Consider the following 57,671-nt stretch of genomic DNA (forward strand, 5'->3'; position numbering starts at 1 on the left):
GATAAACATTTTACCGCGGAGCACTTTATCAATGAACGCCATTCCCTGATTATAGGCTTGAACCCCCGTCTTCACGTTCGGATCATAGTGTTGTCCTTCAAGTGAAGCGTGGCTCAAAAAGTCGATCTTGATGTATTCGAAACCAAGGTCAAGAAAACGCTTGTAGTAATACTCAATACGCTGCTTCGTACCCGGATGTGTCGGATCAAGCGCGTATCCCCCATCCACCTTGGGCAGAATCTGGCCATTGTAATCCTTCATCACAATATCGCCATACGTGTATTTACCGTTCGTACCTTCAACCACCTGATCCATATTGTCGCCCCAATAGACAAAAACCCCATCATAAATGCCGGGCTTTTGCCCGTTCTGACGAATGACATTAACCGCATCCTCCAGCTCTTGCGGCGTCAGCCAATCCCAGTAGGAATCCAGGTTAATATAAACATTTCCTTTGTTGTTAAAGAAATTGTTCTGTAAATTCTCCTTGAAGTAATTGGATACATCAATGACTTTATCATATCTCAGTTCCGGGCCATAAGCGCCCCAGCTGTTCCAACCAACCGGCACCCCTTCCGGGACATCTTTTCCAAAAGCCAGCGGCGGAGCTACATCTGCGTTCGCCTGCCCGAAGCTTTCCAGGCCGTTGCGGTAATCTTCATAATAACCGACCAAAATCTGCGACGACTTTAACGTAGCACCCGATATAGTGCCATGCGGTATCGTATCATGCGTCGTCGTCATCGAGGAAAAACCTCCGTACACCTTTAACTTATCCAATCGATCGCTGCTGCCGCTCCAGGAAATGCCCGTTTTCCAGGTATCATGCGTAATCGATCCGATAATCAGACCGTTCCTGCTGTCATTATCATAGATGGCTGTTACTTCCGAGCTGACATACCAGTCCGTGTTTAAGAACGTATTGATCGTCCGCGAATTATATCTTGAAAACATATCATTATCGTAAGGAACGATGAGTACCCGGTTGTCCGCATAGCTGCCGATGTCGATCCCGCCTTTGGCGTTCATAACGACCGGAGCTATATTGTTCGTATCAATAGGGGTCTCGCTGCTCATTTCTTCACTTGTCACGAAATACGGCAAATCCTCATAGATTTGATAAATTTGCTTCATCGTTGGAAGGCCGGCCTGTTTATTTTCAAACGTGACCTTAATCCCTTTACCATGGCTATCTTTGATCTTCTCAATACTATCCAGCGAAAAGAGATGCTTGGCGTAATCCTTGCTTGATAAAGGCCGATCCAGCTCCACCGTGCTGTAGATGCCTGTAGCAATCACCTTTCCGTTCCATTCATAGGCCGCAAGGCCGGATTCCGTATTATAGGTAACTTTGTACGTATCGGTGGAGAGCGTCACCCCTTTTTCGTGCTCCGTTACAAGGATGGACCCGAATTTCTTCGAATCGACGGTTGAACCAATATCGCCGATCTCCCCATTTCCAGGGGTTTCACCCGGATTGTCCGAGGCAGAAATCTCAATCTTATCGATATCCGGCCCCCATCCCCCGTTATCATCGAATTTGATGGTGTTGTTTCCGGCAATCAGCGATACCTTCATATTGAAGCTGCCAAGCGTGTCCCAATCTGCTGTCTTCGGCATAGAAAAAATATCCGGTTCTCCACCGTTCACAGTCACCCGGATTGGATCGGTGTTTTGGGTAATATAATCAAGTTTTAAAGAATAGATGCCGGAGGAAGGTACGTTAACGTTGTTAAATTGCACCGAAGCTCCTTTCCCAAAATCACCTATCTTTTGTCCACCGGAGCATCCGGTTTCGGGTTTGCAATCGCGAACGGCAGCAGTGCCCGTTAATGTATTATCCGGCGATTCCGCTTCATATAAATATGAATTCAACAGCTCGTCACTATTTACGGCAGTATTCGTAATTTCACTGTTTGCTGAAAGTGCGGGAAGGTTGCCAAAGCATGCCGTCAAAACAAACATTAATAAAACTAACGAACTAGCGGTTAATCGCTTCATCCTCTTCATGAATATCACCCTTTTTTAAATATTCGGTCTTAAAAAAGCGCTTACATAGTTCGGTATATTTCATGGAACTAAATTCATTTCACCTCCTTATATCCATATAAAAATGGATTTCAAAAATATAAACTAAATATTAACTTTATATCATTGCTAATATTAACAAACGAAACTATTATTTTCAAGTCATAAACTTACGAACTCAACTTTCGAAAAACGAGAATCGGTTTAAGATGCTGCAGTAAGATTTAAGACGCTGCATTTAAGACGCTGCAGTAAATGAATGTCCGCCCTGCCTAGCTATCAAGGCCCTCCTGCCGATTCTATGCTGCGAAAGTTGAGTTCGCAATCGCACGTTTATTAATCATTTTTTTACTAAAAATTTCTCGTAGAAGATAGCAAAAAACAGTCGACAGAAATATCTGCCCACTGCTTTTAACTCTTGCCTGTATTGAGCGTTTACAAGATTCTTACGACTTCGATCCGCTGCTGCTGCGAATTATAAGCTGCGCCGGAATAGTCGCTTGTACGGGAATTTCCCTGCCGTTCATACGGTCCAACAAAAGCTTTACGGCCATTCTCCCCATCATCTCCGATTGAATTCTCACCGTCGTAAGCGCGGGGTTCATATAAGCAGACATTGGAATATCATTGAAACCAACGACCGCCATCTGCTGCGGTACGCTAATTCCTCCATCCTGCAATGCTCTCAGTGCTCCAATGGCCAGATTATCATTTGCAAAAAAGAAAGCCGTTGGAAGGCTGCCCTTCTCGATAATCCGCTGCATGGAGGTATACCCTTCTGTTATTGACCATTCTCCAATATATACATGGTCCGGGTCATAGATATCGTTGTCTTTCATAATCATCTCATAATAATGATGTCGTTCATCTTTACCGTCTAATTTCCTACCGCCCATAAAGCCGATTTTTGTATGCCCCGCATTGATCAAATGATTAAGGGCAAGCCTCGTAGCCCTCTCGAAATCAATAACAATGGAATCGAATTTCTCAACATCCGGAGAGTAATCCACAAAAACGATATTTTCGACTTGATGAATAATGGGAGTTATATTGTCGAGGCTGCCACCGATCACGATGACCCCATCAACATTGTTGATCACGACATCGGGATTACCATATTGAGATAAGCGGAACAACTTGGTCGTCGTTATCCCGGCAGCTATGCACTCTTTTTCAAATCCTTCTCTAATCAAGCTAAAATAGGGATCATACTCTTCTTGTTGCTCCGTAAGGAAGATCACTACTCCAATTGTGGCTTCGCTGCCCGCAGTGCTCATATTTTTCATTTTACGCTCGCGAGGAGTTTTATAATTAAGCTCCTCCGCAATCGAAAAGATACGATTACGCGTCTCCTCGGATACGGAAAAATTCGGATCCCGATTCAATACTTTCGAAACAGTTACCGTCGATACATTAGCTTTATTAGCTATCTCCCGTATAGTAGCCAATTAAAATCCCCATTCATATAGAAAGTTAACCAGTTAATTTTTACTTATTAGCTTGATAATATCAGTGTGTTATTGGGAATGCAATAAATTATGCGGGGCATCTTATATCGACTTTCGCAGCACGAATAATTATTACTTAAGATATCTTTAACATTAATAAACTTTACTTCCATGACCGTACTGCCTCAATGGTTTGAATTCATAAATGCAGACATGGCTTTTCTCGGAACAAAATAAACCAAACTGCTAGATAATCACACAGCTTGGTTTAACTAGTAATAATCTTACAAATGACGTATACTTGATTGTTTTATCGCATTCATTTCTGGTTAAAGTTTATTTCTTCTTATAAAACTCATGATACAACTTCATAAGCGCCCTTTTTTCGATCCGCGATACGTAACTGCGGCTGATCCCAAGCTCCTTGGCGATTTCCCGCTGCGTCCGCTCTTCCCCGCCATGCTCCAAGCCAAATCGGCCTTTGATCACTTCCTGCTCCCGCTCATCCAAAATGTCGAGGTTCCGGTAAATTTTGCTCTTTTCCATTTTAAGCTGGACCCGGTCCACCACGTCATCGGCTTCCGTGCCCAGGATATCTATCAAAGTAATTTCGTTCCCCTCTTTATCCGTTCCGATCGGATCGTGCAGGGAAACGTCCTTGCGTGTTTTCTTGAGCGAACGAAGGTGCATTAGGATTTCGTTTTCAATGCAGCGCGCGGCAAAGGTGGCCAGCTTCGTGCCTTTGTTCGGACGGAAACTCTCGATCGCCTTAATCAGCCCGATGGTCCCGATTGAAATCAGATCCTCCAGGTCCTCGCCGGTGTTATCGAATTTCTTGACGATGTGAGCCACCAACCGCAAATTGTGTTCGATCAGCACATTGCGGGATACCGCGTCACCCTCGGCCATCCGCTGCAAGTGCTTCGCTTCCTCCTCCTCCGTCAGGGGTTGGGGAAACGCGTTGTTCTTTACGTAAGAGACCAGCAACGTCAGTTGTTTAATGAACAGTGCTATCGCAGAAAACAATTCCATGAGCAAAGTACCCCCAAGTCCGGGTATGCCGTTGGCAGCGCCTCCGGCACACATGAGTTTAGTTCTACACATTGTATGTGGGCGAAGACCCAGAAGTGCCTGTACGGAGGGATGGAGGTTCTTTTTTTATCCGAGGAAAAGCGGATTCTCACGGAAAGGGCTATAGTCCTTCTGTGATTGCATAAAAAATGCTTTCGTAAAACATGTCACAGAAATTTACTGGGTCGCAAGTACCCAAAAGCCATGTTTGGATTGAACAAAACTAACTTTGCGTCTATACTCTGGGTGGAAGAGATGGAAAAATTTACACATGATTTTTTATTCATGGAAAGTTGTTTTATTGCTGCTTACTTATCATTGTGCCGGACTAAATTACGGTACAACGAAGAGAGGAGAGAATTTATATTTCATGGCCTTTACGGCTGTAAGAGTACCGAAGGCATAAACGGATCAATGTCAAATTTGAATTTATCCGATCTTATTCCAGGAGGTTTTATCAAATGAAAAAAACTCGAACAAACTTGGCATGGCTTGTTGTAGTCTCCCTGCTTTTTACGCTATTTCCAATCCTGCCTGCAGCGGCCGCCAACCCAATCAAAGTCGCCGCTGTCGGAGCAAGCGATGTTTCCGGAATCGGAAACGGCAGCTTTCCCGAAACCCTTCAGACCCTGCTGGGTTCAGGGTATACTGTCCGCAACTACGGGGTTGGCAGCACAACCATGACGAAAAAAGGCTCTCCTTCCTATTGGAACACGCAGCAATTCATTGACAGCAGCAACTGGCAGCCGGATATTGTCATCATCATGCTGGGTTCCAATGATGCCAAACCTTCGAATTGGGTATATAAAAATGACTACGCCGCAGACTACAAAGCCATGATCGACCACTACAGAAATCTGCCCTCCCATCCTACGGTCTACATGAATACGCTCCTTACCTGTTACGATGAGAACCCTAATCCCGGCCCCGGTGAAATCACCGAACAAATCGTTACCGGCCAAGTCGTTCCGATCATCAAACAAGTCGCTTTTGAAAAAGGCGTTCTGTTAAATGATGTCAACAAGGCCACGAAAAATATGCCGCAAAATTTCCCCGACCTTGTGCATCCTAATCCGGCGGGTATCCAAGTGGTCGCCCAAACAACCTATAACGGCCTCATGCTTTCACCAACCAACGCCTTTTCACGGATTGAGGCGGAAAGTTCTCCCTATAAGCTGGGGATGACGGACGAAGCCACCAGTGATATCGAAGGCGGGCAAGATGTCGGCTATATCGACAATGGTGACAGTGCCGTCTATTACCGTCTTGATTTCGGAAGCGGCGCTACCGGCTTTACAGCCAGAGTCGCCAGTGCAGGCGCAGGCGGAAACATCGAGATTCACCTTGACAGTGTGGGCGGCCCTCTGATCGGCACGCTGCCTGTCGCAAACACCGGCGGTTGGCAGAATTGGGTAACGAATACCGTAAATATCACCGGTGTAAGAGATGTTCACGATGTATATCTGAAGTTTACGGGCGGCCAGGGGTCCCTGCTTAATGTGAACTGGTTCAATTTTACGGCCGGATTTGTGGAACCGCCGCCTCCAACACCGGCGCCGGTTGCTCTGGACAGAACCGGCTGGACGGCAACTGCTTCCGTGAACAGCGGAGCAGCCAGAAATGCGCTGGACGGGAATGCCGAAACACGCTGGGATACGGTGGGTTTGCAAGCCAACGGCCAATGGTACACGGTCGACATGAAGGCTAACAAGACCTTCAACTCTCTCGAACTCGATACCTCCGGAAGTCCGAATGATTACCCGCGAGGGTATCAAGTCTTCGTATCGACCGACGGCGCCAATTTTGGCAGCCCTGTTGCGACCGGAGCGGGCGGCAGTGAAGTCACCAAGATTACCTTTGACACCCAGACAGCCCGATACATTCGAATCGTGCAAACGGGGACGGCGCAGTCTAATTACTGGTCCATCCATGAACTGAATGTATATAATCCGGGGAGCGGAGATTCCGCTCCTCCCCGAGCAACGGTCGCTCTAGACAGATCCGTCTGGACGGCAACCGCATCTGTAAACAGCGCGGCTACCGGGAACGCTCTGGATGGGAATGACCAGTCGCGGTGGGATACGATCGGTTTGCAAGCCAACGGCCAATGGTACACGGTCGACATGAAGGCTAACAAGACCTTCAACTCTCTCGAACTTGATACCACCGGAAGCCCGAATGATTACCCGCGGGGGTACCAAGTCTTCGTATCGACCGACGGCATCAATTTTGGCAGTCCCATTGCTTCGGGGACCGGAAACAGCGCGGTTACTGCGATTACCTTCGGCACCCAAACGGCCCGGTACATCCGGATCGTTCAAACAGGTACGGCACAGGCCAATTATTGGTCCATCCATGAACTGAATGTATTGGGTCAGGAAGATCCAAATACGATACCGGTGAATATCAAACCAACCGACCCTAACATCTCGTATATCGGGCGATGGGACAAAAGCTCCGCCACAAATTACAAAAGCTACTGGGGCGGGGCTTACCTTAAAGTGAACTTTACGGGAACCACGGCTAGGGTGAAGCTCGCCGGCCAGGCCAAATTTTACGCTTCCATCGACGGCGGCGAGGATGTGCTGTATGACGCTTCGGGTACGGTCGACTTAACGCCGAGCCCATTGACAAACGGTACGCATACCCTGCGAATCGCCTCTTCCTCCGAGAGCCAAACCATACAATTCCAGGGTTTATTTCTTGATCCGGGGGCAGCGCCTCAGCAAGCGGCCGTTAGTCATAATTTGATCGAGTTCGTAGGAGATTCAATCACGGCCGGTTGGATGAATCCCAAAGAGGCTTTGGACGATTACGCCTGGCTGACCGGTGAACTGCTTGGTGCCGAGCATGCCCAGGTGGCTTTTTCGGGCATTTGTCTCGTAGACAATATCCAATGTTACTCGCCGAACGCGATCGGTATGAGCAATCAGTTTTTCAAACTCCAAACGGTAAATTACACGAACTCCCCTTTGTGGGATTTCAATACGTATCAAGCCCGCGCCGTAGTCGTTAACCTTGGCACGAACGATGCCGGTTTCAGCGTAACCGACGCCGTGTTTCAACAGACTTTAACGACCTTTTTGCAAAATATAAGAGCCAAATATCCGGGTGCGGACATTTTTGTGCTCAGACCGTTTAACGGCTCAAAGGGGACGCCGACTTTGACCGCTGTCAAAGCGGTAACCGACGCCGGCGACGGCAAAGTGCATTTCATCGAAACGACGGGCTGGATCGATAATGCGGCCGATACTTACGACAGCGTCCATCCCAACCCGGGTGGACACGCCAAAATCGCGGCCAAATTGGCCGCGATTCTGGAGCCTTACGTAACGCAGAGTTAGCATCGCTTTAAGCGGAATGGTCGCGGAGAAAGAATGAGCGGCAGCCATATTTATTTGCTATTTCAAACAGATAGGAAACAACGTTCTCACTGGGCTTCGAGCATCCTATCCACCACCAACTGCCGAAATTCCGGGGACAACATGGAGAAGTAGGCGGTGAAGCCCGTGACACGGACGATCAGATCGGGGTGCAGACTTGGATCATGGTGGGCCTCAAGCACCTTTTCCTTGCTGATCAGATTAATATTAAGCAGAGTCGCCCCAAGGTCAAAAATGGTGCGGATATAAGCCGCGATCTTGTCGATGTTGTCCGGATCGGCTGCCAGGTGCGGGTCCAGCTCAAGCTGCAGGGGCGCCGTATTGCCGTATCCGGGCTGGATCGCGGCGATAATATTGGACAATGCGGTCACGGCCCCGTCTTTGCGAAAACCCGGCGCAGGGTTGGCCCCATGGTTGATTGCTTCCCCGGCCCTGCGTCCATTGGGGGTAGCTCCAACCGTTTTCCCCAACCCGATCGTGTTGGCCCAAGAAAACCAACCCGGAATGAATTGGACGGGATACCGTTTCATCTGCGCTCTGACCAACTCGCTAAACATCTCGGATACCTTTATTCCCCATCGGTCCCCTGTGGAATTACCGTGGCCGTACCGTTCGCCGGCCTTCATCATGAGACGGGCGTATTCTCCTTCAGGACCGGTATAATCCGCTTTCAACCAGTCAGCTAGTTGTCCCCAGGTGAAGCGCTTTTCCTTCACGACCCGCTGCTCAATCGCCGCCAGGGAATCCGCCACGGTGGCCAAACCCGCACCGTCAATGGCCATGTTATAATACCGCGCGCCTCCCGCCGACACATCCAGTCCCTTTTCGACAGGGCCGTGAGACAGCAGATTCAGCACCAACTCCGGCTCATTCTCCGCCTGATGGGAGAGATGGAACGCGATGCCGTCCGCGGCGGTCTCCACCGCTTGCTGCAAATGCTGCCGGAAGCAGCCCAGCAGCCGTTCCATGGAAGGCTCTTCGGAAGCGGAAGCAGCCACCGTTTCCTGGAAGGATATCTCGAATACCTTGGCAACATTGACTTTTACCAGATCATTCATGGTATATTCCAACCCCGGCAGGGACATCCAGTTGCAGCCAACGGCGATCCGTTCCCTCGCCAGCTCCTGCGGATAACCGGCGCGGACGAACCCTTCCACCAATGCCCGGTCTCCGGAGTAGCGGGGCCAGCCGTTCCCGTTAGCCAGCAAGCATTCCACCGATTTGCGAAAAAAGACATCATCCAACCCGTCATGGACCCGTATCGTCAAATTGCAGGACGTATTGATCATGGCTGCCGCTTCAAGAATCACATAGGAAATGCGGCTCGTCATATCCCTCCCGTTCCGGTCCGGCCCCCCAAGCTGGTAATAATGAGTATCGTTAAGCAGAAGGCAGGCAATATAGAAGCGGGCTTCATCCTCCGTGAGGCGTCTCTCTGAAATATCCCGTTCGAAGTAAGGCCGCAAAAGTTCGTCCAGTTGGCCGCCTGCACCGTCCCGATTATACGTCCGCGAGGCCATATTGAACCAGCAGATCCATTGGCAAACCTCCCGAAGCGTCCGGGGAGGATTCACCGCGATCCATTCGTTGACCTCCCGAATCTCCTGAAGATTTCGCTTGAGCTGCGGGTGGCGTTCTAGGGCAGCCAGTTCCCCGGCCAGGGAAGACGTTCGCCGAATCCAGCCCTGGATAGCATGGACGACTTTCTGTTCCGATTCGAAAAATTCGGCTTTCGACGCATCCGTGTGGATATGCATATTTTCGTAGGCTTTCAGCTTATCCTGCAGTCCTCCCCAGCCCAGCTCCAATCCGATCCGGTAATCCGGTGCAAAATGGGCATCCATTCCAATCCCGCCGATGATATCGTACTTCTCCTGAAGTGGTTTCAGATGAGAATCGTCAAATTCCGGCTTCCAGATTGACCCCTTCATTCTCGACAGAAAAAACATCCACTTTCCCGCCATGGCATCCACAGGATCCACATATACCGGGTGATGCTCAAGCAGACTGCAAAAATTTTCCGTCCACCCTTGATATCCGTAGAAGGAACCGTCCGTATGATTGGGAATGATCATCCAATCAAATCCTTCCGGAGGCACGATTCGGCCATAATCGTCTTCGTCAAGTCCTCCTTCCCGTTCCACCTTGCACTTCGTTTGGGCCAGCTTTCGCTCCCGCAAAATCCGAATCCGCTCTGCAAAGCTTAATTCATGCTCTAAATTAAACTTGTTCAAATATTCCCGAACGAGGGTATCTTTCATAGAAAGCCCACCTCTTTTTTCGATTTCCGAACTAATCCGAAGTCCACAACGATCCCGTTCAAACTTTCCATAACGGCATCATCCGGAACCGGAGTATTTGCGAAAGCATCGCGCTTCTCCAGCGCTTGGTACTTTACACCGCCGAACGGATTGAACCGCAGCAGCTCGTAATATTCCGCTTTTCCTTCCTGAACCAGAAAGCGGCAAATGGACGAGATGCATTCCGCGGTATCGTTCACTCCGGGAATGACCGGGGTCCGCACGATATAGGGGATCCCGCTCTCGGTTAAGCGCCGAATATTGTCCAGGACCTTCTCGTTCCCTTGGTTCGTCCATTTCCGGTGTTCCTGCGTGTCCCATTGCTTAATGTCCAGCATAACCAGATCCGTATGGACAAGCGCTGCTTCCATTCGCTCCCAAGGGAAGGACAGGTTGGTTTCCACAGCCGTATGGATACCCCTCTCGCGGCAGCGAATCAGCAAATCAGCCACAAAATCGGCCTGCATAAACGCTTCGCCGCCGGACACCGTAATACCCCCGCCCGAACGGCGATAATACGCCTCATCCTGTATCACCTCTTCCAGAACTTCCTCCGCTTCCATATGCTTGCCCGACAAGACACATGCCCCGGCAAAACAAACTTCGGCACATCGTCCGCAGGCTTCGCATAAGGAACGGTCAAAGATATGCCGGCCTTCCTCCATGCAGTGCGCCTTTGTAGGACAGACAGACGCGCATTCCCCGCAATGGATGCAGTTTGAACCATAGTAGAGCAGCTCCGGACCTAACCGGATCGTTTCCGGGTTATGGCACCAGGCACAGCTCATATTGCAGCCTTTCATAAACACCGTAGTCCGTATCCCCGGTCCATCATGCAGCGAAAATCGCTGAATATCGGTAACAATCCCCTTCAATGGGAGTCACCTCCTGTAGTGTTTGAAAAATTGCGGCGTTACGGCAAATCCGCAACCTGAAAATGTACAGCAAAATTGAAACGTTCTCCCGCCTCCAGTAACCTTGCCCCCGTATCTTCGGCAGGATAAGGCAAATTGAAAGCATCCGTCACGCTGCTTGCAGGCTCGATAGAAACGGCATTCCCCCAAGGCGGAGCGAACAAAAAAGCAAAGCCAAATTCAGGCGAGAAATCGCAGGTCACCCGAATGCCGGAATGGGGGCGGTACACCGCAAACGATCTGCGGTCTTCTTCCAGCTTCACGACCCGATGATCCGACTCCTTGGGGAGAACGGATAGCAGTTCTCCTCCGTTCAGTTGCCTGCACACCTCAGTTGCGTGAAGCGAACCTGTGAAAAAGCCCTCCGAATCGATCGGATATTCGGATATGGCCGGCACCTGAATCGATACGAGATCAGCCTCTTCCGGCCGATAGGCGAAGTAAGGATGGAAGCCAAAACCGATGGGTGCCGCATCTTTCCCTTCATTAACAATGTCTCCACTCAGATAAAGTTCTCCCCGGACCAGGGTAACCGTTAACCTGAAGCGAAGGGCATGCGGGTAATAGGCGAACATGCTCTCCCAATCCGTCACGCTCAGCTCGCAGACGGCATAAGCCCCCCGCTCAGGAGCGGCTCCGGTTTCGATCAATTTCCAGGGGATTTCCCGCAACTCCCCGTGGATATGATTCCGTCCGGAATTAAGCGGAAACCGGTAGTCCCTGCCGCCGCAAGAGAATCCCCCGCCCCGAATGCGGCTTGGCGGAAACAGGACGGGAATGCCGTAAAAGCTGGATTCTTTTCGCAAAACGTTCAAATCCGGAGGGGAGAGCAAAATATCGTGCTCCTTCACGCGGTAACGGAATACATTGGCTCCGATACCCGGCACAAGCTCAACCTCGGCCCGCTCCTGCAAATCCCTCAAGCACACGGTTGGAATGCCGTTCATTGCTTGCCGCCGGGAATCATAGCGTCCCTGTTCCATTTCCCGCATCCCTCCCTTGCCGGAAGATGGGACCCGCATCATTCTCGCTTTCCAGAATCATCGCCGGCAGCAGTGTGCTGCTCCAGCCGTAGTCCCTGATGCTCTGCATACGGACTTGAAATTGGTAGGGCTTCAGACTTTTGCTTTTCCGGTTCAAATGGCTGGAAGAGACTTTATTCATGCTGTCGTAAAACTCGTAAATGGTTCCGTCATGCGAATACCAGAATGTCAAAGCGTCGATGGTTTTTTGAATGATGCTTTGCGCCAATTCATGGTAACCGTACTCTTTCAATCCGCGGGAAATCATATAATTGTAATTGATCCACACCGGGCCGCGCCACATGTCGGTTCCGAAGGTCGGATCGTCCAGCGAAATGCTGGGGATCGGAAAATCCGTCCGAAACGAGGCGGGGTCCTCCAAATGCCGCACGAGCGCTTCCGCCTGCTCCGGCTCGCATATCCCCGCAAACAACGGCAGGAAGGAGGAGACCGCCTTCACTTTTTTCCATTTCCCGTCTTGCAGCAGCCTGTCATAGTAAAACTGGTCCGGTTCATTCCACAAATAACCGTTCACGGCCGCTTTGATGTTGTCAAAATACGTCTGCCAAAATTCCGTCTCTTCATTCCGCCCCAAAACCGCGGCAATCCTGGCCATAATTCTGGACTCATTCGCCATAAAACAAGAAAAGTCGATGCAGTCCATTTCTTTCACATCGTCAAACCGCGGGGAGTTATCCATCCCGCATTCATCGCAGCGGCAGTGGACGCTGTCTTCCTCGACCTGCCATTCGAAGAGCCAATTGCCGTTGCGGTCGCGATGCCGCTTGTTCCACATCAAATATTTTTTCAGTCCCTCGTAGCACTCCTCCAGGATTCTCCCATTCCCGGAATGCAGGTATAACTCATAAAGCCCCCAAGCGATGACCGGCGGCTGAGTGACTTCGGAGCTTTCAAATGGAGAGGACATGTGCGGGATAAATCCGTCTTCATGCTGCGTATCGAAAATGGTTTTGATGCTGCCGTATGCAAGTTCATCCGAAATGAACTTATTCCCGATGGAATGGAACACCGAATCCCAGAGCCATAACCGCTTGTGGGGAAGGCGGTCGGGGGTTGTCCATTTGGTCCGAAACCGTCCTTCCGGGGTATAAACTTGCGATTTCATTGTTGAAAAGCATTTATAGTACATTCTTTCCGTGTCCTCACGGCTGGTCTTCGCTACAGGAAGCCGGGCGAAAAAATCGATTTTCTTTGCCGCCTCCCCATGTATATCCGCTTGCATCGCCTGAACGGCTTTGTCTGCCGCATCCTGTTTGCTTATACGGCTGACCGCGAAAGCAAAGGAAACGAGAGGTTCCCCGTGATTGACGGCAAAAGCGAAATATTCATCGCCGAACGCGTAAACACGGACATTTCCCGAGGTTTCAGGAACGGCATCCGCAGCCTCTTCGAAAAAAATAACCGGCAAGGCCGATTCAGTCGTTTGTCCAATGACGGTATCCTGCGCATAGAAAAGCATAGTAAACGGGTAGTTTTCTCCGTTGATCCCTGTAAAATGAGCTTGAATAATATCGGAGGCAACCACCGTGTAATCAATATCTCTAATTTGTTTCAGCGCCAACGACAGTTGGCTTTTGACTTTCGTATAAAAGATGACGCCAACCCGATCCCCGCATAATGTACCAACCAGACTATCGCTATAAGTGCATGTGCCATCCAGGCCCGAATACGCAAATAAATTGCCGGGACCCCAAATATCCGGTAATTTCATGGGTTTATCCTCCGTTATTTCCACAGTTGGATGAAAGGGCCGCAAACCCGCTAATGAGTTGCAGCCCTTCCTATGCTCCTGCCGCTATATGCTCGCTTTCCAAGTGGCGATTTCGAACGGGCTCACCCTGATCGGCCACTGCGCCTTCATCTAAAAGTGACCAGGTCGCTGACCTTCACCGGCTGGCCGGTGCGCATGGCCCGGTTCGCGGCGATGCCTGTCAGGATAGACCGCGCTCCGTCGATGTGATTCGCGGCCCGGTGAAACCGGTCATGAACCGGGGTTCCGAAAATATCGTTAAGCATGACCGTATCCCCGCCTCCGTGTCCGCCAACCCCATCGTCAACCTCAACCTTATAAGGAGCCCCGGACATGGGGAATACCGTAATTTTTTGGCCCAATAGAGCGCCTTCCTCCGCTTTTTCCCCGCCGGAGTTGACGTACGATTGTTCGACGACCTCCATCTCGATTCTCCCTTTGGTGCCGTTAAAGGCGATCCGGTATCCTTCCCAAGGCATATAGGCATTTAAGGAGTACGTTATAATCGCGTTGTTTTTGTAGCGAACGATGACCCCCATCGTATCCTCGATGCTGATACCGTCGCCGAATACGCTTTGATCGCGGCGGTAGCCGTCCTCATGCTCCGCATCCAGGTACATAGCCTTCAGGTTTTCGTTCTGATCCAAATGCAGAGCGAACGGGTCGTCTTTGGCAATCGGATTGCCCGTTGCCCGTTCATAAAACTGAGTCACGCCCCTATTCTCCGCGTTTTCCCTTCCATAGAACATCAAATCGCCAAAAGCAAACACCGTTTCCGGCTGGGAACCGATCCAGAAGTTGACGAGGTCGAAATGGTGCGTTGATTTGTGCACCAGAAGACCGCCGCTGTTCCGTTTATCGCGATGCCATCTGCGGAAATAATCCGCTCCGTGTTTGGTGTTCAGCAACCATTCGAAATGAACCGAGCATACTTTGCCGATAACTCCGTCTTCGATCAGCTCCCTCGCTTTCGTATGATGGGGGGCATACCGATAATTGAACGTCACCCGGACATTGCGGCCCGTACGTTCAACGGCATCGAGAATTTCCTGGCATTTTTTCTCATCGACGGTCATCGGTTTTTCCGTTACTACATCGCAGCCCAGCTCCATGGCGCGGATAATATAGCGGTGATGCGTGCGATCCATGCTTGTAATGATGACGGCATCCGGTTTTTCCGTCTTGATCATATGGTCGAATTCCTCGGTTTTGTAGGTGCGCACCGCCGAATAACCATATTTCTCCGTAAGCAGCTTATTGGCGTAATCCATGCGGGTTTGATTCAGATCGCAAAAGGCAACCAGTTCCGAGGTCTCTTTAAAATCCGTGGCAATCGCCGAGTAGAACAATTCGGATCTTCCGCCGGTTCCAACCTGGACAAACTTCTTTTTAAGACTCATATCTATTCACCCTTTACAAATAGTAGTTTTTGTCGGCAAACACTGCTCAAGCATCCATTCGAAAATGTCTTTCCTCCGGTACACTTCCGTCCAGCAGTCATGTCCGGCCTCGGGATACACCGTATATTGGACCGGATTGCCTAGCGCCTTTAGCGCTCTCACCATCTCTTCCGTGTAGACGATCGGAACCACGTCGTCTTTCCCGCCATGAAATGTCCATACCGGCATAGACAGCAGGCGGTCCGCCCTCCATGACATGCCTCCGCCGCATATGGGAACAATCGCCGCAAACACTTCGGGATGCTCCATGGCGATCTCCCATGTTCCGAACCCGCCCATGCTGATTCCCGTCAAATAAATCCGGCGCGGGTCTACACGGTAATCCCGGCAAATCCTGCTTATGAGCTCCATGACTCGATCCTTCTGCATGATCCAGACGGAAGGGTCCGGACATTGCGGGGCCAAAATTAGGAAAGGGAACTCCCTTCCTTCGTCCGCTTCCTTAGGAACGCCATGCATTCCCAGCAATTCCGGGTCATCGCCCCTCTCGCCCGCTCCGTGGAGGAATACGACCAAAGGCCAAGCTTTAGCTTCATCCCTCTTGTAATCCCCTGGCAAATACAAACGGTAGTTCATTGTAGAATTTCGCGAAATTTCCAGCTGCGCCTCTTGGGCAATCCTCTCCATCCCATCACCTGATTCCTTAATTCTTGCCGGCAGTTTCATTATAGCGACGGTCCGCAAATACCTTAATTAAAAAAACACTTCTATCTTTAAAATTTCTATCCATGTTTCTCTGTATCGAGGCTGCGGGAATTTATCGGATACTATTGAGCCGATTTGCCGAAAAAAAGGGCTGCTCTCTCGGCGGAACCTTGGCTATATAACACCGAAGTTCCTGTGAGGACAGCCCAATTTCTACATCCTTTCATTTGAAGTTCCCGCGAATACCCAATCGGGTAGCCGAACGCTTTAAGCGTCACTCGGAAGTAAGGAATCCGCTATATGTTATTCCCCCCATGCGAAGCCCGGGATTCATCGACGGCAGGTACGGAATTCTCAAATGTATCGCCACTTGGGTCCCGTGTTGTAACTCCGTAAGTAAACTTGACTTTGTTAATCGTGCTGGTCCAGTTGTCGCATGCCGGGTCGCCGTAAGGAAAACCAATTTTTAGATACCGGATACCGCCGGCCAAGTTGTCCGTCTTGATGCTAAGCGTATCGTAGCCGGACGCATTGCTCAGTATAACCGGAGCGGCAGGCAGTTTGGCAAAGTTTGCGCCGTCTTCGGAACCGTACACCTCGAAGCCGACTCCAGGCGGCAGTCCAACCCAGACGGTTACATTGAAGTCAAACGAATAGATGTCCGCATCCGGAGACTTGTAAACTACATATTCAGGGTCCATGATATCGTCATTGCTGTGAACGATCCGGTCATTGTCTCCGGCGTACTTATCAAGTTGCCCGCCTTGTACATTGATGATATGGCCGGATTTGTCATACAGCTTCGTCAAGTCGGCGCCATCGTCCGTGAACTCGGCTGTAACCGTATCCTCGGGAGGACCCGAGGGCTCGCCGAAATACTTAAAGGATACATCCATTAACTGCTCCATCCAGTTTGCCATTCCCGGGAACACAATCTTCACATATCGGGTGCCCGCCGGAAGGTTGCTCGCCGTGTTGCTGAACACGGAGTAGCCGTTTGCTCCGCCGATGAGCGACGATTTTGCCGTAATCCTCGTATAAGTCACGTTATCGGCAGACCCGTAGAGGGTAAATTGCGGCGTATTGGAATAGAGTCCTGTTGTAATATCAAAGGAGTAGATATCTCCGGAAGGCGATGGATAGACTACATATTCCGGATCTGCAGGGTTATCGATGTTGTGCGTTATCCGGTCCGCATCATTGTTGAAATTCTCCGGGTGCCCGGTTGCATTCACGATATGCGCCGTCTTCGCGTACAATTTGCTGAGGTCTGCCGCATTGTCCGAGAAGACCTTCAATCCTTCCGGCTCCGGTACGGTATTATCCGGTAAAGGAAGGCTTAAATTGTGCACCGGCAAATGGCCGAAATTCGAAGTATCCTGCCAATTGTTCCCGGTTCCGTTCCACATCAGCTGGCTGTCGCGGTTTCCGCCGTTATTTCCGTCATCATCGTTGATTCCGACATCAAACCCCAGCGTGATGTCCCGGGCCGGTGTGATATTCAGCGAAGCCCACGGGATAGCCATCTCCACCGTATAACCTCCGCTGATATCCTGCTGGGCATATTGGACATTGGGCAAAGTTCCGATCATGGAAATTTGACTGTCATGCCAACCGAGCGTGATTTGATGGTCGTATGCATCATACATTGCGCCCCGGTTGTTGTCGGCATCGATATAAACCTCTACCGAGTCGTCCTGATAGGATTGGTCCGAGTCATTTTTAAGTACATCGTCAAGGACTTCTATGCCCACATACAAATTCTGCGTATCGCCAAGCACCCCGAATCTCACGCTGTTATTCGGCGAACCGGTGATCGTCTTGGTCACCATGCTGCGCAAAGCCCAATAAGGTTCGTCCAGCTGCCCGTCCGTCGTTAAAGCTCCGGAAGGTTCAAGGGCGACCGTCACATTGTTCCCGTCGTTCAAATACAAGCTCCCAAAGGCGGCGGTGCTGAGCCAGTTATCCCCGTTTCCCCGCCACATCAGTTGGCTTTCGCGATTGCCTGCGTTATGTCCGTCATCATCGTTATAGGCAACGTCAAAGCCGATTACGGACCCGATATGCGGCGTTTCGATGCCGATACCGCTCCAGGGGATGGCCATTTCGACCGTAAATCCGCCGTCGATATCCTGCTGCGCGAATTGGACGCCGGTCATGGCTCCGACCATGGAAATCCGGCTGTCATGCCAACCGAGCGTAATTTGATGATCGTCCGAACCGTAAGTGGAACTCCGGCTATTGTCGCCGTCGATATAAATTTCTACCGAATCGTCCTGGTACGTTTTGTCCGGATCGGAGTCGTTTCTCAGATCGGCATCCAGCACCTTCACTCCAACATACAGATGGCTTGCATCCCACATTGTGCCAAAGCTTACATTATTGTCGGAGGCGCCGGTGATCATTTTTTCCACCCGGTTATTGATGATCCAGCCGGATTCCGACAGATTCCCGTCAATGGTAGGAGCCGCTTCCGTAAGGTTCCCAGCGGTTACGCCGGGGGTCAATGAACCGTCGTCCACCGGGTCGCTGGTTACGTTGACTATAGCCTCGGTAATATTGTGCGCCAGGTCTTCCGCTACAACGCTGATGGCATTCTCCCCTTTGACGACGGGCACGACAGCCGTAAACGAATAGTCGCTCTTCAGCGTAACCACAATTCCGTTCACCTTAACCGTTGCGGGTTCATTGACGCTTCCGTTCAGCACGTAGCTGGTTCCTGCAGTCGTCCCTGAAGAGGGCACCGTAAGAACAGGAGGGTCCGGGTCGTAAACGACATGGACAACGGAAGGCGCCGCTTGCTGATTCAGCTCATTGACTGCCGAGGCGGTGATCGTATTATCGCCGACAAGCAAATTCAACTCGGTGTTAAATTCCGTAGATTGCGGCTCCGAGGGTTCGGAAGGCAGGTTAGCGTAAACCAATTTGATGTCGTCTACATGGGGATCATAATACACGGCGGAATCATTGGAGAATCCGATCCCTTTTACTTGGTCCCAGGCGATCGGCATGGCAAGCGTTTGGTTGGTGGCCGGATCGAAATGGGCGGCTGCGTCAAAATCGGTTAAGGGGATCGTCACCTGTACCCACTTATTCCCGTAATCGGCAGCGGCGATATAGTTGGCCAGCGGAACCCGCGCTTCCACGGCCGTGCCGCCGTTATCCGATTCCAGAACGGCGGAGAAGTGATCCTGCTTGGTTTTGGGATAGGCCCAGAACTGGAGCGCTGCCGCATCCCGGACAGCCGAATAATTCTCCGTTATGCCTTGGGACGCCGTATTCACAAAGTCGAAATTAATCCGCGAAAACCCTGACGGATTGTTTAATTTCAATCTCAATGAATACGTGCCCTCTTCCGGAGGAAATGTGGTGTTGGCATCCCTGACGGCTTGCGCATTGACGGTCAGACCAGCGGGTAAAACACCGGCCTGGACATAGCTGTCGTTAAAGATCTGCCGAATCAGGTCTCCATTCTGATGAGGAGTCGGCGTGCCGACATGATAGGTGTTTTCGCTCACGGTTGCGGCGTTAAACTCATGTTTGATTGTCACCGCGGCGTTTCCGTTCGTTCGTCCCGTTACGTTATAGCTCTCTTGACGAACGTAAACTGCGCCGCTTTGGTCCAGCGACAATCCCAAATAACTCGGGTCATACCTGATATTAAGCTGAATTGGATCTCCCGCATTCCCCAGGGTGTCCGTTGCTGCGGCGGTGATGGCATTCATGCCGGGTTGCAGCGTTAGGGCCTTGCTGAAGCTGAGATTGTTGCCTACCGTCACCGGTTCTCCGTTAATCAGCAGCGTTCCCGCTTCGTCCAGATGACCGGACACCGTGAACCGGGGATCCCTTACCGCATAGGATGCATCGGGCGTCGAAGAACTGCCGGATTGGTCAAAGGCAATATGCGGCGGCGCCGTATCCGTATCGGAGGTGACTACGACAGAGACGCTTTTGGCCGGCAGTTCGATGCTTGAAGCCGTCCCGCCTTGAATGTTCCGGGAGGCTGCCGGCTTCATATCCTGGCCCGTCGCAATATCGGAGGTCGCTTGATAGACATTTGCGGTCGCTCCCGTCAAGCCCTTTATATTTACGGTTTTGGCCTGATCCGTCGGATTTACGACCAGCGCGGTCGTTTTGCTTCCGCTCACGAACGCGACTCCATCCATCCAAACCGAATCGGCCGTCGTCAGCCCGGAAGCCGGATCGGCATCGATGCGTCTCACTTTTGAGCCGACAGGCACATTGTTGAAAATTTTGCTGAGCACATAAAAAGCCTTCGATTTCGTTACGGTATAACCATCCCCGTCAAGCAAAACTTCCCCTACATCCGTCGGATGCCTGCCGTTTGCCCAACCGAGCCACCAGAACCAGTAATTGTTCCGGATGAATGCCATATCGCTCGCCAATCTCTGGGAGACGTTAATCGCCATGTCCATCTCGGAAATGCCCGAAATTAAGGCGCTGTACTCAGTCTGCCAACGGTCCTTCCCCGGAAAATGATTCAAGGCGTCCAAATAGTCCTGATAGACCCCCGTATTGTCGTAACCCTTGGAAAAATAACTGTGGGAGGTTAAGCCGCCGATGGCATTATTCAGTTCCGCATCCCGGGTCAAAGCGGAGAAATCCTGACCGAGCAAAAGCTCGTTTTCATGATAGGTGGCTCCTTCGGGTCCCAGGATTTGAACGCCATTAAAACCCGCGGCATCCAATTTGGAGCGGAGCAGCTTCGCCACCCGCTGATACTGCGCCCCGTTGTCCCCTCCCCAATAACACCATTCGCTGATGATTTGCGACAACGGTTCGTTTTGAAAGCTGAGCGCTTGGGGCACACTCGCGCCTCTGTCCGTCAACCACTGAATGGCAGCAACCAAATAAGATGTGTAGGCTTCTTCTTTGTCCGGGCGAAGCCGCACATGCTCGGTTCCAGTCCAGCCGTTGACGGTCGGGATTGTTTTCATGCCTACCGGAGGAGACCACACCGATATCATGTAATCCTGCATTCCTTTGTTCGCCGCGGCATGGACCAAATCGTAAATTTCCTGCATCTTGGCGCCGATCAGATTTCCATCGCCGTCCCCCGTGACGGCAGGGATCATGATCCGGAACATGCTGGCGCCCAGATCTTGAAACAACGCTTGCTGCGCACCGGTCTTGTCGATAAAATTGCGATTCCAGTCGGCACGGTTCCAGGACGGAAACACGCCCCATCCTTTGACCGTCTGCTGGTCGGTGCCCGAAATCGTCAGGTCATAAACTTTGCTTGCCGTCTCGGCCTTTGCGGGCCATGCAGGGTAAGCGGATAATACCATGACTGCGGTGAGCAGAATACCGCCCGCTCTGCGGAAAAGCTTCGATACTTCGGTTTTCAAGCGCTTCGCCTCCTTAGTTATTTTTCCGAGTTTTCGGAAAACAGCCGAACCCTTGAGGATGGGTGATCACGAACTCTTCAATTTCCTCCTTTCTCTCTTTCCGTTTAACCTAATTGCCGGAATATCGTCGTTAGCATTTCTTTGCTCGTAACCCCCTTCATGGTAAGCGCTTCCATCAATTTGATGAATCAAATTTTCTACAATAACCTTTCAATTTCTTTAATAAATTGAAAAATATGCCGAATCGCAAAAAAAGCGACGCATTTGAAGCCAAAGCCTCAAACGCGTCGCTCGCATCCCCATTAAACTAAACCACCTTGCAGTCCCTCGAATATCTTCTTTATCCTTTGACAGCGCCCACGGTCAGCCCTTTCACAAAATACTTTTGCAGGAAAGGATAGACGAAGATGATCGGTCCGATCCCGACAATAGCCATGGCCATTCTCACGGTTTCTGTCGGAATCTTAGCCGTCTCGCTGCCTGCAACCGAGGTATCCACCATGCCGGAATTTAAATATTGGATATTGTAACTGACCTTATACATCAGATACTGCAGACTGACCAAATTATTATTGCTGATGAAGACCGAGCTGGTAAACCAATCGTTCCAATAGACGAGAGTTTGAAACAAACCGATCGTTGCCAGGACGGGAAGGGATAACGGCAGCACAATCCGGCCGAAAATACGGAACTCTCCGGCCCCGTCAATTTTGGCCGACTCAATCAGCGAACCGGGGATTGTGCTGGCAAAAAACGTCCTCATAATAATGACATTAAAAGGCGAAACGAGGTGGACGATAATCAGAATCCAAATCGTATCCTTAAGTCCGATGGCCGAATAAGTCAGGTACCACGGAACAAGCCCGCCACTGAAAAGCATAGTTAAGAAAACGGCAAACGCAATTCCGTTTCTCAGCGGCATATCCCTGCGGGATAACGGATAGGCAAGCAAGGCGGTCAGCAGCAGGCTGGTTATCGTGCCAAGGACCGTGACCAGAATCGAAACACCGTATCCGCGAAATATTTTATCGGCGTCCTCAAATAAATATTGGTAGGAATATAAGGAAAATACCTTTGGGATGATATTATATCCGCTTGTAATTACCGTTTGCTCGTCCGTAAACGAAACTGAAATCACCAGCAGCAGCGGATATAAACACACAATGCTGATCAGCGCGAACATCGCAACCAGAAGTACATTCGCCGACCGGGAAATCCGCGTGCTATAGTTATAAGTTTCTTTCTTGCCGCCTGTCTCGAAAGTATTCGGCACGGTCTCCATATGAGTTTCCATCTCTGTCTCCCCCTTAGTAAAGCGCGTTTTCTCTGCTTATTTTGCGCACGATGAAATTGGTCACCAGCACAAGAATAATGCCTACCGATGCCTGATACAGGCCGGCTGCGGCCGACATCCCGACATTTCCGCTAACCAATAAGGAACGATAGACGAAGGAGTCGATGACGTTCGTCGTCGGATACAACGCCCCGGTATTGAGCGGCACCTGGTAAAACAAGCCGAAATCCGCGCTGAAAATTCTGCCGATTTGCAAGATCACCATGACGATGATCACGGGAGCCATTAAAGGTATCGTAATGCCTCGAATCTGCTGCCATTTGGAAGCTCCGTCAATCACGGCCGCTTCATAATATTCCTGATCGATGCCAACAATGGCGGCCAAATATACCACTGTGTAGTAACCGACATTTTTCCAGAGATTCACCAGCGGCAGGATGAAAATCCAATATTTCGGCTCCGTGTACCAGGAAATGCTGGAGAAACCGAGAGGCTCAAGAATCGCTTTATTAATGTATCCGTAACCGCCAAGAAAGGCATAGGCTACATAGCTGACAACAACGAAGGACAAAAAATACGGAAACAGCAAGCTGCTTTGAAAAAATTTAGCCAGTTTCCGATTTTTCAATTCGTTTAGAGTGACCGCCAAAAAAATCGCTCCTACCGTGTTCAGGACGATAAACGCGGCATTATAAAGCACCGTATTCCGGGTCGCTATCCAAGCGTCTTCCGTCTGAAACAAGTACTTGAAATTTTCGATGCCGGACCATGCGCTGCCCAAAATTCCGTCGACAAAGTTATAGTTTTTGAACGCGACAATAACCCCGAACATCGGAATATAATTATTGATAATCAATACGGCTATCGGAGGCAGGATCATCAGGAACAAAGCCCGATATTTGATCAATTTCCGAAGGAAGCCTAGGGTACTTCCCATGAAGCCCACTCCTTTGCTGTCTTTTCCTTCATTGTAAAATCACCCCCCTATTTGTTGAATCAAATTATCTAAGGTATCATTAAAATTTCTATCTGGTTTAGGACGCCGCCGGCAAAAATAAAATACAGGCATCGCCGATGTTTCTCCGTTGGCGATGCCTGCAAATTCTTGACGCTTTCTATTGATTATTTTGCTCTATTTCCGCTGCTTGCTTTGCCGGGCAGACCAGCATCCGCTTTGGTTCCCCACGGTAAATCGTCTGACTGTCGCACAGAATTTGGCAAAATCCCGGAGACAGGATCACATCCACGCAATGGTCCCTGTGCGGGTAGCCGGTTATTGTAATTTCGCCTTCCTCAGGCGGCTGCGGGGATACCCATAGCTCCCCGTTCAGCTGCGGGTCGAAACCGGCCATGCCGAACAATACGGCCTCTACCCCCGCAAGTCCGGCAATGATATTGGCCCGCTTGTGGGAAGGGGCCATCGGACGGTCGCAGTAGTGCTCCTGCGGGTAATACGGCAGTTGTCTGCCCATCCAGAACAATCGCTTCAGAACATCCCATGCCAGATCGGAACGGCCGATTTCCCAGAGCGTCTGCGCCAGTACCGGTCCTTCTCCGGTATAGCTGCCGCCGCCCGACCAATCGGGATCATTCAGTTCGAAATGCACTTTGTCCTCTGCAGAAATACTGCTGATCCCATACTCGCCAAGGAAGGCTCCTTCCCGAAGATGTCCCAGCAGATCCGCTTCCATCTCCGGCGAGCAGACGCCCATCCGAAGCGAATCATAGGCTTGGATGCTGTAGACATATTCCACATGGCCGTTTGGATAAATGCACTTGAACCAGCCCTTGTCCACATCCCACAGATGCTCCCGTATCGCTTTCCGGATCCGCTCCGCCTGATCGCGCCATTCCGCCGCACCTTCTAGTTTCAGGTGGTCCGCCATCTCGGCCAAACGATCATAACACCAGGCACGCTCTGCATTCGGGCTGGAGACGACATGCTGATGGGCTGCGCTGCGCATTTCCAGCAGATTGCGCTGATCGCCGTAATCCAGCAGATCGCCCCAATGCGGCAGCCGCTCCTCGTCTTTCTTAAGCAAATCCCGCATGATCGGAAAGAGCTCCCCGATAGTTCCATGCTGCGTCATCACGCACCAGGCAAGATTGAAAAATGACCAGAGACTGTAACTATACGCGCCGTCCAGCCCTTTGCCGTCGGGAGCAAACCGGGAATGGCGGTCTATCCCGCTATGAGCCATCAGGCGAATGAGTTCAATGGACTTCTCCTTCCCGAGCAGCAGGTTAAGCGTTTTGCCCGCATAACCGCCGGTATCCCAAGGATAAGCGCAGATCCCCGCCCCTTCCATGCCGGCCACGGCGGGAAAAGGCTGTATGGCAAACTCCGGCTTATACCATAAGCACACCATGCCGCTTAACAACGCGCGCCGATAATAATCCTCCAAACCCGGAATATCGCTCCGAAGCGTCGGAACATACCGGCCGGCCTGCTCCAAACGCTCCCGCCAAAACGCGCTCGCGGACTTCCCCCATTGATCAAAGACAGGGTTCAGGGCTGGGCTCTCCCCTTTGCGGGACATCAGGACCCCGAAGTGCACCGTCCTCTCTTCACCCGGATTCAATTCGAATCCGGCCGCCGGGTCGGACAGCAGCGAGAGTCTTACCATGCCGTTCTCCCAAACCGATTCCTCCAGCTTCCGGGCAGCTTCTCCCAGCGGAGGAAACACAAAATCCCAGCGGTCCAAAGGGACAAGATTAGGGCTGCCGGGAGTCAGAATAGGCGACAATAAAACGTCCAGCTTCCGGTTTGTCCTGTTCTTTACGCTCACGGCAAGCATGAAACCCGGACGGTCGGCAAAGGGCGACAGCTCGCTGCGAACCGCAAGGGAAATCAGTTTTTCCTGCACAAAATAGTGGTACGTTCCTTCTCTTTTAATCCGGTCCGGCCGCCATTCACTGGCGGCATATAACAGGCCGCAATCGCCTTTTCCCATATTGCCCGTATCCTCGATCAAATGTCCGTCCGCCGTGATTTGCACTTGCAGGACAGAATCCCTGGCCGCAAAGGGTGGCGAATACCAGCCGTTTACCCCCATGACCGTGTTCACCAGCGGCGCGACTGTCGCATAGCCGCTGTTCACGGCGATATAATTGGGAGGCGCCGTGCTTTTCCGCAAATCCAAAGCAAATTCCTCTAAATCGTATGCCATATCTATGTGCACCTGCTTTTCCATTTGGTATAAAAGAAGCCGGCAATCCGATTGCCGGCCCCCTTCGTATTGCCTGTATCCTGATTACACTCGCTTACTGTTTGGTCTTCAGAAACTCGTCAACCTGCTTTTGCTTCTCGGCGATGACTTTATCGAGTCCGGCCTTTTTCATCTTGTCGATGAAGATCGGCAGATCTTTCTCATAATCCAATACGCCCGTGCTCAACCCGTCAATATAAGAATTGTAAATATTCACAATGGCCGCTTCTTCATTTTTGACGGGCTCTGAGTTATACATGAAACCTACGATGGCGGAAGGTGTTGCCGAAGCATTAAAATCCTTATATTCATCCCATTTTTTCGGGTCTTCGTTATCCCACAAATAGTTAAGGAACTGGTTGCCGAACATATAGTTGTTGCCCGGCGCATATCCGGTCTGCCCGGACGTCATTCCATCCGGAACTTTGATGGTTTTATCATCGACCATCGTATAATGTTTCCCCTCAACGCCCATAACCAGCGTGTTTAAAATCTTGGTGTCGGTATGCAGCAAATTGATCAGCATCATGGCCCGTTCAGGATTTTTGGAGGTTCTGGAAATAGCGGTCATTGCGCCGCTTAGATCGCCGCTCGCTGTATAGGGCTGGGTTAATACGACCTGTACGACCGGATGCCCCCATTGCTGGCTGAGCACCATGTCCTTGCCAGGAGTCAATTGCTGCCATTGAGCAAAAATCGTGCCCGCTTTATTGGAAGGTCCCGCATCCTTTTGCGTTGCCGGGTCCTTTTGGAAGTAGCCTTTCCGGTTCCATTCCTTCATCAGCTTCAGCATATCCGTCATTTCCGGAGTTTCCCATTGGTTAACAACCTTTGTCGATCCGTCCATTTTGACGGCGCCTGGGACCGAAGAATTGCCGATCATTTCGTAAGGAATGAGGGTAATGGTGTTCTTTCCGCCCCACATCGGAGTAATGCTCGGTTCTTTCTCTTTGATCGTCTGCAGCATTGGCTCCAGATCCTTAAGCGACTTGATGGAGCTGATGTCGAATTTGTATTTGTCCACCAGATCCTTGTTGAGCACAACCCCATATTCGCTGGCCATTTCTTTCTCTACGGGAATCGCGTAGTTTTTGCCGTCTACGGCCGTTCCCGTTAGAAGCAGCGGATTTATTTGAGCTTTCGTTTCTATGGCATATTGGTCAATCAGAGGGGTCAAATCGAGAAACGCCCCTTTGGCCACGTTGCCGTTGAAGTTATCCCAACCGGCAGTGAACAAGAGATCGAACGGTTCGCCGGAGGCCGACATCAGATTGATTTTTTGCGACCAGTTTCCCCAGTCGACTGCATTGATTTTGACGGTTGCATTGATCTTATCTTTCAACAGTTTGTTCAATTCCTCTTCTACCAGCGCTTTGTCCTGCTGCTCGGTACCCGGATAATAAATGGATAACTCGACCGGATCTAGAGCGGCGGAGTCGGATGATGATGATGCATTCGTTGCATTTCCGTTTCCGGTGTTATCCTTCGGTTGATCGGCGCTGGAATTTCCGTTGCTGCCGCAGCCTGCAAGCACCATGGAAGTCACGAACACGGTTAACATAAGCGTCCGTACCATCTTCTTCCAATGATTCATTTTGATGTCCTCCCTTTTTGTGGTTCGTATGATTGGCTTTACAGGTTTGATTGTAGGCGCTTACGGAATGGAACTGAATAAAATAATCTATGGTGACCTTTCATTTTCTATTGCGTTTCCTTCATCGGATTTCGGGGATCAAAAGATGGATTCACAAAATTTTTAAGGCTGATCAACTGCTTTGAAATAGCGTCGTTTAAAGAGTTGTTATACTGAAACGTCAGACTGTTCAGTACTTCCTCCGGCGTGCGGATCCCCTGAAGAATCTCCCTGTATGCCTTCATACGGGCCGTTTCCCCCATGTTTTTCGGAGAGAAGGGCGTCGGAATGTTTTGCAAAATAAACTTGGGTTCCCTTGGATACGGCGATTCCTCCGAACCGGGAAGAAATTCGCTGAATTGGGGCAGCCCCGCTTGGTATTGCGGCTCGTCCGTAACTCCTTTAAGCGTCGGTATGGCGTCTCCTTGCTTGTACAGCTCCCCGAGAAACTCAGGGGATAAAAGAAACTTCCACAGCTCAACCGCTTCTTTCTTGTGCTCGGTATACGCGTTGATCGCAAAAGGAGGCTCCGGAAATTCCATCAGCTTGCCCTTTCCCTGATCGTCCGGCTTCATAAGCGGCGGCATAGCGATTCCCCAAGCAAACGGCAACGGCTTCATGCGGCTCAGCATGGCATAATCATGATTGGACACGAGCATCATTCCGATATTGCCTTCGGCGAATTGCGTTAAGGCGGTATCGCTCTGCAGCGAAGTTTCCCCCGGGAACAGCCCCCCCTCTTTCTTCATCGCCAGCATAGTGTCAAACCAAGGCAGATACACGTTAAAATCATATTTGCCGGTAGCAAAGTTATAATAGTACAGCCCGCTGTACGTTCCGCTTATTTCCAATGCCTTCTGAAACGTTTCGTCCTCGCCGGCCGGAAGCGCAAACCCGTATTTCCGGTATCCCGTTCCGGCAAGCGTAATTTGATTGGCGGCGTCTCTTAACTCCAGCAGCGTTTTTGGGGGAGCATCAGGATCCAGGCCGGCATATTTCAGCAAGTCTTTATTATAGATCAGACGCAGAGTCATCATGTCGGAAGGGATCGCGAAAAAATGCTTGTTATCTTTCGTGTAATTAACCGCCCATTCGGGAAAATCGCTCGTAAAAGTATCGTCCACTGCTTCCGATAAGTCCATCAGCCAGTTTTTATATATATAGGTGGTCAGCCAGCCCGTCCCGATTTGAAACACATCCGGCCCTTCACCGGACGTCATCCGCATGTTGAGAAAGTCGTCATATTGATCCCTCGGCAGATTCAGCAGTTCCACGTCGGAACCTGGGTGGCTGTCATTAAATCGGGCAATCAGGTTCTCCAGTGTTTGGTCATCCGAATACGTTCGAACGGCCAACGTCAAATGAATGCCCGAATCGTCGCCGGGCGGCTGCTGATTTACTTCCTGAAAGTCTTTGTGAAGGCGGCTGCACCCCGGCAGAATAAAGGCGATCAAACTCGCCAGAAACAGCCCTGCTGCCACGTAACGAAACCTTTTATTCATTTTTAGGTTTCCTTCCTTTATAATGATGTCTAGCAGTTCGCATCCTTGTCCAAGGGAGACTTGCTCATGCTTCGAAAACTTGCCGCCTACCTTCCATTTAACAATGTTAGCCTCAAGTACAGACTCTTGTTATATTTTTTATTCCTTGTCATTCTGCCTACCTCCATTATATCTATTACCATCTATAATGAATCCTATCGGACGATCCGGGAAAATATCAATACCGCCGTACAAAAAAATCTAAACATGGTAGAAACCATGTTTATCAATAAATTCGAAGAGATGGACGGACTGGCGGACTCCATCTATTTAAATCCCGAAATGATCGACATTCTTTCCTCCGACCGCCCGAATGATCAGGTTGCCGTAGTCAATGAATTGACGAATCTGGACAAAATCGTCAGCAGCTACGTTTTGTCCAGCGACCACAACATGCGGTATGTGCCAAAGCTTTATATGCTGGACAGACCCGAATACCAGCTCTATAATTTTTCCCGTAATGTATCTACCATCAGCCAGATTGAAAGGGATGACTGGTATGCCGACCTTCCCCAGAAATCCCGCTATACCATCGTTGGGCCGCATGCCGTAACGGGTTCCGCGGAGAACTATACGAGGACGATCATGCTGACCAAGAGATTGTTTGCTTTAAACAATATCACCATTCCTTACGTGGGACTGCTTACGGTTGAGACGGACATCAATAATTTCACGACCATGTTGAATCAACTAAAGCCGTCGGTTAACAGCAGCATCCTTATCGTAGACGACAAAGATAATGTAGTCGTTAGTCCGGATACTTCGCTCCTTCACAAAAACTTGGCTTCCGAATCCTATTTCCGGCAATTGGCGAGCGGGCAAAGCCGAAGCGGCTCCTTCGAGGAAATCATTCAGAGCAAATCCATGTTGGTATCGTATCAAAAAATCGACGCGGTCAACTGGACGATCATCTCCGTCTCTCCGATCAGCGACCTCAACGGGAAGCTCATCGCCATCCGCAGAGTTATGTACTTGGTAATGGCCTTATGCATGGTTTTGGCATTTTTGATCGCACTCGTTCTGTCTAACAACATCACCAGTCCGATCCGCAAATTCATCAAATCCATGTCTTTTGCGCAGGAAGGTAACTTCGACATTGTCATCCATTATAAACGCAAGGACGAATTTACGTACTTGTTCAGCCAATATAATAAGATGATAAAGCAAATCAAAGAGCTGATTAATAAATTATACATTAGCGAAGTCAAGAAGAAAGAGGCGGATTTGAAAGCGCTTCAGGCGCAGATTAACCCGCACTTCCTGTACAATACGCTTGATTCGATCAACTGGATTGCCCTGCGTCACCATGTTCCCGAGATCAGTCAGATGGTGACCTCATTGTCGGACTTTTTCCGCTATAGCTTAAGCAAGGGCCGCACCATCATTCCGATTGAGGACGAATTCAAGCAGGTTGAGAGCTACCTGTCGATCCAGAAAATCCGGTTCAATGAACGACTGGAATATTCCATCGATATTGATCCCGAAGTATACGGCCACTACTCGGTCAAGCTCATCCTGCAGCCCCTGGTGGAAAACTCTCTGGTCCATGGAATCGAAAAGCGGCGCGGAAATGGGAGCATCTCCATCCGTGCCCGCAAAGAGGGGGACTGGATAGTCATTGATATCAGCGACAACGGTATCGGTGCGGATATCAACGAGCTGAATGAAATGCTGCAAAACGACAGCAACAGCAATTCATTCGGCTTAAAAAATGTGAACCAACGGATTAAACAAGTGTTCGGTCCGAAGTCCGGCCTGCAATATCGCCTTCATGAAGGCCCAGGCGTGACGGCGACCGTGAGATTTCCTTGCATTACAACCTTGGAGGGACTGGAATATGACGTTCAAGATGATCATAGCTGATGACGAAGACAATGTGCGGGAAGGCCTGAGGGATGTCGTCCCGTGGGGTGAAATGGGTATCGATGTCATAGCGGTGGCCGCTGACGGTCAGGAAGCCCTTGATCTGTGCCGGAACCTGAAGCCGGATATTCTGCTGACGGACATCCGGATGCCGATGATGGATGGCCTGGAGACCGCCCTGAAGCTGAAGGAGTTTCATGAGCAAGTCCGGATCATCATTATCAGCGGAGTGCAGGATTTCAACTATGTCAAAACCGCCTTGCATCTGCATGCTGACGGTTATATTCTGAAACCGATCAAAATCCCCGAGCTGCAGGACGCCGTAAATAAAGTAGTCGCTTCTATCACCATGGAGCGAAATCGTGATGAGCATGAGCAGAGGTTAAAACAGCAAATGCAGGAGAATCTTCCTACGCTGCGCGAGAAATTTTTGACCAATTTAGTGCAGGGAATGTACAAAAGTGAGCAGGAAGTGAAGGATAAGCTGGCTTTTTTCGACTTGCCCCTTGAAATGATCGGTTTATGGCAAGCAGCCGTATTTCGGATCGATGATTACGAGTTCGCCATCAAGCGTTACAACGAAGAATATAAGCAGTTGCTCAGCTTTTCCATTTTTAATATCATGGAGGAGGTCGTCAATCGAAGCCGGAACAGCGTTACTTTCTCCATGAACGAAAATGAGTTCGTCGCGATTTTCAGCCAGGCGGTTCTGGACAACAACCAACTGCTTGAGCTATGCCAGGAAATTATAGGTTGTATCAATCGATTCCTGAAAATTGACATCTCCGCAGGCATCGGCAATCCGGTTTCCAGTATTCTTGAACTCTACCGTACTTATTACGAAGCTTGTTCAGCTATCGAGTATAAATTTTTCACGGGCAAAAATTCCATTCTGCAAATCAGCGATTTCAAGACGGAACGAGACGGATGGGAGTTTCCCCTGGTATACGAAGAACAGAACAAGTTGTTCAATTTCATGAAGATGGGACAACAGGAGGAAGTGGCCGGCAAACTGAGCGATATTTTCAATTCCATCTGCTCCAATCGCAACTGTCCGGTAGGATATGTGCAGAGCATTTGTATCGAGCTCATCAACCTGGCGTCCAAAACATTATTCGAGCTAGGTGAAAACTTGGATCAGATCATAGATAACTTTCCTTCTATGTTCAATGAAGTGTACAGCAAACGTGACGCTTCCGATCTTCAAAAAATGATGCACGAGTTCTTCCGCGATTTGACCGGCTTCTTCGCACAAAAGCATAATCAGAAGAACAGCCACATGATCAAAAAAATCAAAGATATCATAACAAAGCGATATATGGAGAATCTGACCGTCGCACGGTTGTCCGAAGAAGTGTTCCTGTCTCCGAACTACATCAGCCTCATTTTTAAGCAGGAAACGGGCGAGAATATCACCGAGTATATTACGAAAGTGCGGATGGAAGCAGCCAAAGAACTATTAAAGGATTTTGACCTTAAAATTTTGGAAGTCGCCGAGATGGTTGGATACGAAAATGCCACTTATTTTAGTACGGTGTTCAAAAAAATGGTCGGCATGCACCCGCAAAAATACCGTTCTCTATTTGCTTCTATGGACTGATGGAGAACTCCAATTTTATAACCTGGTAAGCCAGCTCCCAAATAGAAGCCGGGGAAAAATTCCCCGGCTTCGTCTATTTCACAAACTCAATCCGAATCTCTTCAGCTCTTTAAAAATCCCCTCCAGCCGCCGGCCCTTTTCCGTCAACGTATATTCAACGCGAGGCGGCACCTCGGGATAAACCTTTCGCTTCAGAATGCCGTTCTCCTCCAGCTCTTTGAGGCGCAGCGAAAGCGTCTTCGGACTAATGCCGTCCATCGATCTCAGCAGATCGCTAAAACGCAGCGTCCCTTCGATCAGCAGATCCCGAATGATCAAAAATGTCCATTTTGTTCCGATGACATCCAGTGTTTTCGCAATAGGACATGGTTCGCCCGGCGTTCCTTTAGTGAGTTCGATAGCCTCCGTTACGGTTTCCACATATTTTCCCCCCCGAAATGTTTGGCTGTATTTTCCTCATCATATCACATTACTTCCCTAAGGGAAACTATATGAATTAAATATCACTACTTCCCTAAATGAACTAACTGTATCTATAATAGCGACATAAATGAATATCCGCAGCAACGTTGGAGATGCAAGAGCAAAATAAACTGAAGGAGTGGATTTTCGTGGCAAATATACTTATTATCAACGGGCATCAAAAATACCAATCGGACGGAAGGCTCAACCGCACCCTCACTGAACATATAGCCGGCTATTTGAGCAGCCGAAGCCATGAGGTGATAACCTCGGTGCTGCAAAACGGGTATGACATTCGGGCAGAGCAGGAGAAATATCTCTGGGCGGATATCGTCATTTACCAGACTCCGATTTACTGGTTTAGCGTTCCCGGGCTGCTAAAAACCTACATGGATGAGGTTTTCGCTTACGGCACTTTTTATCAAGGCACGGGCGAATACGGGAGAGGCGGTTTGCTGGCCGGCAAAAAGTATATGTTCTCCACAACTTGGAACGCGCCGGAACAAGCCTTCAACGACCCGACGAAGTTTTTAAAAGGGGCCGGTTTGGAGGATGCCTTAAGCCATTTGCACCGCGTTCAGGAATATATCGGCATGCAGCCGCTCAAAAGCTTCGCCTGCTTCGACGTGATCAAAAATCCGCAAATCGATAAATACATTTCCGAGTTGGAAGGGCATCTGCAAAAAGTACTGGTTGTATAAAAACAAATTGAAATCCGGAGGGATAACCATGTTGGACGGACAAAAAATCGTAATTATCGGCGGGAGCTCGGGGATTGGATTCGAAACGGCGAAGCAGGCCCTAGCTCTTGGCGCGGAAGTTATCATCGCCAGCCGCTCCGAAGAGAAACTTCGCGCGGCGAAAAACTCGTTAGGGACGAACACAACAATTTACTCGCTGGATCATCGGGATGAACGGCAGGTACAGTCGTTTTTCGAAAAGGCCGGTTCTTTCGATCATCTGGTCGTCAGTGCGGCGGAAACGTCGGGCGGGGCTTTTCTCGATACCGATAGCGCCGCTGCGCGCCAATTGTTCGAGAACAAATTTTGGGGGCAATTTTACGCGGCCAAATACGGCGCTCCGCACCTATCGGCAAAGGGTTCCATCACCCTCTTCTCCGGCGTCGTCGCTTATAAATCGATGATCGGCTCGGCGACGCTTGGCGCAGTCAATGCCGCCGTTTCGAATCTGGGGCAAACCTTGGCTCTTGAGCTCGCTCCGGTTCGAGTGAACGTCGTTTCGCCAGGCATCATCGACACGCCTTCCCGCAGCGGAATGCCCGAAGAAGCGCGCAGCAAGTTCTATGAATCCGTGGCCGGCACGCTCCCGGTTAAGCGGGTCGGAACAGGGGAAGATGTCGCTCAGGGCGTGCTGTACCTGATCCAAAACGGCTTTGTCACCGGAACCGTATTGCATGTGGAAGGCGGGCATATTTTAAGCTGAAAATGGTTCATATCAAATATTGGAGAGGCTTTAAGCATCCGATTTCCGTGATTAATACCGACGCTGTCATTGACTCGTTTGAACCCATCCGGTTTCGCTCCCCTACAGCGTCGGTGTAACATCAGCATAGCATCCACCATCAGTGGGCATCGCCATAACACGACATAGCATCCTTTCAAGCATCCCCGATCGTGTTCGGCAGTAAAATCGTCGCCCGTCCCCCGTAACGAATCGTATTGACGTTATTCCCTCAATTTTCGGCGATTTCCCGACCTAACGGACTCCACAGTCGCTATTTATCTCCAATGACCTCAAATCAGCCCATTTTCCCCTAAATAACGTCTCTTAGATCCGTTAGAATTGTAAACCGCCCTTTTTCGGGCAAATAACGTCTCTCCAGTCCGCTACAGCTCCTTTTTCTTGGACAACCTCCTCTTCCTTTTGTGCTGGAGCGCCAGTTAGGCTGGAAGGATAACCATTCAAAACAACCACACCAGCACGCCCACCACGATGATTGCCGGGAGCAAGTTCGCCACCTTAATTTTGGTTAACCCGAGGATGTTGGTACCGATTGCCACGATCATGATGCCTCCGGCCGAGGTCATTTCGAGGATAAACTCATTCATCAGAGCATCCGGCACAAAACGCTGAATTTGCATGGCAAACAAAGCGATCAGACCTTCGTACAAGAACACCGGAACTGCGGAAAAAGCTACGCCGATGCCCATCGTCGATGTGAGCATGCAAGCCATGACGCCGTCCATCAGAGATTTGGTGAACAACACGTCGTGATTGCCGCGGATGCCGCTATCCAGCGCTCCCAATATCCCCATCGCCCCGACGGCGAAAATCAATGTTGCGGTAACGAATCCTTGGGCAATCTGTCCCTGTTCTGCCGAACCTACCTTTGTCTCGAGCCATTCCCCCAAGCGGGTCAATTTGTTTTCAAGGGCAAGCAGCTCGCCAATGATCGCGCCAATGACCAGACTCGTGATGACAATCAGAAAGTTTTGGGTTTTGAGACCCATCTGGATCCCCAATACTGATACGGCCAGCCCCGACACCTTAATCACCGTGTCTTTGATGCTCTCGGGAATCCGATGCAGCAGACGCCCGATCAAACTGCCCGCCACGATGGCTAGTCCGTTTACTAACGCTCCCGTTAAAACCATTTTTATCGTTCACCTGTCCGTTTCCGATTATGTATGCATGAAGCGAATAACCAAGCCGCTATCGGCTGAGTCATGGAAAGTGTACAGGACTTGCCTTGAAACTTCAACCCTAAAGTTCAATAGCCAACTCCGCACAAAAAAGCCCGATAAGCTTTTTCAGCTTACCGGGCGCCGTTACTCAATATAGCATTTCGTTTAAGCTTTATGAGCGGAAGCTACCGCTTGCGCGGCTTGTTCTCCATCTCCGGCTTGCGCCGTGGCCGGGCTGGCCGCTTGGTTGGTGGAACGCAGCGGCAGTTCCTTCAGGAACAGCACCAGGATAAACGCCAGGAACAATACCATCGTCCCGGACAGAAACACGGTGGACAAGGTATTGCCAAGGGCGTCGCGGATGCTGTCGATCATTTGCGCAAACAACGGCTGAGCGTCGGTCGGCAGGGAAGCCTGCGTTTGTTCCAGCAGCGGTTTGTTCATCAACGTCTGCGGATTGGCAAAAGCCATCATTTGCTGAGTCATTTTAGGATCCATTTTGCTGAAATCCGCTCCTGCAGAGGATTGCAGGGCTGTCAGAGACTCTTTCAGGTTCCGGGTCAAATTATTGGACATGACCGTCCCCATCACCGCGACCCCGATCGTACTGCCCAGGTTACGGAACAACTGCAGAGAGGCGGTGACGACGCCAAGCTCTTTATGCGGCACGGCATTTTGCGAAGCCAGCGAGAAGACCGGCATCCCAAGGCCAAGTCCCAAGCCGAACACGATCATACTGAGAATTGCGGTCGGCACGCTGTTCATGAAGACCATGATCCCCATGCCGGCAACCATAATCGGAATCCCGATCATCGCATATTTTTTATATTTTCCTTTTTTCGCAATAAGCTGTCCGGTTACCGCACTGGAAATAACCATAACGATCGACATCGGCATCGTTACATAACCGGCGTAAGTCGCGCTAATTCCAAGCACGCCTTGGACAAAGAACGTTAGGTAGATCAAAGCGCCCATCATGCCAAAGTACATGATAAAACCAGTCAAATTGGAGATCGTTACGACTCCGTTCCTGAACAAATGAAGCGGCAAGATCGGATTGCTGACTTTCGACTCCACAATAACAAAGATCAGCGCCGATACGACGGTCGCCCCCAGCAATCCGAGAATTTGCGCGGAACCCCAAGCGTATTCGGTTCCCGCCCAGGAGAAAGCAAGCAGTAAAGGTACAACCGTCGTTGTAATAAACACCGAGCCCAGATAGTCGATTTTTTGCGGTTGAAGTCCGCGCTCCATTTTCGGGAACAGCGCGAGAATCATAACAAAGGCAACGATCCCAAGCGGGAGGAAAATCCAGAACAGCCAATGCCAATCCATATGGTCGACCAAATAGCCGCCAAGCGTTGGTCCAAGTACGCTGGAAAAACCGAAAATCGCCGTCATGAAGCCCATCCATTTGCCGCGTTCACGCGGCGGGAAGAGGTCGCCTACGGCCGTAAACGCCGTGGATTGAATAATACCGGCACCGATCCCTTGAATTCCGCGGAAAGCAATAAAATGAAAGACATCCGATGAAGTCCCGGTTAGAAAGGCCCCTAGCATAAAGAGCAGAATCCCGATTAACAAAAAAGGCTTACGTCCGTAAATATCGGACAGCTTGCCGACCAGTATAGTTGCGATGGTGGAGGTCAGCAAGTAAATATTGATCGTCCAGGTGTAGTAGTCCATCCCGTCGAGGATCGAAATGATCCGCGGCATGGCCGTACTCGTGATCGTTTGGTTGATGGCGGCAAAAAACATCGCGGCCATAATGGCGATCATGATTGTAATTTTGCGTTTCATCGTCAGGTGTTCCATGTAGGTCTCTCATCTCCGTTTTATTTTTGTTCTATATTTGAAAGCATGACACTAAAAATCCGCCGTAAGTGTTCCAGATCTTCCTCCTGCAGCATGTTGAAGATACGATCGATCATCTCTTTCTGGCTTGCCGTAATTTTCTGGATGACTTCCTTTCCCGGTTCCGTGATGGTGACAAGCACTACCCGGCGGTCGTTTTCCGCGCGCTCACGCCCCACGTATCCTTCGGTAAGCAGCCGGTCGGTAATTCCCGTGACGGCCGCCGAAGTGATGCCAAGTAAATCCGCCAGCTGGGACACTTTTTGCGCGCCGGACGTATTCAAGATGTACAGCAGCTTATATTGAGGAAAGCTTAAATTAAACTCTCCGCGTTTGTTCCATTCTTGGGTGATCGCTTTAATCAGCATCCTGAACATCGAAGTGACCTCAAACAGTTCATCGCTACGGACCAATATTTTCACCTCCGGCGCTTTCGGGAAGACCGATGCAGTTTGATCGATATCTTTGTCCTAAATAGTTAAGAAATAAAATAATAACTAGTTAAATATTAGAGCCTTGAATAATATAACGCAAGGCCAAGAAATCGTCAAGGCGTATTATATGTAAGAAAAAGCTGTTCTCTGGCCAAAAACGGCCGGAAGAACAGCTTTCTTCATTAGTTTCTTTGTTTTTTTTACCGGGGGGGAAGATCTGGCCGGTTAATTCTCCAGAAATACCGGAAGGATCGAAAGCTCGAAATCGAATGATTTTTCCGCCAGCTGGTAGGCTTCAGCCAGCTTCGGACCACAGGAGTTCGAGCCGACCCCGCTCATTTTGTAATCGATCGACACGATCGTTTCCTCGCGTCTTGCCAGCTCATAGGTATGCTTCGCTTTCGTCAAATCCTCCGGTGTATAATGCAGCGCCTGGAACGAGAACGGCTGAAGGGCTTCAAAACGTAGGCCCATGCCAAGCTCGCTTGCCACATTCGCCCATTCGGTTCCGAAACGGGAGCCTGTTTCCTGCGGCATCACATAGGTTTCACCCATGTCGTCCACGGAAAGAACATACTTCCCTTTACGGACGCTTGCCCGTTTGTCCACATAACTTTCATGCGGCCCGTATCCAAAATATTCGACCTCTTCGTTTCCTTTAGGCATCGTAAGCTCCAGCCCAAACCGCGGCAGGAACGGAAGCACTTCTCTCACCTCGACTTTGGCCGCCAGCTTTACTTCGCCGGAAGCAAGGAAGCTCCACTCCGCCTGTCCCCGCGCGAAAGGAGTCCGGCTGTATCCGCCAAGCGAGAAGTCGGTTTGCACCAGCACCGAGCCATCCGGCCGTTGTTGCCACTTGCCGCCGTACACCTTCATGAACGCACGGTCCAGCCCCGCTTCTTCCCATTCCTTGCGAATGTTCATATCATTGTCCATCGGCGCACGCCAAAGGTTAAACCGGGCCGGCGCTTCAAGCAGACGTACGCCATGCTTCGAAAGATCGCATAAGGTTCCGGCGTGCAGATCGAATACATGCTCAAAATCGAAGCCGGTTATGGTGAGTAAGCCGTTTTCGTTTTCGGAAGCCTCCATAAATCCGGAGCGATCGGCGACAATCGAACTTACGCCCGATTCCACCTTGGCTGCGGCTTGACCCGCAAGTTCAAACTGGGCGAAGGCGATTTCATACCCCGCTTCGGCAAAGCGGTTGTCCAAGTGCTGCCGGACGGAGAAGGTCAATACAACCGGGCCGTTAAGCTCTTGAAGCGCCCGGTAAGGAACCGTGAAAGCCTGCGTCTTGCCTGGAGCGGCTTCAAGCGGTCCGGCAAGTCCTTGATCCGCCAGCTCCCCGCTGCGCTCCAGCTTCCAATGAATCGATAGATGGGTTAAATCGATGAAATCATAGCCATTGTGAATCAGGAATGTTCCATGCTCCAGATTCTCAGCGTCAATCCGTACCGGGGCGATAACTTGCTTGAGCTCAAGCAGCCCGGTATGCGGTTTGCGGTCCGGCGAAACGAGACCGTCGATGCAGAAGTTTCCATCGTTCGGCTGATCCCCGAAATCGCCTCCGTAAGCGAAATAATCTTGGCCGTTCGGCGCTTTGACGGCGATGCCGTGATCGCACCATTCCCAGACACAGCCGCCCATCAACTTCGGATGCGCATAGATGGCATTCCAATAATCCTGCAGATCGCCGGGACCGTTCCCCATCGCATGGCTGTATTCGCACAGGAACAACGGTTTTGTGTTGGACTCGTCCAATGCGTACTGCTCGATTTCTTGCACGGTTGCGTACATGCGGCTGTTCATGTCCAGGCAATCCGTACTCGCATCGCTATGGTAAACGTGAGCCGCCCCTTCGTAATGCACCGGTCTTGAAGCGTCGCGTGCTTTGGTCCATTCCGCCATGGCGATGTGGTTCTCGCCGTAGCCGGACTCATTGCCCAGCGACCAGATCACGATGGAGGCATGATTTTTATCCCGTTCGACCATGCGGATCGCCCGATCGAGAAACGCCTCGCGCCAGGCGGGATGGGTGGACAATTTATGGAACCACTCGCTGTCCCCCGTCTGAGTCACGCCATGGCATTCCAGATCCGCCTCGTCAACCACGTAAAAACCGAATTCGTCGCACAAATCCAGAAATCTCGGATCGTTCGGATAATGCGATGTACGAATCGTATTAATGTTGTGCTGCTTCATCAGCTTCAGATCCTTGACCATATGGCTGACGGGGATCGTCTGGCCAAGCCGCGGATGCGAGTCATGCCGATTGACGCCTTTTAGCTTAATCGCCCGGCCGTTCACCATGAAAACGCCGTCTACGACTTCAACCTTTTTAAAGCCAACCTTAAATGAAAGTACTTCTTCCCCGGCATGCAGCATCAAATGATACAGCCGCGGCTGCTCGGCATTCCATAGGAGCGGCTGCGGAACCGCCAGTTCCAAAACTCCGCTGCCGTCAATCACCGCCGAGCTTTGCATGACGGTCTCCCCCGAAGGGCCGAGCAGCTCCGCCTTAACTTCAAGCGAACCCGTCGTTTCGATTTCCGACCGCAGTGTGCCAGCGCACAAATCCTCGGACAACAGCGGTTTGTTAAATACGTCGCGGACATGAGCCTTGCTTCGCGAGAGCAAATATACATCGCGGTAAATCCCCGAGTAGCGCCACAAATCCTGATCCTCCAAATAAGTGCCGTCGCACCATTTCAGCACGAGCACAGTCATCCGGTTGCGCCCGGCCCGCACATGCGCGGAAATCTCGAATTCCGCCGGAATCCGGCTGCCTTGGCTGTAACCGACAAAGCTGCCGTTGACCCACAGATAAAAGCAGGCGTTGACGCCTTCGAATACCACATAAGTTTCCCGTTTCGTCCAATCGTCCGCCAAATTGAAGTCCCGCGCGTATACGCCGGCGGGGTTATTGTCCGGAACGAACGGCGGATCGTACGGAATCGGATAGCGCACATTGGTATAGTGCAGTTGATCGTAGCCGTTCGTTTGCCAGCAGGAAGGAACGATCAACTCGTCCCATCCGCTTGCATCCGCGCCTTCCTCGAAGAAACGATCCGTAACTTCGCGCACGCTGCGGTGGTAACGGAACTTCCATGAACCGTTCATGGTTTGATAGTAAGGGGAATTCCCGCGTCTTCCGGTTTTGGCCGCTTCGGCGCTGCCGTACGGAATATAGGAAGCCCTTGCGGACTTGCGGTTGACATGCAGGCGGGAGGGGTCTTCCCAGTATTTGTCCAGATTGATCATCTTCCACACTCCTTGATAAGTTTGCTCTAATTATAGATGTGAGATATAATCGGGCGGAAGCAACAAACCGGACAAATTGCCGCACAAAATGGACAAACGAGGTGTTCCCCTTATGCAGCTTCTCCCGTTGAAAAGCAATCTGAATCATCCGTTCATGCATCTCCTTCCCTTATCCGTTTATACCGTAGGCACGGAAATCCAGCCTCCAATCACACGGATGCTGGGTTTTTCCGCCCATCAGTTATTTTATACTTTCTCCGGTTCGGGACGGTTCCGCACCTTCGCAACCGATAAGGACAAATGGGACACCCTCGGACCTGGGCAGCTGTTGTTCATCCCCGCCGGATGCGCCCATGAGTACATGGCTTTCGGGGAAACGCCATGGTTCGTCGGTTACGTGACGATGCTGGAGAACTTCGGGAACCTGCTGAGCCATTGGGGATTCGGGACCGAACCTCGCCTGTTGAGTCTGAGCGACAGTTCTCTCTTCACGGACCCTCTGGACGAAATCTGGCGGCGGTCCGGAAGCGACCACGATCCGTGGCGGACCACGGAACTGCTCATTTCCCTGCTGCTCGCCATTATGAAGGATACGGCCGGCACAGGTCCGGACTCCGGCGACCGGGAGGCCTCCTCCGTTCAGTCGGGCAACCCGCCCGCCGCCTCTTACCGGGAATCGGCGGTCGATATCGCGGTCCGGTTTCTTCACGACCATTTAAACCGGCCGATCACCATCGCCCAGCTCGCCGGACATGTCGGGTATTCGCAGAAGCAGCTCACCCGCTTGTTCAAAGCATCGATCGGCAAAACGCCGCTGCAGTATCTGCACCTGATCCGGCTGCGATCCGCCCAACTGCTGCTGCACGATCATCCCGATCTGACGGTGAATCAGGTAGCCTCTTATGTCGGCCTTGCCCCCGAATATTTTTCCCGGCTTTATAAACGCGAGTTTCACACATCGCCATCGGGGGAAAGGGAGAATAAAACATAAAAGAGATTGCCCGAGAAGATAAGTTCGACGAAGATCCGGGTGTGAATTTCAAGAAATAATCTGTAACGGACCGAAGAGACGCTATTTGCCCGAAAAGGGGGAGGTTCAAACTCTAACGAATCTGAGAGGCTTTATTCAAGGAAAAAACGGCTGATTTGCTGGCATTGGAGAGTAATAACGACTGTGGAGTCCGTTAGAGCGGAGAATCGACGAAAAATGCGGAAATAGCGTCAATACGATTCGCTACGGGGGAGGGACGGCGATCCCTGGTGCTAAACATAGACGGGACGCTTTCAACGAAACTGTGCCGATGCTATGCAGTTCCATGTCCCGTACTATAATGAAAAGAGGGCCGTCCAAAGTCATTTATGATGACTTTGGACGGCCCTTTTTAATCTTCCGTTTATTCACGAAGACAGTGTCTCTTTATGCCGCTGCCGGTGCCGCGCCTGGCGGACCGAAAGCAGCAAAATCAATAAAGTAGCAACAACGAGTGCAAGGCTGATGACGAACACCGCCCGAAAACCCGGAATTGCCTTCTCGCCCGCGATTTCTCCGGCCAAGCTTCCCTGAACCAGCAGCGCACCGCCGACAGCCGTTCCGAACATCATGCCCAGATTGCGGGAAAGAGCGAGGATGCTGCTGATAAGCCCCAAATTTTCGTTTCCCGCCCGGCCCATGACTAAACTGCTGTTCGGCGGAGTCACCATGCCCATCGTCAAGCCAAGCAGCACAATCAGCGCGATCAACAGCAGCAGAGGATAGGATGTCGTCAAAAAGCCAAGCGCCGCAAGGACGGCCCCCATTCCCAGCAGTCCCGCCGACAGCAGCGGCAGCGATCCGAGCTTGTCCGACCAGCTGCCGAAAATCGGAGAGGCGACAATGAGCGCGAGCGGATATCCCATCATGATGAATCCTGCCACCGCGGGCGGAATGCCGAGCTCGCTTCGAAGGAAAACCGGCAGCACTAGTTGGGCGGAAAAGGCGGACATGTAGGTGACGACCGTGATCAGAATTCCCGCGTTCATCCCCGGATCGTTAAACATCCTGAGCTGGATGAAAGGGGAACCGCCTATGTTTTTCACCGTTTCCTTATCCCAGCGGGCAGAAAGGCACCAAACCGCAAATCCGGCGGACGAACCCACGAACAAAACCAGCAGCAGAACCACCGGAAAGGAAGTCCAGCCCCAGAGCGAGCCCAGGTTCACCGCTCCTACTAGGCCGCTTAGCGAGCCTGCAAACAGAAAGGCACCGGCGATGTCGACATGCCCTTTTTCCTCCGGCACATCTTTAGGGATAAAGCGCTCGGCGAGTACCCAAGCAACTATCGCCACTCCCGCCAGCATCCAAAAGTTAGCTCGCCAGGAGAACCACTGGATCAGGATGCCTCCCAAACTGGGACCGATCATGGAGCCTGCGGCGACGAAGGTGCTGATGAGCCCCAAAGCTTTTCCGCGCTGCTCCCGCGGGAAAACCGATACGATCAGCGCCATGTTCGTGGCTTGATACATCGAGGCCCCAACGCCCTGCACGACCCGAAAAGCAACCAGAACGCCCAGTGAAGGGGCAAAGGCGCAGCATAGCGCCCCCGCAGCAAATGCAAAGTACCCTAAATTGTGGACGTTCCGGCGTCCGAGCATATCCCCCATTTTCCCCATGACCGGCAGCAGCACCGAAATAACCAGTAAATAAGCGGTAACTACCCATTGCGCGGCGGAAAGGGCGACACCGTATTCGCGTGCGATATCCACGAGGGCGATGTTGAACATGCCGGCCGATAAATTGGACAGAAAAGCCCCGGTGCAAATGATGTATTGAACAATGGCTGCGGGCTTACCGTTCAAGGGTAAGCGTCCCTTCCTTGCTGCGTTCCCATAGGGAGACGACTTCCGATACGTCCGTCACCACGCCAAAGTAGCCGGCGATATTTTTGAGCGTCATTTCATGGGCCTGCTCCGAATAAGAAGCGCAGGCATCCCGCAGCAGAACAACGTGGTAATCCAGCATAAAAGCGTCCCTTGCCGTCGATTCCACACAAACATTCGTGCTGACGCCCGTCATGATGACCGTCTCGATTTTTAGGCTGCGCAGGACGGAATCAAGCCGCGTATTGATAAAAGCGCTGTACCGATGCTTGTTGACTACGATCTCGCCCGGCTGCGGAGACACTTCGAAAAATTCCGCTCCCCAGGTGCCGGTCCGGCAAACCTGCGCCGACCTTCCGGAAGAACGCGTTCTCCAGGCTTCGGAATCGGTCGCATCCTCATGAAAAGTCTGGATGAACAGGATCGGCACCTCATACCGTCTGGCTTCTTCCAACAGACGGTGCAGACTCGGCATCATCCGGCTGACGCCGCTGACGTCGCTTCCCGCCTTGCCCAGAGAACCCTCCGGATGGCAATAATCGTTCTGCACATCCACCACGACGATCGCCGCTTTGCTAAAAATCAACTTTTGCTCCAAATTGGACATATACATTCACCTCTTATTTCTGCTCGGATTTACTTACAAACTGCATATCGACCAGCTTGTCGTAAGCGTAGTCTCCCTTAAAAATACCGGTCGTGATCAGCACATCCATGTCCTGCTTCACGCCCTTTTCGCTGATGAAACCGTCTGGGCTCCAGAGTTTGTCCTCGTAAGCCCGGTCGAGGGACGCTTGAATCGCGTCTTCAGATAAGGTCGGAAATTCCGCCTTCATATCCTTCATGGCCAAATCCTTATCGCTCGCCACCGTTTTCAAAGCTTCGATGATCGCGTCAGTGAATTTCTGCACCGTTTCGGGATCTTTTTCAATCGTCGATTTTTTCACGCTGAGTACGGAATACGAAAAGTCTCCGAAATCATGGAACTTGTAAATCGGCTCGCCCCAGACATCCTTGGAAATGCCGTCGCTGATCTGCGGTTCGGCGCCGTTGCCGATCTCCGCCGCGCCCTGCTGAACCATGGTCACCACAGTGGAAGCGTCGGCCGGCTCGAGCAGCGTGACGTCCTTCTCGGGATCAAGCCCCAATTTCAGCAGAAGGTAGCGCGTCAGAAGGTTTGGCGTTCCGCCGTGCCGCCCTGCATTGATCTTCTTGCCTTGGAAAAACTCCTTCAAATCCGCTTCGCTATCGCTCTTCGGGGCCAAGCCTTTCTTGGCGACCAAATACACGTTAGCGCGGTTGACGACGTTGACGACCGAAACGATCGGGTCGGAGTTCTTGTTATTGGCCAGCGCGTTGGATTCCACCCCGCCGATGACACCCCAGGCATCGCCGCTGACCACCGCGGTGACATGCGCTCCGCCCGTGGCTTGAATCACCTCGACATCCAGGCCCCGCTTCTTGAAATATCCTTCCCGCTGCGCCAAATAGAGCGGCAAATATCCGGTGGAATGAACCGGTTCGGCAATGACAAGCTTTTTGGGCTCCCCGCCGTCCGCCGAAGCTTCCGCCGTTTTGCCCGTACCCGTTTTGCCGCCGCAGCCGGCCAGCAGTCCGATTAGGAGCGCCAAAGCGAGCCCCGGAGCGAATAAACGCTTGAATCTGTTGTTCATGGTTTCTCCCCCTCAAATCTTGGATTATGTTTATAAAATCAGGCGGTGACGAAAATCCCCGGGAAACTCCCGTTCCTACTTGGCCCCCAGCCCCTTGGAGAGCCACTTCTCCAGCAGCACGACGCCAAAATACATCAGCATGGACAACACGGACAAAATAACGACGCCGACCCAAACGAGATTGATGTCGAGAATCGTGCCGGCGTACATGATCATCCGCCCGACGCCTTTGCTGGAGGCGATAAATTCGCCGACGATCGCTCCCGCAAGCGCCAGTGCGATGTTGATCCGCAGGCTGCTGATGATCCATGGCATCGACCATGGAATCACGACTTTGGTGAACACCTGCCAGCGCTTCGCCCCCAGCGAATACATCAGCTTTTCCATGTCGGGATCGACGCTTTTTACCCCGCTATAGGCGGACAAGGCGGCCACGACGACCGTCATGGAGAACGCCAGCGCCACTTTGGAAAAGAAGCCGATGCCGAGCAGAATGACGAGAATCGGGGCCAGCGCCAATTTCGGCATCGCGTTGAGAATGATCAGGTACGGTTCGCTGATACCCGCATAGCCGCGGGACCACCAGAACGACAGTCCCAACAGAGCGCCGCACAACGTCCCGAACACGAAGCCAAGGATCGTCGAACTTGAAGTATAGCCGATATCGGTCAACAGCGTGCCTTCCGTCATTTGCGTCCAGGTCGTTTGCAGGATCGCGCTCGGGCTGCTCCAGTAATAGGGATCAAGCAAACCGATGCGCGTAAACACCTCCCAAAAGATAAACAACAGCACGGCCACGGCGGCACGGCCCCATGTCACAATCCGGGCCCGCTTTCGCTTCGCCGCCTCCTCGTCGTGCACCAGCGGCTTCTGCTCCGTCCTGACCGCCGGCTTGCTTCCGGCCTCCGCGGCCACCGAATGAATCACAAAAGCGGAATTGCGTACAGTTTCCATTTCTGCTCCCCCTCCTAAAAATTGTGCAAACCCATCTTCCTATCTATGATTAAGGGATGAAGGCGCAGCGCCGGCATTTCGTCAAAGCGCGTATTCCTCCTCCGTATGTCCCGCCGAAAGCTGATCCAGCAAATGATGCTTCAGCTCCATGAAATCGGGTGAGGTCATATCCTCCGTTTTCCGCGGCCGTTCCATAGTTACGGTGATTTTCGTTTTGACCCGGCCCGGGCGGGACGAGAAGACGTAAATATCGTCCGACAGGTAGATCGCCTCATCGATATCGTGAGTCACGAAGAGCACCGTCTTGCCGAAGTCGGTCCAAATTTGCAGAAGCCAATTTTGCATCGTCAGCCGGGTCTGGGCGTCCAGCGCGCCGAAGGGTTCGTCCAGCAAAATAATGTCCCGGTCGTACAGCAGCGTTCGCAGCAGGGCCGCCCGCTGTCTCATCCCTCCGGACAGTTCCTTCGGGTAATGCTTGTCGAAGCCTTTCAAGCCATATTTCTCCATGAGCGGCAGAGCTCGTTCCACCGCCTGTTTTCTCGGAACGCCCCGCACCTCCATGCCAAGAATGATGTTGTCCAGAATGGTCCGCCAAGGCAGCAGCATGTCCTTTTGCAGCATATAGCCGACATACCCCGTTTTGCCCACGATGTTCTGCCCGTCGGCGATAACTTCCCCGGTCGAAGGGGGAATCAGTCCGGCAATGATGTTGAATAGTGTCGACTTGCCGCAGCCGCTGGGGCCAATAATGCTGACGAACCTTCCTTCCTCAATCGTCAAATTCGTCTCCTGCATGGCCGGAATTTCTTTGCCTTCCCGCCGAAACCATTTGCTGACACCGGAAATTTCGATTTTGTGCTGCATCGTTCTCTTCCTCCTTCAGTTTTTTTGGAATCTGATGGTATAAAAAAATCGCCAGTCCGGTTCCATGGCGCACTTATGACGATGCGCTTTCGGGTACCAAACTGACGATGGGCCGGCTCTCTTCGATTAACGGAGTTCCGGCGGATCCTTCAGATAAAGTTCAACGTCGCGATCCAAGACAACAATCGTACCGGACAATTCGGTCTCCGCATCGTAATCTTTGAGTACAGCGACAATATTCAATTGAAATTGCTGTTCAAGCGCGGACCGGATCTCCTTCTTGAAAATCTGGAACAGAAGGTAATCCAGCTGTCTTGTCGATTGCTGGTGGTTCTCGTCCAGCAGCTTCAGAATCGGCACGCGTCCATTCAGCGAGAAGATAATAATCTTGTTGCCGATAAAATCCACCTTCTGCTGCTTGACGCCTACATTGAAAATCCGTTTGTTAATGGCATTGTAAGTCCGCAAAATTTCCTGTTTGAGCTCTCCTGCGCTGGAAACCATACCACACACCCCTCTTATGTCAGGTTACATATCATATCAATGGGTGTGAACCTTAAATCTACTAATCTTGTGTTTTATTATAGGCAAATTCACAACCTTGTCAACCTTTTTCGCGTGAATATAAGTAACATTAATTATTCGATGGTCAATTTATGTGACATATACATGACACGAATTTTTATTCCTATTTTCAAAAAAGTGATCCTGGTCAAGAATAAGATCCCGGCCGGATGTTAAGCTAAATCCAGATCAATAACCAAGGAGGCAATAACCGATGGAAAAGAAAAACTTGAGCGGCTTGCTCGATTACCAAAACGAAAAATTCACAAAACGAATCGCCTTTCAAAAAGGAGAAAGCGTCGTGTTTGTTTTAAACTTCATGCCGGGACAGGAGTTGCCAACCCATAAGCATCCCAATACGGACGTATATCTGCTCGCGCTCGAAGGAAACGGAACGGTGACGGTTGACGGAACCGAAACGGAAATGGCTAAAGGAGATATCGTTCATCTGGACGGCGAAGAAGAGTTCTCCTACCGCAACAGCGGAACCGGGCCCGCCAGCTTGTACGTCGTTCTGACCAAAGTTCCGGCGCCCGAATACGCGCAAAACATCTGAACAGGCACTCTCTTTGTTGCCGCCACAATTCAAAAGGCCGCGCTCAGCATGCTCGCTGAAACGCGGCCTTTCGTATAGAAGCCGATAACTATTCGGGTTGAACGATGCTGCTTGCTTTCTCCGAACGGTACGCGGCTTCCATCAGCCGGGTCAGCTCAACGGCCGTATGAATGTTATCCACGGCATCCGTCCCGTTTCGGATATGATCGACCCATTGGCCAAACGCGCTTTGCCGATTCTCCGGAACCGGCAGCTCATGCCACTCCCCGGCATACACTTCTCCTTTTGCCTGGGTCCGCACCAGCAGCTTCGCTTCCGGCGTTCCGTACAGCAAGGAACCGTCGGTGCCGTGAATCTCGATCGTAAACGGAGAAAAGCTATTGACAAACCCCGTTTCGGCGATGCCTACAGCACCCGAATCCGTCGCAAACGTCACCACCGCGTTATCTTCCACGTCTTTTCCCGTCACATAACCGAAATGGGCGGATATCTTCACGGGGGCTTCTCCCAGAAACAGTCTGGTCAAATACACCGGATGGCAGCCAAGATCGATCAGCGCTCCGCCGCAGCATTCCTTCGGATCATAAAAATACTCCGGGAGCCAGCCCGCAGTCGCCCCATTATGCGACAAACGCACGCGCACCTGAGTCACCCGGCCGAGAAGACCTTCTTCCAGCACGTTTGAGATCGCCAATGTATACCCATCGTTTAACCGAGGCAGGGATACCATTAGCTTTACGTTATTTTTTTGCGTTTCGTCCACGATTTCCCGTGCTTCCCGAAGCGTCGCCGCCAGCACCTTTTCCGTAAAAATATGCTTGCCCGCGCGCGCCGCCGCCACCATAACCTCGCGGTGAATCCGCGTCGGCGTATCGACGATCACCGCATCAATGCCGCTGTTCAGCATTTCCTCCAGCGACTCATAATACGGAGCCCCTACCTTGGCGGCCTCCGTTTTGCCCCGCTCGGGATTTTCGTCCCACACCGCCGTAATTTCGGTATCCGGATGAGCCAAAGCTTCCTTCGTATAATCCCACGCGTGCACGTGCCAATAGCTGATCATGCCGATCTTTAATGTCGCCACCGTCATCTCTCCTTATTGTACTGGATTTAGAGCGTTTTCAATTCAACTGAAGAAGATTCAACTATATTATAATAGAATATATGTCCAAGCGAAGGAGCGAATTCATGCATATCCATCATTCCCTTCGGCCTTATGCCGTCATGATTCCCGTTTTTGCATTGCTGCTTTGGCTAACCGGCTGTGCCGCTCCCGAGAAATCGGGCCAACCGCAAAATACGATCGCCGCAAACACTGCTGCAGCCGGACAAACGTCGCCGCCGCCGGAAGCTCCAAAAACGAATGAAGCTCCGGTTCCTCCGAAAACCGCAGAAAACTCAAACCAAGCTTCCAGCCCTGCTCCCGGTTCATCCGAGCCTGTGCAACCGCCGCAATCCAAACCTGACGAAACCGCTCCTCCGGTTACGAAAAGCCATAACCTGCCCAAAGGCTTTGTCTATCTGGACGAGGTGATTCCGGACGCGGAATACGAGATAAGGTACTACAGCGAGCATAACTTTACCGGGAAGCCGATTCCCGGATACAAAGCTCCGCTTGCCGTCATGGCTTCCCAAGCGGCCGAAGCGCTCAAAAAGGTCAACGATGATTTGGAGAGCCAGGGATACCGGCTGAAAATTTTCGACGCCTATCGTCCGAAAAAGGCGGTAGCTTTCTTTATCGCCTGGTCCAAGGACCCGAAAGATACCCGGATGAAGTCCGAATTTTACCCTAACACGGACAAAAAGGACTTGTTCAAGGCCGGCTATCTATCCACGAAATCCGGACACTCCCGCGGAAGCACGGTGGACCTTACCATCCTCAGCCTCAAGACGGGCGAAGAAGTCGATATGGGCGGAAGCTTTGATTTGCTGGACAAAGTCTCCTATCAGGGGGCGAAAGGGATCACCGAGGCGCAAACCGGCCACCGCGACATTTTAAAAAACGCGATGGTCAAATACGGGTTCAAGCCGTACAGCAAGGAATGGTGGCACTTTACGCTGATCGATGAGCCCTATCCCTCAACCTATTTTGATTTCGATATCGAATAAGTCCAATCAGTTAGCTTACAGTTTCAGGCGATAAACCGCCTTGTTCTCCAGCCCGCGGATAAACGGCGTCCATTCTTCGTTATCCGGCGTGGTGTCGAGCGCATCCTCCACCATCTGCAGCTTGGCGTCCAAAGCATCGATATGATGCAGGGCCACGGCTTCGGCCAATTGCGGCTGGACCGGACTCCCCCATTCTCCCAGGTTGTGGTGAGACAACACCAGATGGTGCAGCGCCAGCACCTTGGGCGAGTCCAGGTCAATACCGAGGCGAAGCGCCGCTTCGGTGATCCAGTTGGCCGCCATGGAAATATGGCCGACCAGTTTCCCCTGCACGCTGTACTCGGATACGATGCCAAGCTCGGCGATCATTTCCTCCGGCTTGGCGATATCGTGCAGAATAATGCCTGCCTTCAGAAGATCGGAATTCAGAAACGGCCGCTGCCGGCACAGAAAATCCCCAAGCTCCAGCATCCGTACCAAATGGTAGGCAAGCCCGGCGTAATAGGCATGGTGATGCGTTTTGGCCGCCGGGTAATGCTTCAGCTTCTCTTCGACTTTTCCTACGCAGAATGTGACGATCGCCCGGATCTCCTCGTCGGAAATATCCGCGATCACTTGATTGATCGTATGAATCAAATCCGTCGCCGATATCGGAGCCGAACGGATGAAATCGGTCAACGCCACGCTGTCCTCCGCCTTGGCCGGCCGGATTTGCATAATTTTGACCTGCAGCTTCTCCCGGTACAAATGGGCGATGCCCTTCACTTTAACCAATCCCATCGGGAAAAACGTTTCTTTATCCGTGGGCGAGGCATCCCAAAATTTCGCGGAAATTTCCCCGCTGGAATCGCACAGAACAATATCGAGATAATCTTTGGGCGGCGTACCGTTTGTTTGTTTAACCGCCAGCTCCTTCAATAAATAGAAACCGACAAATTCTTCCTGGTTCGCCAGCTGTTTGATGAGTGTCACTACAAATTCCCCCATACCAATGATAGATTCATTATACTATCAATCTATTCTTTAAGCATCGCGCAAAGCACCTGGGGAATTTAGCTTAGGGATGCCTGCTTCTCGACGGCGCCCAGCTCAAAAGCGACCTTTGGCATGCCGTAAACGACGGAGGACTTTTCGTCCTGTCCGATCGTCCGCGCCCCTTTTCTGCGCAAGGCGAGTAGCCCTTTGGCCCCGTCATACCCCATGCCGGTCAAAATGACGCCGATTGCTCCGCTTCCGCACTCCTTTGCCGCCGATTCGAACAGCACGGCAATCGATGGGCAGTGCCCGTTGACTTTATCGCCCTCAAGGCACTCCACCTTGTACCGCTCGCCTGCCTTTCTAAGCCGCAAATGCCGGTCGCCTGGCGCGATCAGCACGACTCCCGGCTCTACAATATCGCCGGTGCAGGCCTCCTTAACTTTAAAATGCGCGCTCTGGTTTAAACGATCGGCAAGCATTTTGGAGAACACCGGCGGAATATGCTGGACGATCACCATGCCCGGCGTGTCGGGCGGAAGCTGTTTTAAAATATGGGAGATCGCTTCGGTTCCTCCCGTTGAGGCGCCGATGGCGATAATGTGGTCGGAACGAAAGGGCTGCACGGCAAGAGGTTGGCTCTGGGGCGATCTCAATGCGGCGGCATGCGAAACATTCATTTTTGCCGCGATTCTGATCTTGCCCTGCAGCTCGTGGATAAAGGACTCCACGCTTTGGGGCGATCGGGTATCCGGTTTGCACACAAAATCGACCGCCCCCGCGTTCAAGGCTTCAAACACAGCATCGCTCATCGTGCTGACTACGATAACGGGTAAAGGGTACTGCGGCAGCAGCCGGCGGATAAACTCGATGCCGTTCATTTTCGGCATTTCAACGTCGCAGATCATAACGTCCGGGCGATGTTTCAGAATCTGATCGCGGGCGTCGAACGGGTCCACCGCTTTGCCGACCACCTCAAGGCCCGGGTCGGATGATAACCCTAGACCCAGCACTTCACGGTACATCATGGAATCGTCGACGATCAGCACGCGCATTTTTCTATTGTTGGCCAACAGAATCCCTCTTTTCCCTGAAGTCTTATTCTTTGCGGTATACGGCCGGGAGAACGTATTTCAACGGCGTTATTTCCCGCTGCAGCGATTCCGAATGTCCGATGAACAAATAACCGCCCGGCTCCAAATGTTCGTAAAATTTATTGACCAAGGTTTCCTTGGTGAAGTTGTCGAAATAGATCATGACATTTCGGCAAAAAATCACATGAAATTTACGCTTAAAGGGAAACGAAGGCTCCATTAAATTGAATTTGCGAAAAACAACCTCTTTTTTGATCGAATCTTTCACCGCAAACTGGCTTAGTCCGTGGGGCCTGAAGTACTTTTTTCTCCACAAGGGCGGCAGTGAATCGACTTCTTCCGGACTGTATAAGCCTTTTTGCGCTTTGTCCAAAATTTGGCCCGAAATATCGGTGGCCAGCACTTTCGCATCCCACAGCGGCTTGTTTAGCCCCAAAAATTCATCCATGATCATGGCAAGCGTATAAGGCTCTTCGCCCGAAGAACAACCCGCGCTCCAAATCCGCAGGTCTTTATCTTTGACCGTGGCTTCCAAAAAAGGCAGCACGCAATCCTTAAAATAATGAAAATGATCATTCTCGCGCATGAAAAAGGTGTGGTTCGTCGTAATTTTATCCACCGGTGTCATAACGGCTTCGCCGGTCCAGTCGGAGACGATATAGTCAAAATATTCTTGAAAGCTGCCAAAATGCATATCGAGCAGCACATGCTGAAGCCTGCCCATCACGAGGGCGCGTTTTTCCTCTTTTAAATGAATTCCGTAATTCAAGCGGACATAGTCCGCGATTTGTTTGAATTCCCGATCCGTAATGGAGATCACCATCAAAACCACCCCTTTGTCGTAGCCAAAAAAGCCCCCCGGTGTTTAATTCACCGGGAGGCTTCTGAATCCTTCTAGCTGAGGCAAGTGGTCTCTTATCTGCCCGCGTTCTCCAGCGCAGATTTGATCGCATCCACAACTTTGCCGGAAACGGCTTTCATGGAATTGGTATCGCCGAATGCTGCCGGACGGAAAGCATACTTATGCATAACACCCGTCGTTGGAGCTTCGATTTCCGCTTTCACGGCTTTTTCGTCGGCGCTCAGTTGATCGTCCGTTTTGATTTTGCCTTTGGCATCCAGATAGAATACTTCCATCTTCATGGGTACGTTATTCTCGATAGTCACCATGACATAAACGGATTTGTCGGCATTGACGCCTGCGTAAATGCCGTTTGTGAAAGCGGCTTTGTACGGTTCGGCGACTTCCGCTTTTTTGTAGGCTCTATCTACAGCATCCTTGAATGCCGCGCTGCTGCTGGAAGCACCCGTAACAACGTCAACTTTCGCAGCTTTGTCTCTGGTTCCCGCATAGAGGAAATCTCTCGTAAGGATCGGAATGGCTTTGATGACTTCGGCATAAGCCGATTGACCGCGGTCAACCATGTCAACGCCGGCGCGAACCAGTTTCAGGCCAACGATAACGCCGTTGCGGAGTGTTACGTCCGCTCTGTTCGTGCCTTTGTCGTAAGCATCGCCATAACCGGTGAAGGTACCGTCTTTATAGTTGCTTTGAACCTTCGACGCATTTGCGAGCGCATCGTCGTACGCTGCTCTTGCCGCAAAAGTCAATTCTTCGGATCCCGAAATAGGAGCGATCTTGTCGCCCTTCTTCGTGAGACCTTCAATCAGCTTGGCAACGACGGCATTTTGATCGTCGGTCAGCTTGTCGCTGGCGATCAATTTTTTGTCTTCGCCAAACAGATTTATGGCAACGTTCGTTACTTTGTCCGCTTTAAGATCGATCAGGACTTGAATTTGGCTGTGGTTATCCACGCCGCCAAACGTACCTTCGAAGTACTTGCTGCTGTCAGCAGGGACTTTCAAAGCTTTTTCAAAGGCTCTTTCCACCGACTGATTCCAGCCATGGCTGCTTTCCGTCGCGCCGGTAACAGCGTCTACATTACTGTAGTTTTGGATGTAAGAACCGTTGGCGAGCAATTTGGCAACCATAGGAGCGTTGGCTTTAACAACTTCAGCGTAAGCGGTGTCGCCTCTGTCGAGAAGATCGGAACCCAATCTGTACAGTTTAACGTCAACCAGCTTGTCGTTTCTAATGACAATATCGGCTCTTTCTACGCCTTTGTCTCTGGCCGTTCCGTAAGAGGAGTAGAAGCCGTCGATGTATTTCGTGCCATTATCGATTTTAGCGTTTTGTTCGGCATCCCGATAAGCGTTGATTGCCGCTTTGTAGTCCGCTTCATGACCGGCTGCAGGAACGGCGTTTACGCCTCTGTACAGCAGTTCGTTTGCGATAGCGTAGGTCAGCTTTTGCTGATCGACCGTCATGGCGTCGCCTTCGATGGCATTGCCGGATTTATCGAGCGGATACACCTTTACGCCAATGGCTTTGGTTTTGTCGAAATTGATATATACCATGTACTTGCTTTCAGGGTCTACACCCATATGCTCTCCGGCAAAATAAGTTTCGCCTTCCGGTTTTTCCTTCAACGCTCTGTCAAAAGCCCGGTCGACGGCAAGCTTCCAGCCGTTGCTCGAGCGGGTAGCGCCAGAAACGACGTCCACTTTGGCTGCTTCTTCTTGCGTTTTGCCAAGCAAGCTTTTCTTCATTGGCTCATAGGCCATCCAAACGCCGCTATAATTGAAGCGGGCATCTCTATCGATCAACGTAGGGCTTGTTCTCAAAAGGTCAAGAGCGGCGATTTTGCCGTTTTTGATCGTAACCTTTGCGCCTTCAGTCCCTTTGTCGTATGCGTTGCCGTAAGCAACATACACACCGTCGTTGTAAGGATTTTCGTCTTTAACGACCGGTTTGACAACTGGAGCCGTTGGCTTTTGAACAGTTGTTTTGGCCGGGGTCGTAGCAGGCGCTTTCGTAATTGTTTTGGTTGGTGCTTTTGTTGGTGCTTTTGTTGGTGCTTTTGTTGGTGCTTTTGTTGGTGCTTTTGTTGGTGCTTTTGTTGGTGCCTTTGTTGGTGCCTTTGTTGGTGCTTTGGTCGGCTCTTTTGCCGGTGTTGCCGGTGCTGCTTCTTCCGAAGCTGCCGATACGACGTCGATGTTCGAAATTTTCAAAGCCGACGTATCCACCGTAAGAGCCAATGATGATAATACCAAAGTTGCGCTTACCGTCAAACAAATTAGCTTCTTCACGTGCAATCCTCTCCCTTGTCGAAATCCCCAAGCTATGTAAGTCCATAACCGGCTAAATCAATAAACTTGCTCCCCCAATTCTTCTCCCTTGCTCAAAATAAACACTCCACTTCTGAGCAATTACGCGCCTCCCCTGTCTCGTTACAGCTGAAACCGCTTCAATTTAAGTGAATTAATTCACTTAAATTAGTGAAAAGATTCACTTAATGAAGGAAAATCTTGCTGTAAACGGTTTCTACTAATATAAATTATATAATTGAAACGCATCTGTACGGAAAATCACAGGGGCTGAAATATATGTCACTTTGCTCTCCGAATACCAAAAAACAAGCGGGCAGCCAGGGAATACTCCCTTCCGGCTGCCCTTGTTCACGCCTTCAAACCGGCTGAATCAGATCAGATTACCGATTGCGATCCATGTGATGAATCCGTAGTTGACATGGCTATCCTTCCAGCGGGTGATTTCCACCGTTGCCTTATCTGCCGTTTGGTCTTTCAGAGAGGCATAAAAGGCGGAATGATTCGTCATGGCGACGATGACGTAATTCGGGCTCGGGAAAGACTCCTCGAATTCGATCGTAATATCAACGGATTTCTCATCCCGCTGCAGCAGAAAGGCCGCCATCCCGAATTGCTGTATGGAATGCTGGCCGGGCAGAGTCTGCACCGGGGTGAAGTTCAGATGCTCAAGTTCTACCGCTGCCTGCTCCAAATGGCGGGACCCTATCGAACTTGGTGAAAGATGCTCGCTCTGCACCGCAGCCGGCGTCAAATGATGGCTTAAGACGGAGGCCGGCTGCAATTGCAGCGGACCGACGGAATTATTCGCCAGCGCCTCCGCGTTTACCGCGGACTTCAGCAGATGACTCGAGCCGATCGAAAGGGGTTGAATGTCTGCACCGCTAATCCCTTGTTCAGGAAGCAATCCTTCACGCTGCAGTTCATCGGACAGATGAGCTGCCACTACCGCACCCGGCCGGATATGCGAGGACTTGATCGCCGCTTCCTCGATATGCCGCCCTTCCACGCTCTCTTCCGCCAGGTGGCGGGACTCTACGGCCGCATCCGCCAGATGTCGGCTTTCGATGGCGGACGGTTTCAGATGCCCACCCTGCACGGATTGCGGCTGCAGGTGCGAAGCGCCTACGGAACCTCCCCGCAGCACCGCTTCATCCACCGCTCCGGCCTGCAAATGCGTTCGTCCGATAGACGACGGCTGAATATCCGTACCTGAGATCCCACCCTCCGGCAGAAGCCCGCCCTGCTGCAACTCTGAGGATAAATGGTCGATCTCGATCGCTCCTGGCCGGATATGCCAGCCCTCCAGCACTGCCTCGCCGATATGCCGCCCTTCCACACTCTCTTCCGCCAGATGGCGGGACTGTACGGCGGCATCCGCCAGATGTCGGCTTTCGACGGCCGACGGCTGCAAATGGCCTCCCAACACGGATTGCGGCTGCAGATGCGAAGCGCCCACAGAACCGCCCCGCAGCACCGCTTCATCCACCGCTCCGGCCTGCAGATGCGTTCGACCGATAGACGACGGCTGAATATCCGTACCTGAGATCCCACCCTCCGGCAGAAGCCCGCCCTGCTGCAGTTCTGAGGATAAATGGTCGATCTCGATCGCTCCTGGCCGGATGTGCGAGCCCTCCAGCACCGCTTC

41 protein-coding genes (2 of these 41 only partly in view) are annotated in these 57,671 nt (G+C 51.2%); 9 read left to right on the forward strand and 32 right to left on the reverse strand.

What is annotated here, in order from left to right:
* The 3 genes from ACI48K_RS10090 to sigK all read right to left on the reverse strand — a co-directional run.
* A protein-coding gene (locus ACI48K_RS10090; protein WP_475027475.1) for a carbohydrate-binding protein crosses the window boundary here: on the reverse strand, positions 1-2,010 show its 5' portion. The gene continues 633 nt to the left of window position 1, outside the view; only the first 2,010 of its 2,643 coding nucleotides appear in the window; the start codon lies at positions 2,008-2,010; its stop codon lies off the left edge, out of view.
* A gap of 464 nt (positions 2,011-2,474) precedes the next feature.
* The gene (locus tag ACI48K_RS10095) at positions 2,475-3,476 is read right to left on the reverse strand and encodes a LacI family DNA-binding transcriptional regulator (RefSeq protein ID WP_475027476.1); all 1,002 of its coding nucleotides are present in this window, start codon (positions 3,474-3,476) and stop codon (positions 2,475-2,477) included.
* A 336-nt stretch (positions 3,477-3,812) separates the two neighbouring features.
* Positions 3,813-4,508: an RNA polymerase sporulation sigma factor SigK gene (gene sigK / locus ACI48K_RS10100; RefSeq protein WP_475027477.1), complete on the reverse strand. Its 696-nt coding sequence runs from the start codon at positions 4,506-4,508 to the stop codon at positions 3,813-3,815.
* 500 nt (positions 4,509-5,008) lie between these two features.
* On the opposite strand from sigK, the gene ACI48K_RS10105 reads away from it, so the two are divergent.
* Positions 5,009-7,891: a discoidin domain-containing protein gene (locus ACI48K_RS10105; protein ID WP_475027478.1), complete on the forward strand. Its 2,883-nt coding sequence runs from the start codon at positions 5,009-5,011 to the stop codon at positions 7,889-7,891.
* Positions 7,892-7,977: 86 nt separating this feature from the next.
* On the opposite strand, the gene ACI48K_RS10110 is transcribed toward ACI48K_RS10105, so the two are convergent.
* From ACI48K_RS10110 to ACI48K_RS10165, 12 genes are all read right to left on the reverse strand, one after another.
* On the reverse strand, positions 7,978-10,191 hold the full coding sequence (locus ACI48K_RS10110; RefSeq protein WP_475027479.1) for a pyruvate formate lyase family protein: 2,214 nt from the start codon (positions 10,189-10,191) through the stop codon (positions 7,978-7,980).
* The gene (locus ACI48K_RS10115) at positions 10,188-11,105 is read right to left on the reverse strand and encodes a glycyl-radical enzyme activating protein (protein ID WP_475027480.1); all 918 of its coding nucleotides are present in this window, start codon (positions 11,103-11,105) and stop codon (positions 10,188-10,190) included. Before ACI48K_RS10115 ends, ACI48K_RS10110 begins: the two co-directional genes overlap by 4 nt.
* Before the next feature lie 38 nt (positions 11,106-11,143).
* A complete protein-coding gene (locus ACI48K_RS10120) occupies positions 11,144-12,127 on the reverse strand; it encodes an aldose 1-epimerase (protein ID WP_475027481.1) in 984 nt (327 codons plus the stop codon).
* Positions 12,108-13,898, reverse strand: coding sequence for an amylo-alpha-1,6-glucosidase (locus ACI48K_RS10125; RefSeq protein WP_475027482.1), 1,791 nt, complete (start codon positions 13,896-13,898; stop codon positions 12,108-12,110). Before ACI48K_RS10125 ends, ACI48K_RS10120 begins: the two co-directional genes overlap by 20 nt.
* Before the next feature lie 146 nt (positions 13,899-14,044).
* Positions 14,045-15,337 carry a Gfo/Idh/MocA family oxidoreductase gene (locus ACI48K_RS10130; RefSeq protein WP_475027483.1) on the reverse strand — a complete coding sequence of 431 codons (1,293 nt, stop codon included), beginning with the start codon at positions 15,335-15,337 and terminating at the stop codon, positions 14,045-14,047.
* A 6-nt stretch (positions 15,338-15,343) separates the two neighbouring features.
* Positions 15,344-16,024: a carboxylesterase family protein gene (locus ACI48K_RS10135; RefSeq protein WP_475027484.1), complete on the reverse strand. Its 681-nt coding sequence runs from the start codon at positions 16,022-16,024 to the stop codon at positions 15,344-15,346.
* Positions 16,025-16,338: 314 nt separating this feature from the next.
* Positions 16,339-21,411, reverse strand: a complete 5,073-nt coding sequence (locus ACI48K_RS10140; protein ID WP_475027485.1) for a sugar-binding protein — start codon at positions 21,409-21,411, stop codon at positions 16,339-16,341.
* Positions 21,412-21,751: 340 nt separating this feature from the next.
* Positions 21,752-22,705 (reverse strand): carbohydrate ABC transporter permease, encoded by a 954-nt coding sequence (locus tag ACI48K_RS10145; protein ID WP_475027486.1) that lies wholly within the window; start codon positions 22,703-22,705, stop codon positions 21,752-21,754.
* Between the two features lie 13 nt (positions 22,706-22,718).
* Positions 22,719-23,642 (reverse strand): ABC transporter permease, encoded by a 924-nt coding sequence (locus ACI48K_RS10150; protein ID WP_475027487.1) that lies wholly within the window; start codon positions 23,640-23,642, stop codon positions 22,719-22,721.
* A 178-nt stretch (positions 23,643-23,820) separates the two neighbouring features.
* Positions 23,821-25,875 (reverse strand): MGH1-like glycoside hydrolase domain-containing protein, encoded by a 2,055-nt coding sequence (locus ACI48K_RS10155; RefSeq protein ID WP_475027488.1) that lies wholly within the window; start codon positions 25,873-25,875, stop codon positions 23,821-23,823.
* A 94-nt stretch (positions 25,876-25,969) separates the two neighbouring features.
* Complete coding sequence (locus ACI48K_RS10160) at positions 25,970-27,508, reverse strand: ABC transporter substrate-binding protein (RefSeq protein ID WP_475027489.1); 1,539 nt, start codon at positions 27,506-27,508, stop codon at positions 25,970-25,972.
* 107 nt (positions 27,509-27,615) lie between these two features.
* Positions 27,616-29,049 carry an ABC transporter substrate-binding protein gene (locus tag ACI48K_RS10165; RefSeq protein WP_475027490.1) on the reverse strand — a complete coding sequence of 478 codons (1,434 nt, stop codon included), beginning with the start codon at positions 29,047-29,049 and terminating at the stop codon, positions 27,616-27,618.
* 66 nt (positions 29,050-29,115) lie between these two features.
* On the opposite strand from ACI48K_RS10165, the gene ACI48K_RS10170 reads away from it, so the two are divergent.
* On the forward strand, positions 29,116-30,951 hold the full coding sequence (locus tag ACI48K_RS10170; protein WP_475027491.1) for a cache domain-containing sensor histidine kinase: 1,836 nt from the start codon (positions 29,116-29,118) through the stop codon (positions 30,949-30,951).
* The gene (locus ACI48K_RS10175) at positions 30,926-32,551 is read left to right on the forward strand and encodes a response regulator (protein WP_475027492.1); all 1,626 of its coding nucleotides are present in this window, start codon (positions 30,926-30,928) and stop codon (positions 32,549-32,551) included. The genes ACI48K_RS10170 and ACI48K_RS10175 overlap by 26 nt, the downstream gene beginning before the upstream one ends.
* A 78-nt stretch (positions 32,552-32,629) precedes the next feature.
* On the opposite strand, the gene ACI48K_RS10180 is transcribed toward ACI48K_RS10175, so the two are convergent.
* Positions 32,630-32,971, reverse strand: a complete 342-nt coding sequence (locus tag ACI48K_RS10180; RefSeq protein ID WP_475027493.1) for a winged helix-turn-helix transcriptional regulator — start codon at positions 32,969-32,971, stop codon at positions 32,630-32,632.
* 191 nt (positions 32,972-33,162) lie between these two features.
* Between ACI48K_RS10180 and ACI48K_RS10185 the strand changes: the two genes are divergently transcribed.
* Together ACI48K_RS10185 and ACI48K_RS10190 are read left to right on the forward strand one after the other, a co-directional pair.
* Positions 33,163-33,714, forward strand: a complete 552-nt coding sequence (locus tag ACI48K_RS10185; RefSeq protein ID WP_475027494.1) for an NAD(P)H-dependent oxidoreductase — start codon at positions 33,163-33,165, stop codon at positions 33,712-33,714.
* A gap of 28 nt (positions 33,715-33,742) precedes the next feature.
* Positions 33,743-34,456: an SDR family oxidoreductase gene (locus tag ACI48K_RS10190; RefSeq protein WP_475027495.1), complete on the forward strand. Its 714-nt coding sequence runs from the start codon at positions 33,743-33,745 to the stop codon at positions 34,454-34,456.
* 479 nt (positions 34,457-34,935) lie between these two features.
* Here the strand turns inward: ACI48K_RS10190 and ACI48K_RS10195 are convergent, their stop codons facing one another.
* The 4 genes from ACI48K_RS10195 to ACI48K_RS10210 all read right to left on the reverse strand — a co-directional run bounded on the left by ACI48K_RS10195 (position 34,936) and on the right by ACI48K_RS10210 (position 41,210).
* Positions 34,936-35,628, reverse strand: a complete 693-nt coding sequence (locus tag ACI48K_RS10195) for a DUF554 domain-containing protein (protein ID WP_475027496.1) — start codon at positions 35,626-35,628, stop codon at positions 34,936-34,938.
* A 195-nt stretch (positions 35,629-35,823) separates the two neighbouring features.
* Positions 35,824-37,473, reverse strand: a complete 1,650-nt coding sequence (locus tag ACI48K_RS10200; RefSeq protein WP_475027497.1) for a DHA2 family efflux MFS transporter permease subunit — start codon at positions 37,471-37,473, stop codon at positions 35,824-35,826.
* A gap of 20 nt (positions 37,474-37,493) precedes the next feature.
* Positions 37,494-37,934, reverse strand: coding sequence for a MarR family winged helix-turn-helix transcriptional regulator (locus ACI48K_RS10205; protein WP_475027498.1), 441 nt, complete (start codon positions 37,932-37,934; stop codon positions 37,494-37,496).
* Positions 37,935-38,171: 237 nt separating this feature from the next.
* Positions 38,172-41,210, reverse strand: a complete 3,039-nt coding sequence (locus ACI48K_RS10210; protein ID WP_475027499.1) for a glycoside hydrolase family 2 TIM barrel-domain containing protein — start codon at positions 41,208-41,210, stop codon at positions 38,172-38,174.
* A 112-nt stretch (positions 41,211-41,322) separates the two neighbouring features.
* On the opposite strand from ACI48K_RS10210, the gene ACI48K_RS10215 reads away from it, so the two are divergent.
* Positions 41,323-42,201 carry an AraC family transcriptional regulator gene (locus tag ACI48K_RS10215; RefSeq protein ID WP_475027500.1) on the forward strand — a complete coding sequence of 293 codons (879 nt, stop codon included), beginning with the start codon at positions 41,323-41,325 and terminating at the stop codon, positions 42,199-42,201.
* Positions 42,202-42,608: 407 nt separating this feature from the next.
* Here the strand turns inward: ACI48K_RS10215 and ACI48K_RS10220 are convergent, their stop codons facing one another.
* The 6 genes from ACI48K_RS10220 to ACI48K_RS10245 form a co-directional block, all read right to left on the reverse strand.
* Positions 42,609-44,045: an MFS transporter gene (locus ACI48K_RS10220; protein ID WP_475027501.1), complete on the reverse strand. Its 1,437-nt coding sequence runs from the start codon at positions 44,043-44,045 to the stop codon at positions 42,609-42,611.
* On the reverse strand, positions 44,035-44,673 hold the full coding sequence (locus ACI48K_RS10225) for a cysteine hydrolase family protein (protein ID WP_475027502.1): 639 nt from the start codon (positions 44,671-44,673) through the stop codon (positions 44,035-44,037). The genes ACI48K_RS10220 and ACI48K_RS10225 overlap by 11 nt, the downstream gene beginning before the upstream one ends.
* 13 nt (positions 44,674-44,686) lie before the next feature.
* Positions 44,687-45,739 (reverse strand): ABC transporter substrate-binding protein, encoded by a 1,053-nt coding sequence (locus ACI48K_RS10230; RefSeq protein ID WP_475027503.1) that lies wholly within the window; start codon positions 45,737-45,739, stop codon positions 44,687-44,689.
* 75 nt (positions 45,740-45,814) lie between these two features.
* Positions 45,815-46,693 (reverse strand): ABC transporter permease, encoded by an 879-nt coding sequence (locus tag ACI48K_RS10235; RefSeq protein ID WP_475027504.1) that lies wholly within the window; start codon positions 46,691-46,693, stop codon positions 45,815-45,817.
* 81 nt (positions 46,694-46,774) lie between these two features.
* Positions 46,775-47,557, reverse strand: a complete 783-nt coding sequence (locus ACI48K_RS10240; RefSeq protein ID WP_475027505.1) for an ABC transporter ATP-binding protein — start codon at positions 47,555-47,557, stop codon at positions 46,775-46,777.
* A gap of 126 nt (positions 47,558-47,683) precedes the next feature.
* The gene (locus ACI48K_RS10245; RefSeq protein ID WP_475027506.1) at positions 47,684-48,061 is read right to left on the reverse strand and encodes a Na-translocating system protein MpsC family protein; all 378 of its coding nucleotides are present in this window, start codon (positions 48,059-48,061) and stop codon (positions 47,684-47,686) included.
* A 274-nt stretch (positions 48,062-48,335) separates the two neighbouring features.
* Between ACI48K_RS10245 and ACI48K_RS10250 the strand changes: the two genes are divergently transcribed.
* Positions 48,336-48,677 (forward strand): cupin domain-containing protein, encoded by a 342-nt coding sequence (locus ACI48K_RS10250; protein ID WP_475027507.1) that lies wholly within the window; start codon positions 48,336-48,338, stop codon positions 48,675-48,677.
* Between the two features lie 88 nt (positions 48,678-48,765).
* Here the strand turns inward: ACI48K_RS10250 and ACI48K_RS10255 are convergent, their stop codons facing one another.
* A complete protein-coding gene (locus ACI48K_RS10255; RefSeq protein ID WP_475027591.1) occupies positions 48,766-49,740 on the reverse strand; it encodes a Gfo/Idh/MocA family protein in 975 nt (324 codons plus the stop codon).
* A 125-nt stretch (positions 49,741-49,865) separates the two neighbouring features.
* Here ACI48K_RS10255 and ACI48K_RS10260 point away from each other — a divergent pair, with 125 nt between their 5' ends.
* Positions 49,866-50,786 (forward strand): M15 family metallopeptidase, encoded by a 921-nt coding sequence (locus ACI48K_RS10260; RefSeq protein ID WP_475027508.1) that lies wholly within the window; start codon positions 49,866-49,868, stop codon positions 50,784-50,786.
* Positions 50,787-50,801: 15 nt separating this feature from the next.
* On the opposite strand, the gene ACI48K_RS10265 is transcribed toward ACI48K_RS10260, so the two are convergent.
* The 4 genes from ACI48K_RS10265 to ACI48K_RS10280 all read right to left on the reverse strand — a co-directional run bounded on the left by ACI48K_RS10265 (position 50,802) and on the right by ACI48K_RS10280 (position 55,630).
* The gene (locus tag ACI48K_RS10265; protein ID WP_475027509.1) at positions 50,802-51,758 is read right to left on the reverse strand and encodes a 3'-5' exoribonuclease YhaM family protein; all 957 of its coding nucleotides are present in this window, start codon (positions 51,756-51,758) and stop codon (positions 50,802-50,804) included.
* 80 nt (positions 51,759-51,838) lie between these two features.
* The gene (locus tag ACI48K_RS10270) at positions 51,839-52,834 is read right to left on the reverse strand and encodes a protein-glutamate methylesterase/protein-glutamine glutaminase (RefSeq protein ID WP_475027510.1); all 996 of its coding nucleotides are present in this window, start codon (positions 52,832-52,834) and stop codon (positions 51,839-51,841) included.
* A gap of 25 nt (positions 52,835-52,859) precedes the next feature.
* Positions 52,860-53,678 carry a CheR family methyltransferase gene (locus tag ACI48K_RS10275; protein WP_475027511.1) on the reverse strand — a complete coding sequence of 273 codons (819 nt, stop codon included), beginning with the start codon at positions 53,676-53,678 and terminating at the stop codon, positions 52,860-52,862.
* Positions 53,679-53,770: 92 nt separating this feature from the next.
* A complete protein-coding gene (locus ACI48K_RS10280; RefSeq protein WP_475027512.1) occupies positions 53,771-55,630 on the reverse strand; it encodes an FMN-binding protein in 1,860 nt (619 codons plus the stop codon).
* Between the two features lie 109 nt (positions 55,631-55,739).
* Between ACI48K_RS10280 and ACI48K_RS10285 the strand changes: the two genes are divergently transcribed.
* The gene (locus ACI48K_RS10285; protein WP_475027513.1) at positions 55,740-56,045 is read left to right on the forward strand and encodes a hypothetical protein; all 306 of its coding nucleotides are present in this window, start codon (positions 55,740-55,742) and stop codon (positions 56,043-56,045) included.
* 351 nt (positions 56,046-56,396) lie between these two features.
* On the opposite strand, the gene ACI48K_RS10290 is transcribed toward ACI48K_RS10285, so the two are convergent.
* Positions 56,397-57,671: the 3' end of a WIAG-tail domain gene (locus tag ACI48K_RS10290; protein ID WP_475027514.1), read on the reverse strand. Its footprint extends 3,033 nt past the window's final position; 1,275 of the gene's 4,308 nt are visible here — the last part of the coding sequence; its start codon lies off the right edge, out of view — the gene reads right to left on this strand; its stop codon occupies positions 56,397-56,399.

Source organism: Paenibacillus terrisolis (assembly GCF_056171975.1).

Coding starts and splice junctions, on each gene's coding strand:
- ACI48K_RS10130 (WP_475027483.1), bottom strand. CDS start 15,337: ATGAGTCTTAAAAAGAAGTTTGTCCAGGTTGGAACCGGCGGAAGATCC.
- ACI48K_RS10165 (WP_475027490.1), bottom strand. CDS start 29,049: ATGAATAAAAGGTTTCGTTACGTGGCAGCAGGGCTGTTTCTGGCGAGT.
- ACI48K_RS10245 (WP_475027506.1), bottom strand. CDS start 48,061: ATGGTTTCCAGCGCAGGAGAGCTCAAACAGGAAATTTTGCGGACTTAC.
- ACI48K_RS10235 (WP_475027504.1), bottom strand. CDS start 46,693: ATGGAAACTGTACGCAATTCCGCTTTTGTGATTCATTCGGTGGCCGCG.
- sigK (WP_475027477.1), bottom strand. CDS start 4,508: ATGGAATTGTTTTCTGCGATAGCACTGTTCATTAAACAACTGACGTTG.
- ACI48K_RS10200 (WP_475027497.1), bottom strand. CDS start 37,473: ATGGAACACCTGACGATGAAACGCAAAATTACAATCATGATCGCCATT.
- ACI48K_RS10250 (WP_475027507.1), top strand. CDS start 48,336: ATGGAAAAGAAAAACTTGAGCGGCTTGCTCGATTACCAAAACGAAAAA.
- ACI48K_RS10190 (WP_475027495.1), top strand. CDS start 33,743: ATGTTGGACGGACAAAAAATCGTAATTATCGGCGGGAGCTCGGGGATT.
- ACI48K_RS10225 (WP_475027502.1), bottom strand. CDS start 44,673: ATGTCCAATTTGGAGCAAAAGTTGATTTTTAGCAAAGCGGCGATCGTC.
- ACI48K_RS10230 (WP_475027503.1), bottom strand. CDS start 45,739: ATGAACAACAGATTCAAGCGTTTATTCGCTCCGGGGCTCGCTTTGGCG.
- ACI48K_RS10145 (WP_475027486.1), bottom strand. CDS start 22,705: ATGGAAACTCATATGGAGACCGTGCCGAATACTTTCGAGACAGGCGGC.
- ACI48K_RS10110 (WP_475027479.1), bottom strand. CDS start 10,191: ATGAAAGATACCCTCGTTCGGGAATATTTGAACAAGTTTAATTTAGAG.
- ACI48K_RS10240 (WP_475027505.1), bottom strand. CDS start 47,557: ATGCAGCACAAAATCGAAATTTCCGGTGTCAGCAAATGGTTTCGGCGG.
- ACI48K_RS10155 (WP_475027488.1), bottom strand. CDS start 25,875: ATGGCATACGATTTAGAGGAATTTGCTTTGGATTTGCGGAAAAGCACG.
- ACI48K_RS10160 (WP_475027489.1), bottom strand. CDS start 27,508: ATGAATCATTGGAAGAAGATGGTACGGACGCTTATGTTAACCGTGTTC.
- ACI48K_RS10105 (WP_475027478.1), top strand. CDS start 5,009: ATGAAAAAAACTCGAACAAACTTGGCATGGCTTGTTGTAGTCTCCCTG.
- ACI48K_RS10170 (WP_475027491.1), top strand. CDS start 29,116: ATGCTTCGAAAACTTGCCGCCTACCTTCCATTTAACAATGTTAGCCTC.
- ACI48K_RS10215 (WP_475027500.1), top strand. CDS start 41,323: ATGCAGCTTCTCCCGTTGAAAAGCAATCTGAATCATCCGTTCATGCAT.
- ACI48K_RS10150 (WP_475027487.1), bottom strand. CDS start 23,642: ATGGGAAGTACCCTAGGCTTCCTTCGGAAATTGATCAAATATCGGGCT.
- ACI48K_RS10210 (WP_475027499.1), bottom strand. CDS start 41,210: ATGATCAATCTGGACAAATACTGGGAAGACCCCTCCCGCCTGCATGTC.
- ACI48K_RS10195 (WP_475027496.1), bottom strand. CDS start 35,628: ATGGTTTTAACGGGAGCGTTAGTAAACGGACTAGCCATCGTGGCGGGC.
- ACI48K_RS10135 (WP_475027484.1), bottom strand. CDS start 16,024: ATGGAGAGGATTGCCCAAGAGGCGCAGCTGGAAATTTCGCGAAATTCT.
- ACI48K_RS10275 (WP_475027511.1), bottom strand. CDS start 53,678: ATGGTGATCTCCATTACGGATCGGGAATTCAAACAAATCGCGGACTAT.
- ACI48K_RS10125 (WP_475027482.1), bottom strand. CDS start 13,898: ATGAAATTACCGGATATTTGGGGTCCCGGCAATTTATTTGCGTATTCG.
- ACI48K_RS10255 (WP_475027591.1), bottom strand. CDS start 49,740: ATGATCAGCTATTGGCACGTGCACGCGTGGGATTATACGAAGGAAGCT.
- ACI48K_RS10260 (WP_475027508.1), top strand. CDS start 49,866: ATGCATATCCATCATTCCCTTCGGCCTTATGCCGTCATGATTCCCGTT.
- ACI48K_RS10175 (WP_475027492.1), top strand. CDS start 30,926: ATGACGTTCAAGATGATCATAGCTGATGACGAAGACAATGTGCGGGAA.
- ACI48K_RS10120 (WP_475027481.1), bottom strand. CDS start 12,127: ATGGAACAGGGACGCTATGATTCCCGGCGGCAAGCAATGAACGGCATT.